This window comes from Streptomyces sp. NBC_00989 (genome assembly GCF_045162655.1).
Classification (GTDB): Bacteria; Actinomycetota; Actinomycetes; order Streptomycetales; family Streptomycetaceae; genus Streptomyces.
On sequence record NZ_CP108728.1, the window covers coordinates 11,422,308 to 11,479,176 of the forward strand.

52 protein-coding genes and 8 pseudogenes (1 of these 60 running past the window's edge) are annotated in these 56,869 nt (G+C 68.9%); 27 read left to right on the forward strand and 33 right to left on the reverse strand.

From position 1 onward, the window contains the following. The first annotated feature begins 39 nt into the window (after positions 1-39). Positions 40-399 (forward strand): hypothetical protein, encoded by a 360-nt coding sequence (locus OG714_RS51550; protein ID WP_406131404.1) that lies wholly within the window; start codon positions 40-42, stop codon positions 397-399. 53 nt (positions 400-452) lie between these two features. Here OG714_RS51550 and OG714_RS51555 read toward each other — a convergent pair whose 3' ends face one another. Genes OG714_RS51555 through OG714_RS51565 form a run of 3 tightly spaced genes read right to left on the reverse strand, consistent with a single transcriptional unit; the run spans position 453 to position 1,720 of the window. After that, positions 453-1,013, reverse strand: coding sequence for a TetR/AcrR family transcriptional regulator (locus OG714_RS51555; protein ID WP_406131405.1), 561 nt, complete (start codon positions 1,011-1,013; stop codon positions 453-455). A 24-nt stretch (positions 1,014-1,037) separates the two neighbouring features. Continuing rightward, positions 1,038-1,403, reverse strand: a complete 366-nt coding sequence (locus tag OG714_RS51560; protein ID WP_406132229.1) for an NAD(P)H-binding protein — start codon at positions 1,401-1,403, stop codon at positions 1,038-1,040. Next, positions 1,361-1,720, reverse strand: a complete 360-nt coding sequence (locus tag OG714_RS51565; protein WP_406131406.1) for a cyclophilin-like fold protein — start codon at positions 1,718-1,720, stop codon at positions 1,361-1,363. Before OG714_RS51565 ends, OG714_RS51560 begins: the two co-directional genes overlap by 43 nt. Positions 1,721-1,901: 181 nt before the next feature. Between OG714_RS51565 and OG714_RS51570 the strand changes: the two are divergent. Then, positions 1,902-2,248, forward strand: a pseudogene (locus tag OG714_RS51570) (helix-turn-helix domain-containing protein); the annotation flags it as partial. A gap of 20 nt (positions 2,249-2,268) precedes the next feature. Here OG714_RS51570 and OG714_RS51575 read toward each other — a convergent pair. Then, the gene (locus OG714_RS51575) at positions 2,269-3,246 is read right to left on the reverse strand and encodes an aldo/keto reductase (RefSeq protein ID WP_406131407.1); all 978 of its coding nucleotides are present in this window, start codon (positions 3,244-3,246) and stop codon (positions 2,269-2,271) included. Between the two features lie 98 nt (positions 3,247-3,344). Here OG714_RS51575 and OG714_RS51580 point away from each other — a divergent pair, with 98 nt between their 5' ends. Continuing rightward, entirely contained in the window at positions 3,345-3,935 is a 591-nt protein-coding gene (locus OG714_RS51580) for a TetR family transcriptional regulator (RefSeq protein WP_406131408.1), read from the forward strand. Between the two features lie 90 nt (positions 3,936-4,025). Here the strand turns inward: OG714_RS51580 and OG714_RS51585 are convergent, their stop codons facing one another. The 4 genes from OG714_RS51585 to OG714_RS51600 form a co-directional block, all read right to left on the reverse strand. After that, positions 4,026-4,775, reverse strand: coding sequence for an alpha/beta hydrolase fold domain-containing protein (locus OG714_RS51585; protein WP_406131409.1), 750 nt, complete (start codon positions 4,773-4,775; stop codon positions 4,026-4,028). A gap of 405 nt (positions 4,776-5,180) precedes the next feature. After that, positions 5,181-6,494 carry a replication-associated recombination protein A gene (locus OG714_RS51590; RefSeq protein WP_406131410.1) on the reverse strand — a complete coding sequence of 438 codons (1,314 nt, stop codon included), beginning with the start codon at positions 6,492-6,494 and terminating at the stop codon, positions 5,181-5,183. 103 nt (positions 6,495-6,597) lie between these two features. Beyond that, complete coding sequence (locus OG714_RS51595) at positions 6,598-6,966, reverse strand: MmcQ/YjbR family DNA-binding protein (RefSeq protein WP_406131411.1); 369 nt, start codon at positions 6,964-6,966, stop codon at positions 6,598-6,600. Continuing rightward, complete coding sequence (locus OG714_RS51600; RefSeq protein WP_406131412.1) at positions 6,963-7,358, reverse strand: MmcQ/YjbR family DNA-binding protein; 396 nt, start codon at positions 7,356-7,358, stop codon at positions 6,963-6,965. Before OG714_RS51600 ends, OG714_RS51595 begins: the two co-directional genes overlap by 4 nt. Before the next feature lie 127 nt (positions 7,359-7,485). On the opposite strand from OG714_RS51600, the gene OG714_RS51605 reads away from it, so the two are divergent. Beyond that, the gene (locus OG714_RS51605; protein ID WP_406131413.1) at positions 7,486-8,421 is read left to right on the forward strand and encodes a helix-turn-helix domain-containing protein; all 936 of its coding nucleotides are present in this window, start codon (positions 7,486-7,488) and stop codon (positions 8,419-8,421) included. 102 nt (positions 8,422-8,523) lie between these two features. Here the strand turns inward: OG714_RS51605 and OG714_RS51610 are convergent, their stop codons facing one another. The 7 genes from OG714_RS51610 to OG714_RS51640 all read right to left on the reverse strand — a co-directional run bounded on the left by OG714_RS51610 (position 8,524) and on the right by OG714_RS51640 (position 15,113). Continuing rightward, positions 8,524-8,952 carry a VOC family protein gene (locus OG714_RS51610; protein ID WP_406131414.1) on the reverse strand — a complete coding sequence of 143 codons (429 nt, stop codon included), beginning with the start codon at positions 8,950-8,952 and terminating at the stop codon, positions 8,524-8,526. 147 nt (positions 8,953-9,099) lie between these two features. After that, positions 9,100-9,531 (reverse strand): YybH family protein, encoded by a 432-nt coding sequence (locus tag OG714_RS51615; protein ID WP_406131415.1) that lies wholly within the window; start codon positions 9,529-9,531, stop codon positions 9,100-9,102. A 67-nt stretch (positions 9,532-9,598) separates the two neighbouring features. After that, positions 9,599-10,621: an alcohol dehydrogenase catalytic domain-containing protein gene (locus OG714_RS51620; protein WP_406131416.1), complete on the reverse strand. Its 1,023-nt coding sequence runs from the start codon at positions 10,619-10,621 to the stop codon at positions 9,599-9,601. Between the two features lie 131 nt (positions 10,622-10,752). Next, the gene (locus tag OG714_RS51625) at positions 10,753-10,995 is read right to left on the reverse strand and encodes a hypothetical protein (RefSeq protein ID WP_406131417.1); all 243 of its coding nucleotides are present in this window, start codon (positions 10,993-10,995) and stop codon (positions 10,753-10,755) included. Beyond that, a complete protein-coding gene (locus OG714_RS51630; protein WP_406131418.1) occupies positions 10,922-12,166 on the reverse strand; it encodes a carboxylesterase family protein in 1,245 nt (414 codons plus the stop codon). Before OG714_RS51630 ends, OG714_RS51625 begins: the two co-directional genes overlap by 74 nt. A 1,261-nt stretch (positions 12,167-13,427) precedes the next feature. Further along, positions 13,428-14,186, reverse strand: coding sequence for a methyltransferase domain-containing protein (locus OG714_RS51635; protein ID WP_406131419.1), 759 nt, complete (start codon positions 14,184-14,186; stop codon positions 13,428-13,430). A gap of 327 nt (positions 14,187-14,513) precedes the next feature. Further along, entirely contained in the window at positions 14,514-15,113 is a 600-nt protein-coding gene (locus OG714_RS51640; RefSeq protein WP_406131420.1) for a hypothetical protein, read from the reverse strand. 332 nt (positions 15,114-15,445) lie between these two features. On the opposite strand from OG714_RS51640, the pseudogene OG714_RS51645 reads away from it, so the two are divergent. The 3 genes and pseudogenes from OG714_RS51645 to OG714_RS51655 form a co-directional block, all read left to right on the forward strand. Then, positions 15,446-15,562: pseudogene (locus tag OG714_RS51645) on the forward strand (IS5/IS1182 family transposase); the annotation flags it as partial. A 481-nt stretch (positions 15,563-16,043) separates the two neighbouring features. Continuing rightward, positions 16,044-17,036, forward strand: a complete 993-nt coding sequence (locus OG714_RS51650) for an IS110 family transposase (protein WP_406131421.1) — start codon at positions 16,044-16,046, stop codon at positions 17,034-17,036. An 891-nt stretch (positions 17,037-17,927) separates the two neighbouring features. Then, a complete protein-coding gene (locus OG714_RS51655; RefSeq protein ID WP_406131422.1) occupies positions 17,928-18,431 on the forward strand; it encodes a hypothetical protein in 504 nt (167 codons plus the stop codon). A 188-nt stretch (positions 18,432-18,619) separates the two neighbouring features. On the opposite strand, the pseudogene OG714_RS51660 reads toward OG714_RS51655, so the two are convergent. After that, a pseudogene (locus OG714_RS51660) lies at positions 18,620-18,820 on the reverse strand (phosphotyrosine protein phosphatase); the annotation flags it as partial. 246 nt (positions 18,821-19,066) lie between these two features. On the opposite strand from OG714_RS51660, the gene OG714_RS51665 reads away from it, so the two are divergent. The 3 genes from OG714_RS51665 (at position 19,067) to OG714_RS51675 (ending at position 21,966) form a co-directional block, all read left to right on the forward strand. After that, on the forward strand, positions 19,067-19,642 hold the full coding sequence (locus OG714_RS51665; protein WP_406131423.1) for an IS607 family transposase: 576 nt from the start codon (positions 19,067-19,069) through the stop codon (positions 19,640-19,642). Further along, positions 19,639-21,093: an IS607 family element RNA-guided endonuclease TnpB gene (tnpB, locus tag OG714_RS51670; RefSeq protein ID WP_406131424.1), complete on the forward strand. Its 1,455-nt coding sequence runs from the start codon at positions 19,639-19,641 to the stop codon at positions 21,091-21,093. The genes OG714_RS51665 and tnpB overlap by 4 nt, the downstream gene beginning before the upstream one ends. A gap of 135 nt (positions 21,094-21,228) precedes the next feature. Further along, positions 21,229-21,966, forward strand: coding sequence for a dienelactone hydrolase family protein (locus OG714_RS51675; protein WP_406131425.1), 738 nt, complete (start codon positions 21,229-21,231; stop codon positions 21,964-21,966). Positions 21,967-22,257: 291 nt separating this feature from the next. Here the strand turns inward: OG714_RS51675 and OG714_RS51680 are convergent. The 4 genes and pseudogenes from OG714_RS51680 to OG714_RS51695 all read right to left on the reverse strand — a co-directional run. Beyond that, positions 22,258-22,479 (reverse strand): annotated as a pseudogene (locus OG714_RS51680) (transposase); the annotation flags it as partial. A 194-nt stretch (positions 22,480-22,673) separates the two neighbouring features. Then, positions 22,674-22,967 carry a DUF1330 domain-containing protein gene (locus OG714_RS51685; protein ID WP_406131426.1) on the reverse strand — a complete coding sequence of 98 codons (294 nt, stop codon included), beginning with the start codon at positions 22,965-22,967 and terminating at the stop codon, positions 22,674-22,676. Positions 22,968-23,000: 33 nt separating this feature from the next. Then, entirely contained in the window at positions 23,001-24,434 is a 1,434-nt protein-coding gene (locus tag OG714_RS51690; protein WP_406131427.1) for an MFS transporter, read from the reverse strand. Continuing rightward, a complete protein-coding gene (locus tag OG714_RS51695) occupies positions 24,431-24,889 on the reverse strand; it encodes a MarR family winged helix-turn-helix transcriptional regulator (protein WP_406131428.1) in 459 nt (152 codons plus the stop codon). The genes OG714_RS51690 and OG714_RS51695 overlap by 4 nt, the downstream gene beginning before the upstream one ends. 398 nt (positions 24,890-25,287) lie before the next feature. Between OG714_RS51695 and OG714_RS51700 the strand changes: the two genes are divergently transcribed. Beyond that, a complete protein-coding gene (locus OG714_RS51700; protein WP_406131429.1) occupies positions 25,288-25,983 on the forward strand; it encodes a hypothetical protein in 696 nt (231 codons plus the stop codon). A 54-nt stretch (positions 25,984-26,037) separates the two neighbouring features. Here the strand turns inward: OG714_RS51700 and OG714_RS51705 are convergent, their stop codons facing one another. Then, positions 26,038-26,232, reverse strand: a complete 195-nt coding sequence (locus OG714_RS51705; protein ID WP_406131430.1) for a hypothetical protein — start codon at positions 26,230-26,232, stop codon at positions 26,038-26,040. A 145-nt stretch (positions 26,233-26,377) separates the two neighbouring features. Here OG714_RS51705 and OG714_RS51710 point away from each other — a divergent pair, with 145 nt between their 5' ends. After that, positions 26,378-26,668 (forward strand): hypothetical protein, encoded by a 291-nt coding sequence (locus OG714_RS51710; protein WP_406131431.1) that lies wholly within the window; start codon positions 26,378-26,380, stop codon positions 26,666-26,668. A 464-nt stretch (positions 26,669-27,132) separates the two neighbouring features. Next, a complete protein-coding gene (locus OG714_RS51715) occupies positions 27,133-28,227 on the forward strand; it encodes a MerR family transcriptional regulator (protein ID WP_406131432.1) in 1,095 nt (364 codons plus the stop codon). Between the two features lie 272 nt (positions 28,228-28,499). On the opposite strand, the gene OG714_RS51720 is transcribed toward OG714_RS51715, so the two are convergent. The 4 genes from OG714_RS51720 to OG714_RS51735 form a co-directional block, all read right to left on the reverse strand. Further along, positions 28,500-29,447, reverse strand: a complete 948-nt coding sequence (locus OG714_RS51720) for a DUF4158 domain-containing protein (RefSeq protein ID WP_406131433.1) — start codon at positions 29,445-29,447, stop codon at positions 28,500-28,502. Between the two features lie 270 nt (positions 29,448-29,717). After that, the gene (locus OG714_RS51725; RefSeq protein ID WP_406131434.1) at positions 29,718-30,425 is read right to left on the reverse strand and encodes an ABC transporter ATP-binding protein; all 708 of its coding nucleotides are present in this window, start codon (positions 30,423-30,425) and stop codon (positions 29,718-29,720) included. 6 nt (positions 30,426-30,431) lie between these two features. After that, positions 30,432-31,814 (reverse strand): ABC transporter permease, encoded by a 1,383-nt coding sequence (locus tag OG714_RS51730; RefSeq protein WP_406131435.1) that lies wholly within the window; start codon positions 31,812-31,814, stop codon positions 30,432-30,434. Positions 31,815-31,868: 54 nt separating this feature from the next. Beyond that, on the reverse strand, positions 31,869-33,155 hold the full coding sequence (locus OG714_RS51735; RefSeq protein ID WP_406131436.1) for an ABC transporter permease: 1,287 nt from the start codon (positions 33,153-33,155) through the stop codon (positions 31,869-31,871). 118 nt (positions 33,156-33,273) lie between these two features. Here OG714_RS51735 and OG714_RS51740 point away from each other — a divergent pair, with 118 nt between their 5' ends. Further along, positions 33,274-33,936 (forward strand): response regulator transcription factor, encoded by a 663-nt coding sequence (locus tag OG714_RS51740; RefSeq protein ID WP_318022266.1) that lies wholly within the window; start codon positions 33,274-33,276, stop codon positions 33,934-33,936. Further along, the gene (locus OG714_RS51745) at positions 33,927-35,117 is read left to right on the forward strand and encodes a sensor histidine kinase (protein ID WP_406131437.1); all 1,191 of its coding nucleotides are present in this window, start codon (positions 33,927-33,929) and stop codon (positions 35,115-35,117) included. The genes OG714_RS51740 and OG714_RS51745 overlap by 10 nt, the downstream gene beginning before the upstream one ends. Positions 35,118-35,387: 270 nt before the next feature. On the opposite strand, the pseudogene OG714_RS51750 reads toward OG714_RS51745, so the two are convergent. The 6 genes and pseudogenes from OG714_RS51750 to OG714_RS51775 all read right to left on the reverse strand — a co-directional run. Next, positions 35,388-35,804, reverse strand: a pseudogene (locus OG714_RS51750) (membrane dipeptidase); the annotation flags it as partial. A 31-nt stretch (positions 35,805-35,835) separates the two neighbouring features. Further along, positions 35,836-35,994: pseudogene (locus OG714_RS51755) on the reverse strand (MFS transporter); the annotation flags it as partial. A 98-nt stretch (positions 35,995-36,092) separates the two neighbouring features. Then, entirely contained in the window at positions 36,093-37,025 is a 933-nt protein-coding gene (locus OG714_RS51760) for an aldo/keto reductase (protein WP_406131438.1), read from the reverse strand. After that, positions 37,025-37,603 carry a carboxymuconolactone decarboxylase family protein gene (locus OG714_RS51765; protein WP_406131439.1) on the reverse strand — a complete coding sequence of 193 codons (579 nt, stop codon included), beginning with the start codon at positions 37,601-37,603 and terminating at the stop codon, positions 37,025-37,027. The genes OG714_RS51760 and OG714_RS51765 overlap by 1 nt, the downstream gene beginning before the upstream one ends. Positions 37,604-37,628: 25 nt before the next feature. Continuing rightward, positions 37,629-39,161, reverse strand: coding sequence for a carboxylesterase/lipase family protein (locus OG714_RS51770; protein ID WP_406131440.1), 1,533 nt, complete (start codon positions 39,159-39,161; stop codon positions 37,629-37,631). A gap of 473 nt (positions 39,162-39,634) precedes the next feature. Further along, positions 39,635-40,459: an alpha/beta hydrolase gene (locus OG714_RS51775; protein ID WP_406131441.1), complete on the reverse strand. Its 825-nt coding sequence runs from the start codon at positions 40,457-40,459 to the stop codon at positions 39,635-39,637. 217 nt (positions 40,460-40,676) lie between these two features. Between OG714_RS51775 and OG714_RS51780 the strand changes: the two genes are divergently transcribed. From OG714_RS51780 to OG714_RS51820, 9 genes and pseudogenes are all read left to right on the forward strand, one after another. After that, positions 40,677-41,480: an IclR family transcriptional regulator gene (locus OG714_RS51780; protein ID WP_406131442.1), complete on the forward strand. Its 804-nt coding sequence runs from the start codon at positions 40,677-40,679 to the stop codon at positions 41,478-41,480. 567 nt (positions 41,481-42,047) lie between these two features. Then, a complete protein-coding gene (locus OG714_RS51785) occupies positions 42,048-43,679 on the forward strand; it encodes an ABC transporter substrate-binding protein (protein ID WP_406131443.1) in 1,632 nt (543 codons plus the stop codon). Positions 43,680-43,742: 63 nt separating this feature from the next. Continuing rightward, on the forward strand, positions 43,743-44,681 hold the full coding sequence (locus OG714_RS51790; protein ID WP_406131444.1) for an ABC transporter permease: 939 nt from the start codon (positions 43,743-43,745) through the stop codon (positions 44,679-44,681). Further along, positions 44,678-46,627 (forward strand): dipeptide/oligopeptide/nickel ABC transporter permease/ATP-binding protein, encoded by a 1,950-nt coding sequence (locus OG714_RS51795; protein ID WP_406131445.1) that lies wholly within the window; start codon positions 44,678-44,680, stop codon positions 46,625-46,627. Before OG714_RS51790 ends, OG714_RS51795 begins: the two co-directional genes overlap by 4 nt. Continuing rightward, on the forward strand, positions 46,620-47,624 hold the full coding sequence (locus OG714_RS51800; protein WP_406131446.1) for an oligopeptide/dipeptide ABC transporter ATP-binding protein: 1,005 nt from the start codon (positions 46,620-46,622) through the stop codon (positions 47,622-47,624). The genes OG714_RS51795 and OG714_RS51800 overlap by 8 nt, the downstream gene beginning before the upstream one ends. A gap of 118 nt (positions 47,625-47,742) precedes the next feature. Further along, a complete protein-coding gene (locus OG714_RS51805; RefSeq protein WP_406131447.1) occupies positions 47,743-49,221 on the forward strand; it encodes an aldehyde dehydrogenase family protein in 1,479 nt (492 codons plus the stop codon). Positions 49,222-49,268: 47 nt separating this feature from the next. After that, a complete protein-coding gene (locus OG714_RS51810; RefSeq protein WP_406131448.1) occupies positions 49,269-50,123 on the forward strand; it encodes a hypothetical protein in 855 nt (284 codons plus the stop codon). Between the two features lie 29 nt (positions 50,124-50,152). Then, positions 50,153-50,521 carry an alpha/beta hydrolase gene (locus OG714_RS51815; RefSeq protein WP_406131449.1) on the forward strand — a complete coding sequence of 123 codons (369 nt, stop codon included), beginning with the start codon at positions 50,153-50,155 and terminating at the stop codon, positions 50,519-50,521. 124 nt (positions 50,522-50,645) lie between these two features. Then, a pseudogene (locus OG714_RS51820) lies at positions 50,646-51,474 on the forward strand (IS5 family transposase). 15 nt (positions 51,475-51,489) lie between these two features. On the opposite strand, the gene OG714_RS51825 reads toward OG714_RS51820, so the two are convergent. Next, on the reverse strand, positions 51,490-52,035 hold the full coding sequence (locus tag OG714_RS51825) for an MOSC domain-containing protein (protein WP_406131450.1): 546 nt from the start codon (positions 52,033-52,035) through the stop codon (positions 51,490-51,492). Between the two features lie 182 nt (positions 52,036-52,217). Between OG714_RS51825 and istA the strand changes: the two are divergent. Together istA and istB are read left to right on the forward strand one after the other, a co-directional pair. Further along, positions 52,218-53,859 (forward strand): annotated as a pseudogene (gene istA / locus OG714_RS51830) (IS21 family transposase). A 16-nt stretch (positions 53,860-53,875) separates the two neighbouring features. Next, on the forward strand, positions 53,876-54,682 hold the full coding sequence (gene istB / locus OG714_RS51835; RefSeq protein WP_406131451.1) for an IS21-like element helper ATPase IstB: 807 nt from the start codon (positions 53,876-53,878) through the stop codon (positions 54,680-54,682). Positions 54,683-54,885: 203 nt separating this feature from the next. Here the strand turns inward: istB and OG714_RS51840 are convergent, their stop codons facing one another. After that, positions 54,886-56,331, reverse strand: a complete 1,446-nt coding sequence (locus tag OG714_RS51840; protein WP_406131452.1) for a pyridoxal phosphate-dependent decarboxylase family protein — start codon at positions 56,329-56,331, stop codon at positions 54,886-54,888. Positions 56,332-56,755: 424 nt separating this feature from the next. Here OG714_RS51840 and OG714_RS51845 point away from each other — a divergent pair, with 424 nt between their 5' ends. Next, positions 56,756-56,869, forward strand: the 5' portion of a protein-coding gene (locus OG714_RS51845) for a TetR/AcrR family transcriptional regulator (protein ID WP_189151489.1). 486 nt of this gene lie beyond the right edge of the window; only the first 114 of its 600 coding nucleotides appear in the window; it begins with the start codon at positions 56,756-56,758; its stop codon lies beyond the right edge, outside the window.

The window sequence follows — 56,869 nt, forward strand, 5'->3', positions numbered from 1 at the left end:
CGGTTTCCACCCCCGGTCGGTACTCCCTACGGCCTGGAGGTGAGTACCGTCGAGGACTTCTTCGCCCAGCACGACGACTGGCCATGGAACCCGCCCCGTCCGGTCCGCGCCACCTTCCACTACCTCATCGCGATCACCGAGGGCGAGCTGCGCCACGACGTCGAGACCACGTCACGCGGACCGTCACCCCCGGACAGTGGCTGTGGGTGCGTCCCGGACACGCGCAGTGCTGGCATCCGCCCGGCACGGCCCGCGGCCCGCTCATCCTGTTCGAACCGGACGTGCTGCGGCCCGACCTGGCCCGTCTTCTGGCCCCGCTCACCGCGCACGACGCTCCCGCCGTGCTCAGCCCGCACCCCGACGACACCGCCTGGCTCCAGCAGACAGCACCCCAGCTAGCCGGGCTATTCCGCTTTGTGAACTGCCAGACGTTTGTGGCCAGTTCTCTGCCCTCACCGGTCCGCGTCTTGTCGGGTAAGACCGTCGAGGATGACGTTCATCAGGGGCCGTGCCCTCGATTCCCACTCATCCTGGTCCAGTCGGCCGAGGTATGCGATGAGGAGGAGGACCCCGTGGGTGTCCACGTCCGTACGGATGGAGCCGGCCGCTTTCCCGGTGTCCAGCAGGTGACCGAGTGCGCCCTCGATGGGATTGCGGCTGTGGGCGACAAGGTCCTGCCACGCCGCCGTCTCAAGGACTGCCAGGACACCGTGCTTGATCTCGGCGTAGTCGATCAGTCGGTCGAGCCAGTGACGCAAGGCTTCGACGGGCTCGTGTTCCGCCAGCAGTGCGGAGGTGGCGGCCACGAGTTCTTCGACATCGCGCCGATAGACCTCGGCGAGAAGCGCCTCGCGGTTGGGGAAGCTCCGGTAGAGCGTTCCCTTTCCTACACCGGCGCGCTTGGCGATCTCGTTGAGGGGGACGTCGTGGGACTCGGCAACGGCTGCGCGGGCGGCCTCCAGGATGCGGGTCCGGTTCTGCGCCGCATCCCGACGGCGTGCTGGCGCGCTCATAGGCTTCTCGTGATGTTCCACCCATCACAAAGGGACACGTGTCGTGGGCCGCGCACGGGAAGGCAGCAACGAGGAGGAAGCAGCCAACTCTTGCCTCCGCTGCGGCGGTTGCCGCGATTTCCACGCCCTGCCGAGCGACGTCAGGTCGCCGAGAAACGGCTTTGTTCCGTCGGATTCCAGGGTGGGCGCCTGCCCGGTATGGCGGTGAAGGCCCACGACCTGGTCACCCTGTTCGTTGAGTTGTGCGGCGAGGCGGGAGCCGACGTCACCGGTCGCCCCGATGACGAGACTCGGGACATGGCCCCTCCTCTCGGTGGTTGACGATCCCGGTGGTGTCCGGCTGGGTCTCAGTCGACGGCCTCGATGGTGACGTCGACCGTGCCGTCGTATTTCTTGAAGGCATCGGCCCCCGAGTCGATTTCGCCGAGGATGACGATGCCGGGGGTGGGGATGGACTGGCCGTCGTGGTCGTAGAAGACGGCGATGTCGGGACCGGGTGACCAGTAGGCGATGTGGCCGATCTCGTAGCTGAACCGCGGCTCGCCTCCTGTGGCGAGAGACCGGGGCAGGTGACCGTACTTCTCACGCTTGAACAGGTCGTTCATACGCAGCGTCAGCGGAAGCAGTGAGGCGAAGTCGCGTGCCGTCGCGTTGTCGTCGAGGGTTGCGTTGAGGACGGTCTCGCCAGCGGTCAGTCGGATTCTCATATGGGTCGTGCCCCTTCGGAGTGTTGTGGGAGTGATCGTCGGCGGCCTCCACGTACGCCGTGTTCGTGGGGGTACGAGCGTCGGTCGGCGCGGACCCGCTGAAGGCGACTCCGCACCACCCGAGTAGCAAGTCGATCCACTTACCATTCGGGGCCTGGGGTCGGCCGGCCATGTGCCCGGCACGACAGCCGACACGGGCCGCGGTGACACCCACGGTCGGTTCGCGGATGCCCTGGAACTGCACTTCCGCAAACGCCACCGGGCCGCGGACTACGCCGATCCGCTCGGCTGCTCGGTCCGCACCCTCAGCCCGCGCCCATGACGCCCGCCGGCAAGCCAATACGGGAGCTCATCGACGACCGGCGCCTCCTCGAAGCCCGACGCCTACCGGGAGGCGCCCGATGGGACGCCCGATCCGTCGCCGCCCACCTCGGCGTCACCGGCTCCGCGAACTTCGGCCGCTTCTTCTGCGACCGCACCGGCCTCACCCCGGCCGCGTTCGCAGTCCGGGACGCAACGCGCGGGTAGGTCTACCAACTGGACTGGGGTCACACCCAGTTGGGGATGTGCTCTTCGGCGTAGCGGGCGCCGAATCCGCCGGTCGGGAGGATCTCGTGGATCGCGGCGAGATCGGCCTCGGTGAGCGTGACGTCGGCCGCGTGGGCGTTTTCCTCCATGCGGGCGGCGCTCCGCGTGCCCGGGATCGGGACAATCTGCCCGCCCTGGGCGAGCAGCCAGGCCAACGCGAGCTGGGAGACGGTGATGCCCTTGGCGGTGGCCAGCCGGCCAAGTCGCTCCACGGCTTCGAGGTTCTTCTCGAAGTTGCCGGGCTGCCAGCGCGGGTTGGTCTTGCGGAAGTCGGTGTCGTCGTACTCTGCCGCGGGCTTCGCGCTACCGGTGACGAAGCCGCGGCCGAGGGGCGAATAGGGGACGAAGCCGATGCCGAGCTCCTCAAGGACCGGGAAGAGCTGCTCGACGTCACGCTCGAAGAGCGAGTACTCGGTCTGCAGGACCGAGACCGGCTGGACGGCGTGCGCCCTGCGGATGGTCTGCGGGCCGGCCTCGCTGAGGCCGAAGTACTTGACCTTGCCCGCATCAATGAGCTCCTTGACGGTGCCCGCTACGTCCTCGATCGGCACGTCCGGGTCGACGCGGTGCTGGTAGAGGACGTCGATCTGGTCGACGCCCAAGTAACGAAGGCTGTTGTCGGTAACCGTGCGGATGTTGTCCGGACGGCTGTTGAGGCCCAGGCCCTGCTCGGTCTGCGCGAAGCCGAACTTGGTGGCCAGGACCACCTCGTCGCGGAAGTCGCTCACCGCCTTGCCGAGCAGAACCTCGTTGTTGCTCGAACCCCAGCCGTAGACCTCGGCGGTGTCGAAGAAGGTGACGCCCAGCTCGTGGGCGCGGCGGATGGCGGCAACGCCCGCCTCCTCGTCACTGGGGCCGTAGCCCTGGGTCAGACCCATCGCGCCATAGCCGATCGCCGAGACGGTCAGGCCCTGGGTGCCGAGCTTCCTGTGCTGCATGCCAATCTCCTCATGTCAAACCAAACGGTTCTGTTTGGAGCGTACGCTGATCGTTTTCCAGGGGCAAACCAAACGGTTTGGTCGGGTAGCGTGGAGGCATGAGCCCTTCCACCCGAACAGACTCGGTCCGCGACCGCATCGTGAGCGCCGCCAAGGCCGAGTTCTCCCAGCACGGGATCGCCGGGGCGCGGATCGACCGGATCGCCAAGGCCGCCCAGACCAGCAAGGAACGCGTCTACGCCTACTTCTCCAGCAAGGTGGCCCTCTACCGGTTCGTCTCCGCGCAGGAACTGGCGGCCGTGGCCGAAGCGACCCGTATGGACCCCACCGATCTGCCCGGCTATGCCGGCCGTCTCCATGACTACTTCACCGGACACCCCGACCGCTTCCGGCTCATGAGCTGGGGGCAGTTCGAGCTCGACGCCGGTGACTCCCTGCCCCACGACACCTTCCGGGAATCGGTGGTCCGCAAGATCGAGCAGATCCGAGAGGCCCAGGAAGCCGGCCAGCTGGACGCCCACTGGGACCCGGTCGACATCCTGGTCCTCGTCCACCAGATCGCCACCGCCTGGGCCGCACAGCCTGACCTGCTGCCTCCGTCCGGCGATGACCGCGCTGCGTTCCTGGTCGCGCGCCGGGCTGCCATCGTCGCGGCTGTCGAGCGCCTGTTTCCCGCGACTGTGAACTGAGAGGTTCCGCGAGCTCTTGAAGCGGCGCCACACGGGATCGAAGCTCGGGCGAGTAATCGAGCTCTGTCGCATCTCGCGTTGTCGCACCGCTCACCTGTCGAGAGCCCGCCGGATGAACTCCTCACGGGTCGCGTTTGAGGCACGCGACACAGCCGCATCATCCACCGACATGTCGAACCCGTGGAAGCCTCCGCCCCACATGTGGAAATCGACGCCCACGCCCGCCTCGGACAAGCGGCCGGCGTAGATCAGGATCTCGTCGCGGAACCCCTCCGCCGAGCCGGTGTCGATGTACGTGCGCGGCAGCCGGCTGAGGTCCTCGGCGCGGGCCGGCGCGGCGTACCGCGATACCTCCGGGCCGCCGCGCCGCTCGCCCAGCACGGAGGTCCACGCGTACAGGTTGCTGTAGCGGTCCCATACGCCCTCGCGGTCCACCATGCGACTGCTGTGCGTCTCGAAGCGGTCGTCGAGCATGGGGCAGATCAGAACCTGGTGGCTGAGCTGGGGAAAGGCGCGGTCGCGGGCGAGCAGCGCGGTCCCCGCCGCGAGGCCGCCTCCGCCGCTGACTCCGGCGATCAGGAGCCGCTCGGGGTCGATGCCGACCTCGTCCGCGTTCTTCGCCATCCACACCAGCCCCGCGTAGCAGTCCTCGACCGGCGCGGGATCGGGGTGATCCGGCGCCAGCCGGTACTCGACCGACACGACGACCGCAGTCCCCTCGATCACATGAGGGAGGAGATGACTCACATGGTCCCGGCGGCCTCCCATGATCATCCCGCCGCCGTGGAGGCTGAGGATGCCTCCCCTGGGGCCTCGGTCCTCGACGGGGCTGAGAATCAAGCGCAGTGATGTCCGGCGCGCCTTCCGGCCCCGGTACCTGGCGCTCCTCCACCCGCACTCTGCCGCCCGCCGTCAGAGCCTCCGAATCCAGTCCAGGGGAGCCCTGGGCAATCTGCCGTCGGATCTCCGGCAGGGTCTCGTCCGACAGGGCCGGAAAAACAGCTCCCCGCGCCTCCTCGACGGGCGCGAGTTCCGGGTCCAACGGAGGCCGGATGGTCACGGCGCCAAAGTCGTCTGCTGCTGTCTGGTCTGCCATCTGTTTCTCCTTCGGGAATGGAACGACGGGGAGTAGGTGAACCTCACCCTCGGATGCGGCGCACGCTCGGGTGAGGGCACGTCACGGGCAACTCGGGCGCGCTGTCTTCACTCCTCCCGCCGTGATGATTCTTCGCGGGCGTCGGCCGGTCAGCCGCGTTGCCGGCGGGCGCGCAGAGCGGCCCAGTGGCGCAGGCGCTCGGTGATCTGGGCTTCGTAGCCGTTGCGGGTGGGCTGGTAGTACGTCTCGCGGTCCATGTCGTCGGGGAAGTAGTCGTCGCCGGAGAAGCCGTCGGCTGTGTCCGGGTCGTACTGGTAGTCCTTGCCGTAGCCGAGGTCTTTCATCAGCCGGGTCGGGGCGTTGAGGATGTGGGCGGGCGGCGTGAGTGAGCCGGTGTTCCGGGCAGCGCGGTGTGCGGCGTTGAAGCCGCGGTAGACGGCGATGGACTTGGGTGCGGTGGCGAGGTAGACGACGGCCTGGGCGATCGCCAACTCGCCCTCGGGGGAGCCGAGTCGCTCGTACACGTCCCAGGCGGCGAGGGCCTGCTGGACGGCGTGCGGGTCGGCCATGCCGATGTCCTCGTTCGCGAAGCGGACCAGGCGGCGGGCGACGAACAGCGGGTCCTCGCCGCCGTCGAGCATGCGGGCGAGCCAGTACAGGGCTGCGTCCGGGTCGGAGCCGCGCATCGACTTGTGCAGCGCGGAGATCAGGTTGTAGTGGCCCTCCTGCGCCTTGTCGTACAGCGGGGCCCGCTGCTGGATGTGATGGGCGAGCCCGGCGGTGTCCAGGGTGGTTTCGGTGTCCGGGAGGGCCTGGAGCTGTTCGGCCATGTTGAGGAGGTAGCGGCCGTCACCGTCCGCCATGGCGATCAGGGCACGGCGGGCGTCGTCGTCCAGGGGCAGATGGTGGCCGGTGAGCTGCTCGGCGCGGTCGAGGAGCGTGGACAGTGCGGCTTCGTCGAGGCGTTTGAGGACGAGGACCTGGGCGCGGGAGAGGAGGGCGCCGTTGAGTTCGAAGCTCGGGTTCTCCGTGGTGGCGCCGATCAGGGTGACGGTGCCGTCCTCGACGTAAGGCAGGAAGCTGTCCTGCTGGGCGCGGTTGAAGCGGTGGATCTCGTCGACGAACAGCAGGGGGCCCCGGCCGATGCCGCGTCGGCTTCGTGCGGTGGCGAAGACCTTGCGCAGATCGGCCACGCCGGAGAAGGTGGCCGACACCGGCTCGAAGGCCAGGTTGCCGGCGTCCGCGAGGAGCCGGGCGATGGTGGTCTTCCCAACGCCGGGCGGACCCCACAGGATGGCGGAGCCGAGGCGCTGCTGGGCGACCATGCGGCCCAGCGGGGCGTCCCGGGCAAGGAGGTGGTCCTGCCCGACGACCTCTTCCAGCCGGGTGGGGCGCAGGCGGTCGGCGAGGGGCCGGGCGGGCTCCTCGTCGAAGAGCGGCAGGGTCGCTTCGGTCGGTTCCATCGGTCTCTCGGGTGGTCGAAGGCGGACGTGTGCGGACGTGGCCAGCCGTGCACGGGGCACTGACAGGCGTCGGCTCAGCCGATCGTGGGGAAGCTCGCGGCGTTCATCGGGCACCAGGGCGGTCTCGCCGCGGCAGCCGCTCGACGGCCAGGTCGTAGGAATCGTCGACCGCGTCGGTGACCAGCCGCTCGGTGATGCCGGGTCCCGGCCCGAGCGAGATCCAGTGCCGTTTGTCGAGATAACGGCCCGGCGTGATCGAGGCGTAACCGCGTACGTATGCGCGGGCGTGTTCGGGTTCGCACTTGACCGTGATGATCTGATCGTCCGGGTCGTCGGTGACGATCAGGAACACCTTGCCCGCGACCTTGTACACGTCGAGTCCCGGGGTGAAGGGGTATCCGTGGCTGACGTCGGGCAGGGCCAGCGCCGCCTGGCGGGCGGTGTCCTGGAGCCGGTCACCGGCCACGCTCACCGGGCCGCCCGCGTGTCGGTGCCGTAGGTGTGCGGGTCGACGGGCCGCTCGGCCCGGGGCAGGTGGGCCACCACGAGCCGGTAGGAGTCGGTGACGAGTTCCTCGATCAGCGTCTTGTCGACGCCCGCCCCGCCCTCCAGGGTGATCCAGTGCTTTTTGTTCATGTGGTAGCCGGGGGTGATGTGGCTGTACTGCTCCCGCAGGGCGTGGGCCTCGCCGGGGTCCGCCTTGAGGATCACGACGGGACGCCCGGGGACCTCGGTCATCAGCATGAACACCTTGCCGCGTACTTTGAAGACCTCCCAGTCGTCACCGAAGGGATGCTCAAGCTGTGCTCCGGGAAGCTCCTCGGCGCAGGCGGCGGCGGTCTTGTGCAGGGTCGTTTCGTTCATGAACGTTTCCTTCATCGGGTGAGCGCGGGCTGGGCACCCCATCACGCGAGTGGAACGCCGCACGGTCGTGGCGGCACCTCCCACTCTCTCCCCGAAACCGACATAAGGCGCGGTAAACTGCGGACACATGATGGTCGACAAGCGACACCCCAGGCCGAGCAGGCAGGCCGGTCCCGACGCGGTTCCGCTGTACGGTTTCCAGCCCCCGGTCGGCACTCCGTACGGCCTGGAGGTGAACACCATCGAGGACTTCTTCGCCCAGCACGACGACTGGCCGTGGAACCCGCCCCGTCCGGTCCGCGCCACCTTCCACTACCTCATCGCGGTCACCGAGGGCGAGCTGCGGCACGACGTCGACCACGTCACGCGGACCGTCACCCCCGGACAGTGGCTGTGGGTGCGTCCCGGACACACGCTGTGCTTTCATGCGCCCGGCACGGCCCGCGGCCCATTCGTCCTGTTCGAACCGGATGTAATGCGGCCCGACATCGCCCGTCTGCTGGCCCCGCTCACTGCGCACGACGCCCAGGCCGTGCTGAGCCCGCACCCCGATGACGCCGCCTGGCTCCAGCAGACGGCACTCCAGCTCCTGGACGAACACCGCGCACTGGGGCGCCGCCCCCTCGACATGCACCACGCCCTGCGGCGCAGCCTGCTCGAATCGCTGCTGCTGCGCCTGGCCAACTCCCCGGGCATCACCCCCACTGGCACGGCCACGGCCGGCGCGGGCCGCACCGACCGGTACGGGCACTTCCTGGACGCCCTGGAACTGCACTTTCGCGAGCTGCACCAGGCCGCGGACTACGCCGAGGTGCTCGGCTGCTCGGTCCGCACCCTGAGCCGCGCGGCCCGGGACGCCACCGGCAAGGGGGTACGTGAACTCATCGACGAGCGGCGCCTCCTGGAAGCCCGGCGCCTGCTGGGAGGTGCCCGGTGGGACGCCCGGACGGTGGCCGTCCACCTCGGCTTCACCGACCCCGCGAACTTCGGCCGCTTCTTCCGCGACCGCACCGGCCTTACCCCGGCCGCCTTCGCCACCCGCGCAGCGAAGACCGACGCGTGACGGAAACCCGGCGGAGGCGCCTTGCCCGTCAGGAAGAGACGGCTGCCTTCGCGGTCTGCGTGAACGCCCATGCGGAGTACCCGACGTTCCACTGTCCGTCGATCAGCCGGTACGCCTCGCGTCGGCCGTGCGGAGGTCGCGTTCGCAGACGGCAAGAACATTGCCGGAGGGGTCGGTGAACCAGGCGAACCAGGGGCCGTTGGCGCGGTAGATCCCGTCTGAGTCGATCTGCACTCCCTCGTAGCGCTCGAAATCCACGCCGCGTCGGGTGAGGTCCGCGACACTACTGGGGAGGTCAGGAACGACGATGTTGAGGATGATGAATCGTGCCGCTTGGTGGTTGCGGGAGGCGTACGCGACGGTGCTCGCGCCGCCGGGGAGGCGGATGGTGAGCATGGCGTCCCGGTCTTCGACTTGCAGCCCGAGTACGTCGTGGTAGAAGGTGCGGGTCGATTCCAGGTCGGTCGCGGTGAAGGAGCTGTAGGCGTCGGTTGCGGTGTCGGTGATCATGGGGTCCTGACGTTCGGTCATTCGGGTGCGCTGGTGTCGCGGGGCGTGTCTCGGAGCTGATCGGTGCGGCTGGGACGACCACTGGCCGGATGCCGGCGGCACGGGCGGGGCCCCGCTCGCCACGCCGGAGGAACCCGGTCAGGCTGGGGACCACAGGCTGCGCCGCGGTCAGGAGGCGGTCCTTTCGGTCACGGTCTGGGAGAACGCCCAGTTGGAGTGCACGATGAGCCACTGGCCGTCGACGAGCCGGTAGCCGTGCGTGGCGTTCCAGGCGCGCCGCTGCTTCTCGTTGCCGTCCTCGTCGCGCACGTAGGTCTTCAGGTTGTAGGCCAGGACGGCGAAGTCGCCGCTGTCGCCGACGTGGACCGTCGGGTTGAGGTACTCGCTGCGCACGATGTGCGGGTTGGAGTAGATGGACGACAGCCACGCGACGGTCTTCTCCTTGCCGACGACGATGTTCTCAAGGATCGGGTCGAAGTAGCTCACCTCGTCCGCGAAGCCGTCCAGGTAGCCGCCCGGGTCGCCGGCGCTGAAGCGTTCGTTGTACGACTTCTCCAGCTCGATGATGGTCTTGCTGACTTCTTCCTTGTTGACGCCCACGGCGTCCTCTCCTTCTTTGTGCATGCCCCAGCCGGTGCCTGTCGGCGATCCAGGGGATGTGTTGCTTTCAGTCGTCCAGGACGACGACGTGCTTGCCCGGCGTGGTGCCGGATTCGAGGTCTGCCTGGGCGTCTCGGACTTGTTCCAGGCCGTGGTAGACCTGCGCGACCGGGACGTTGAGGCGTCCTGCGGCGATGGCCTGGAGCTGGTGGGCGAAGACGTCGGCCGGCAGATCGGCGGCCTGACCGCCGTAGGAGGTCAGGCGTACCCCGAAGGGGATCATGAACGGGGTGAAGTCCGGGATGGACCACTGGCCTGCCAGGGCTCCGGTGAAGCAGACCGTGCCGTGCCGGCGGACGGCGTTGAGGGTGTCGGGGAGGACCGAGCAGCCGACCAGTTCCAGGGCGGCGTCGACGCCGTCCGGGATCAGCTCGCGCACCTGGTCGGCGAGGGTGCCGGTGTCGACGAGGGGATGGTCGACGCCCGCGGCCCGCAGTTCGTCGGCACGCCCGGCGTGACGCGTGGTGGAGATGACGGTGGCGCCGAGGTCCTTCGCGATGGTGGCCGCGCTCAGCCCGACCGTGGAGGTGCCGCCGCGGATCAGCAGCGTCTGCCCGGCTTTGAGGTCCAGGCCGCGGGTCAGGGATCCGTAGGCGGTCTGGAACATCTCGGGCAGCGCGCCGACGACGTCCCACGGCAGGCCGGTCTCGAACGGGATGACCTGCCCGGCGGGGACGGTGACGTACTGGGCGTACGCGCCGTCGTAGGAGCGGCCCATGCCGCCCATCATCGTGGCCACCTGCTGTCCTGGCCGCAGCCCGCTGTCCTCGTCGGCCTCATCGACCACGCCGACGCCCTCGATGCCGGGCACGCGCGGGTAGGTGACCACCGCGTCCGACTCGCCCTTGCGGGTGGTGACCTCGGACTCGTTGACGCCGAACGCCTTCACCCTGATCCGCACCCAGCCGGGCTTGCGGACGGGCACCGGTACGTCCTTGATCTGAAGTGCGTCGAGGCCGCCGGGCCGGGTGATGACGACGGCCCGCATCGTCGCCGGTGCGGCGCCGCCGGTTGATGTCGATTGGCTCATGCCGAGCTCCTTGTTCTGTTCGTCCCCCGGGGAATGTGAAGGCGGAGCCGGGGCTCCAGGCACAGGTGCCCCGGGTGATCAGTCAGTGGTGACCCTGCGCCGTTCTGTATCTCGGGATCGCGCGCCGGCCGTCAGGGACGGTCGATGCCCTCCCATAGGCCAAGGGCCTGCTGGTAGTGGGCGGTGGCCTCGAAGGGAGGGTTGTCGACGCTTCCCGAGATGGGCCGGTCTGTGACGGCGGGCCACAGACGGGTCTGCTCGCCGGTGGCGAAGTCGAGCACGATGTCGCGGATACGCGTGTCACGCTCGGCCTGCCCGGGGCTGCGGCCCGGCTGTTCCTGGCCGACCAGGGCGTACATCTCGCTGCCGTGCACGGCGGGCGCACCCTCGGCGGGCCCGATCATCAGGAGATGGGCGTTGCCGCCCGCGGCGGCGTGCGCCAAGGCAACCGCGGGCGGCCGGGAGCGCGAAGAGGTAGTCCGCCATGACCGCGGCGCGGACCTCGGCAGGGGTACGGTCGCCCTGGTTGTAGGCGTCGACGATCTTCTTCGCGCGGGAGCGGGAAATACGCCACCCCGCGACCTCGTCGACGACGCGGTCGAGGTCGTTCGCCACCCACCACCCCATGTCGTCACTCGCCATGCTCAGCAGCACGTCGACATCGCGGTGCGCGCCCGAGGCGAGGACGTCCATGGGATGGGCGTGCACCACCGCGCCGGGCTGTCCGATGTCCAGGACGACACCGGTGGCCTTGTTGTCCACCCCGCCGCAGACTCCGAGATCCGTCGGGGCGACCTTGCGCAGGGCGTCCCTCAGGGAGACCGCGTCGAGGTCGAGCAGCTTCTCCGGGTTGTCCGCGACGCCGAGTTCGGTGACGAACAAGTGCGCGAGCTCCTCGGCCCACCAGGCCGGGACGATACGAGCGGGCCCGCCGGAAAACCCGGCCAGCCGCCGGTACAGGCCATCGGCGGAGGAGGCGCCGAGCAGACCGAAGGTGGAGTAGGCGCCGGCGCTGTGGCCGTAGACCGTGACCTGGTCGGGATCGCCGCCGAAGTGGGCGATGTTCCGCTTGACCCAGGTCAGCGCGGCGATCACGTCCTGCAGGAAAAGGTTGCCGGCCTCGGCGAGCCGCCCGCCGTATTGCGAGAGCGAGAGCGCGCCCAGGGCGCCGAGCCGGTAGTTGACCGACACGCTCACCACGCGCCCCGACGCGGCGAGACCAGAGGCGTTGGAGGTGATCTGGGTGTTCGCGCCGTACTCGAATCCGCCGCCGTGGATGTACACGGCCACCGGGAGCGTCTTGTCGGCCGGCTGCTCAGGGGCCCACACATTCAGGTTCAGGCAGTCCTCCCCCATCCCGCTGTCCGCTTCGAGCCAGGCGCCACTGTCGGGCTGGACAGAGACGACGCCCTTGCGGTCATAGGGGAGGCCCGGATCGAAGCCGGCGACCACGGGGCGGCGGTACCGCTCGGCGGTGGCGTACGGGATCCCCCACCAGGACCGCACCCCTGGTGCAGTCGGAGCCTTGGGAACGGTAGCGGTCATGGCGTGAGATTCCTTCCGGTGCGGTTAGCTTTTTCGCGCGGCGTGTCGGCGGCTGATCGCTCGCGGCGGCGCCCTCCAAGCATTCCCTGGACTCCGACAAATCGCCGAGCGGACAGCAGTCACCTGGTGGTCATCAGGTGACACTTCTCTGTACAGCCTTCTCGTAGCCAGGCCGCCGCGGCAGCCTGAACTGCCTGAGGTCCTGTCATCAGCGGTTCCCTGACCCGCGCCCAGACCCCGGCAAACCAAGGGACACGATGGGGCACCGCAGCGCGACACGATCCGAAGGCCCAGATCCGGTGTAAAGCGACGGGACCTGCGCGGGACACGGTTTCTGCCAATACGACACGGGAGTAGGAGGGATGGACTTGTCGGTCGTGCCGCTCGTTTGACGCTCTGGGCGCCCCCACGCGGGGCCGTGAGCCGAGAAGTAGGTGCTGACCTGGTCTTTTCCGTGACCCGCTCAGGCCGACATCTTTCCGATGACCCACCACGTGGAGTGTGTCGCGATCCTTGAACCGGTGGCCAGGGTGTCCTGAACTGCGGTTTTGTGTGTGCGCATTATGTGCGGTGTGGGCGTTACAGGCGATATCTTGACGCTGAAATGACGCTCGTGACGCTCATTTGACGCCCATTCTGATGGATCGTCAGATGGCTTGCTATGCAGGTCATGAGCTATGTCTTGTTCGCCAGGGCATCGATGTGAGGACCAGCGGTCTCGTAGGTTTCGTAGCTGTCAGGCTACGTTGAGATGATTCCCTGGGCCGCGTATCGGCCCGTCGCAGCGCCGATCTCGCATACGTGCTCGACCTTCTCGCTGAAATCCGCCAGCTTGAGCAGGGCGTTCACCGTCTCCGTGGTCGCACAGGGAGCGGCGCTGGAGTGGTCGATGTACTACTCGACGGACATTCCCGCTCGTCGGGGAGCGGCCAATGTCTTGCGTGCTGACAAGAACGGCTGGATCGCGGGGCGGCGTGTGCGGCTGAGCCTGGACTTCAACCACCCCGTACCTGGAAGCCCCTTGCAGAGCACCCACAAACGCCCCATGCGCGACCTCCTGGCCACGCCGGAGTCAACTGCACGGGCGGCGAGGGATGTTAGGCGCAGGCTCCGTCACGGACCTCATCGAGGATGTGCGTCGAGTTCGGTTCGTGGCGTGTCAGCGGCGCTGGTTGGGTCGGCGAGTCCATGTCACGCCGAGCCGGTGATGCTCCGCGTGGCACGTCCCCGCTGGTTGGCAAGCAGGAGGTCCTGCCGTAGGTCAGGCCGTCTTCTTGAAGACGAGCACCTCCGTGGACGCCACGCCCAGGGGAGCCAGGAATCCGGCCTCAAGGCTGAAGTCGAGTGCCGCGAAGAGGTCCACGCACGTGCGTCGAGGCATGGCGGACGGGAACGAATCGTGACCCGTCCCGCCCCTCGTCGCCCAGACATGCATTGTCTCCGGGGTGAGACAGGTCTCCGTCATGACGTCGAAGACGATCCGTCCACCCGGTCGCGTGACGCGGGCCATCTCGAAGAAGTAGCGGCAGGCGCCGAGGAAGGTCAGGGTGTTGAAGACTTTGTGGGCTTGGACGAGGTCGACGCTGTTGTCCGGTGTCGTGTCGAGGCTGAATCCTGTCACCGGTTGGGCGATCACTCTGAATGTGTCCACCAGGTAGTTGGCCCAGGGCTCTGCCGTCTCGTAGATCTCGTAGCGGGTCGGCGAGCACTCCTCCAGCGTCTTCTCCAGGTACCGCCCGGACCCGGGGCCGATCTCCAACACCGTGTCTGGCATCGCGGCGAAGACGCCGAGGGTCCGTAGTTCGTCGATGGTGGACTGGGTGGCCCCCGGGGTCCCGTTCATGACCTCGTCGATGTAGTCGCACACCGACAGACTGGCCGCTCGCGCCGCCCGCATTGTCGGCTCGAACGGGATGAAATCATCGACGCCACCTTGAGGGGTGGTGCTGCGCACGAGTTGGAACCCCGCACGCTCCAGGAGCCGCTTCGCCCCGGACTTCGCCCTGCCTGCTGCCGTCATCGGCCCACTCCTTCCCGGGCCACCAATGCCGCCCGGCCTTGCGCGGTGCACAACTCGTACGTACGCCTTGAGTGAGCGCTGGCCCGCTCGGCTAGGACCCGAGCAGCAACACGGCCTCGGACCTTCAGGTGCGCTGTGGTGGACGGGCCGATGCGGCCCGCAGCGACGACGGGCGGAATCGCTCGCGTCGCAAGGAACATGTGGTTCAAAGGACTTCCCCCTGCCACGGGACTCGCGCAGAGCCCGCGTGCCGGAATGGTGGACAGAACCGTCCCCGACAGGGACGGGTGAGTACACCGGAAGCCGTACGGGTGCCGCTGTGACGGATCAAGCGGCGGCGTACGGCAGGGGAAGGAACGGCGGGCCGCGGCGGACCAGTGCGCCGGCCAGCAGAACTGATGACGGGGGAGCCCGTGTCGGCCCGGTGTTCACGCGCCAGGCGGCCCCGGACTCTGTTGCTTCGTATGCGAGACGACCAGGAACCAGGAGCCTGTGCAGCAGTGCGCGCAACGCGCACCACTCCTTCCTGGCTGCGTACAGCACGCGGCGCACACTGTCGTCGAGTCCATGCAGCAGGACTGCGCAGAGCAGGGCCAGCAGGATGTGGCCGATCACCACGGGCCATCCTGCGAGAACTGAAGACGGCAGCAGTCCGTGTTCCCGGAATGTGACCGAGTTGTCGGCGAGGACGAACCAGTACCCGATGATGGCCTGGCAGCCGAACGCCAACAGCACTTGAGTACGGAGAGACTTGTCGCTTCCGGCACCAGGCAGTGCCACGATGAACAGGAAACAAGCCGCCAGCGCCTTCACGAGCCGAGACGGGTTCGATTCGAAGGCCAGGTCATGCACGATCACTGTGACCATGGTTCCGAGCAGGGAAAACATCCCTGCGCGGGCGGCTGCCATCGTCGTCGCAGGCGGCACGTGGCCACGGCGGCGCACAGAAAAAACGCGCAATCTTCCCCCCTCCAACAATCAGCCATGATGAGCCCTAGTGTGCGACTTGTCACCCTTTCTGTCCTGTCGGCCTGGGCCTTGCCCCCTTTCAAGCGTGTCTCGGCGACGCCTGATCGCCCAAACCGTCTAGGCGGCAGCCATGGTCAACCGTGACTTGCCTGGCGGCGATACTTCTGGCCGTCGGCCTGCATCACGCCGGGCCGTACGCGTCCCTGTCCTGGCCTGCGCTCGGTCTGGCGGCCTCCGGGACCAGTCCGACAGAAGGGGCCCACGACGCATCCAGCGGTTAGCCGGGGAGGCGGAGGCGACGCGCAGGTGAAGAACTTCCCGACTGGAAGCAGGCGCACAACAAGTCCCACAAGCAGGTGCGCGCCCGGGTAGAGCACGTCTTCGCGCGCATGAAGACCTGGAAGCTGTTCGGGCCGCTTTGCGGCGTCCTTGACCGGGGAAAAATTCTGACGGCGGTCCCGGCTTGGGTGACGTCGAAGGATCTTGGTGCGGTTGGGTCCGTGTGGAAGCTTGACGCGAGGGCCGGGGCAGGCGCCCCGGACTGTTGCCTCTGAGCATGCGAGTCAGATTCTTAAGTTGGCTGTGCCCTCACCAAGCCGGGATCGTTTGGCGATAACGGTCTCCGAGGTGGTGGTTTGCGATGGATGTGCTGGTCGAGAGAGTCGCCGGACTCGACGTTTCCAAAGGCGATGTGAAGGTCTGCGTCCGTGGGCCCGTCTCGCAGGGGTCACGTCGCTACCGCGATGAGGTCCGCACCTTCTCCACGATGACCAGGTCGGTGCTGCTGTTGTCTGACTGGCTGGCCGAAGAGGGCGTCGAACTGGTGGTCATGGAGGCGACGGCGGACTACTGGAAACCAGGTTCTACCTGCTCGAGGAGCAGTTCGAGGTGTGGCTGGTCAACGCCCGAGACATCAAGCGGGTGCCGGGCCGCAAGACCGACGTTTCCGACGCCCGGTGGATCGCCCAAGTGGCCCAGCACGGGCTGGTCTCTCCGTCCTTCGTGCCACCCCCGCGCATTCGTCGACTCCGCGACCTCACCCGACAGCGCACCAACCTGGTCCGGGAACGTTCCCGCGCGCTGAACCGGCTGGAAAAGGTGCTCGAGGACGCAGGCATCAAGACCTCACTCGTGCTGACCAAGACACTGAGCATGTCGTCCCGCGCCATGATCGAAGCCCTTATCGCCGGTGAACGCGACCCGGTGGTGCTGGCCGACCTCGCCATCGGGAAAGCCCGCTCGAAGATGACGGACCTCCGTGAGGCTCTGACCGGTCGTTTCGAGGACCACCACGCCTTCCTGGCGTCCCAGGCCCTGGCCCACATCGATTCCATCGACGCACAGACCGCGGCGTTCGACCGGCGTATCGAGACCGAAACCGCGCCCATGCGCCGGCAGCACGATCTCCTGACCACCATCCCCGGCATCTCAACCCGCCTGGCGCAGGTCGTGATCGCAGAGACGGGCGTCGACATGACTCGATTCCCCACTGCGGCCGCTCTGGCAAGCTGGAGCGGCGTGGCTCCGGGGAACAACCAGTCAGCGGGCCGGAGTTACTCAGGCGCCACGACCCACGGCAACGTCTGGCTCAAGGGCGGCCTCGGCGATGCGGCAGCCGCCGCAGCACGCACCAAGGGCACCTATCTCAATGCTCACTACCGGCGGCTGATCAGACGCATGGGCAAGAAACGCGCACTCGTCGCGGTCATGCACAAGATCGTCATCGCCATGTGGCACATGCTCACCAACGACGCTCGCTACCAGGACCTCGGACCCAACCACTGGCAACAGGACCCCCACCAGGCCAAACGACGGCAGCAACGCCTCATCGCCGAGCTGAGCGCACTCGGAGTCGACACATCCGGCCTCGAACCTGCCTGAACTTCCCTACTCCCCAGTTCTCCTATCGGGGCAATCAGTGCTGCCCTCACTCGGCTGTTTTCGAGTCAGATCCTTCGCGACCTGGGGACACCTCTCCGGAACAATCACCGACAAGCACACGGGAGCACAGCTCGCCGGAGCCACCGTCCTGATCTGCCCGCCGACGCACACCGGAACTACCGGCTGCGGCCACCTCGCGCACACCGTGGGTACCGACTCCGACGGCCACTACGAGCTCTGGCTGGACGCCCGCGCGAGCCCGCTACGGATCACGGCCTCGGCCGCCGGCCACCGCCGGCATCCAAGGAGGTGACCCTGCTGCCGGGCCGCGCCACGACGGCCGACCTGTCGCTGACCGCGACCTGACCCCACCGCCACTGCTCACGTCGCGCCCACCCGGGCAGTGCGTCCGGGTGGACGCGGTGTCGCCTTCTCCCTGTGTCAACCCCGGGCCGGAGGCGCGCGGCCAGCCAGGTGATACCGCGTCATTGACCTCCTAGGGCAGCTGTCGGGTGCTGATTCCTGACGTCGTGTTCGGAAGAAGTCCGCGGACCCGGGTGCCGGAACTGCAGATGGTGCATGGCCCGGCCGGGTGGCTCCGGCGCGAGGTGCGGCGTACGCCAACGGGAGCGGCCGGACGATCAGGACCTCAACGGGGTCGCGGCGGAGCTTCCTCGGCGTTGGACTGTTGCCTTTTCGTGAAGATCCGGGCCAGGTCCGATCACATTGCGGGCCCAGTCTGAGCCACCGCGGCCTCCCGAGGCCTGCTCTGGTGGGCAGGCACTGGCGCCGTACACGTGTACTCGATCTTTGGGAGCAACTATGCGACGACTCGGAACAACACTGACGGTTGTCATGCTGGCGGGAGCCGGGATCGGAGGAACGGTGGGGGTGGCACAGGCCGACAGCAGCACGTCGGCGGTGTGTGAGACCGGTTGGGGGAGCTTGGAGAAGCAGGTGTCGCCGACGGAGGACTACAACCCCCCGCTGGCGGACATCAGGACCGCTCAGTACGAGTGCTTCGACCGCATGGTCCTCGACTTCAAGGGTTCGGCGGCCGGGCCGATCGGTTACCGCGTCAAGTACGTCGACAAGCTGACCACGCCCGGTACGGGGGAGATCCCCGTCGACGGCGGGGCGATCCTCCAGATCTCCGTGGGCCCGAACTTCGACCCGTCGACCGGCTCGCCGTCCTACCCGGGGCAGCACGGGCAACCGCTGCCGGGAGTGGACATCACGGGCTACCGGACGTTCAAGGACACTCGCTATGTCGATGCCCCTGAGGACGATGTACTGATCGGCGTCGGCGTGCGTGCGCGGCTGCCGTTCCGGGTGACGCAGCTCGATGATCACGTGGTCATCGACGTCGCACACTCTTGGAACGCCGTCTCCTGAGCCATGATCGGCGCCCGTGCCGCACACCCTGCGGCACGGGCGCCGAGGGCCTGCGGCCCGGGCGCCTGTCCCTGGAAACAGCACATCCTCGCTCCCCACGGCCGCCATGCATGGGCGATCCCCACGAGAAGCGTTCCGCACTCACCTGGGGATTCACGCAATCGCGGCCAGAATCACGATTCACCCGTCGCGGACAGATCGATCCCGGCGTCGGCCATCACCTTGATGACCGCCGGGTTCACGGTCTCGGCTGGGGCGGACCCGGCCGAACTGACCTCCATCCGGCTGGCGGACAGATGTGTGAGGAAGGCGGCGGCCATCTGGGGGCGTCCGGCGTTGTGCACGCACACGAACAGCACGGACGGCTTGCCGGAGACGGTTTCACACACGAGCGGTTCCTTCTCGGGGCAGCCGACTGGCCGGTCACCGGGGCGGGTTGAGAACCCATCTTCAAACCGGTGAGAGGTCTGACCGAGATACGGGCCAAAGCGGCAACGGGATGGATAGCTGCCGTGGGGACAAGGTTTGTGACGGTTCTTATGAGCCCTCGTCGTATTTCAGGGGGCGAAAGCTGCTACAGTTTTTCTAGTCATTCATAGTCATCCCTAGTCGTGTGTCTCACGTACCTTGGTCTCGTGAAGCTTTCGGAGTGGGCCCGTCAGCAGGGTGTGAGCTACCAGACCGCCTGGCGGTGGGTGAAGGACGGGAAGATGCCCGTCCCCGTTCGCCAGGCGCCGTCCGGGACGTGGTTGGTCGACGAGGTCGCTGTCCAGCCGTCCGGGCGTGTGGTGGCGTACTGCCGCGTGTCGTCCGTTGACCAGAAAGCCGATCTTGAGCGGCAGGCCGCCCGGGTCGTGTCCGGCGCGAATGGGCTGGGCCTGGCCGTCGCTGAGGTCGTCACCGAGGTGGGATCCGGGTTGAACGGGCGGCGCCGCAAGCTGCACCGGCTGCTGTCCGACCCGCAGACGGCGGTGATCGTGGTCGAGCACCGGGACCGGCTGGCCCGGTTCGGCGTCGAGCACTTGGAGGCCGCGCTGTCGGCGTCCGGGCGGCGCCTGGTCGTCCTCGACCCCACCGAGACCGCCGATGACCTGGTACGCGACATCACCGAGGTGCTCACCTCCATGTGCGCCCGCCTGCACGGGCGGCGGGCAGCGAACAACCGGGCCGCCCGCGCGGTGGCCGTAGCGACCGGCGAGGCCGCCGAGTGAAGAGGTTCCAGCCGCAGCCCGGGTTTGCGGTGCAGGCGTACCGCTTCGCACTGGACCCGAACGCCACCCAGGAGCATGCTCTGCGCTCGCACTGCGGCGCGGCGCGTGCCGCCTACAACTGGGCCGTCGGCTGGGTGACCGCCTCTTGGTGGCAGCGCCGCGCGGAGGAGTCCTACGGTATCGGCGAGGCCGGGCTGACCAAGTGGCGGCCGTGGTCGCTGCCCGCGCTGCGGAAGGCGTTCAACGAGGCCAAGCACACCGATCCGAGGTTCGCCGCCTGGTGGGAGGACAACTCCAAGGAGGCGTACTCCACCGGCCTGGCGAACGCGTCGGCCGCGTTCGACAACTACGCGAAGTCCAAGAACGGCAAACGGCGCGGCAAGCGGATGGGTGCGCCGCGGTTCAAGTCGAAGCGCAGGGCGCGCCTTGCCTGCCGGTTCACCACCGGCGTGATCCGCGTGGACGCTGACGGCCGTCACGTCACCCTGCCCCGGCTGGGCACGATCCGCACCCACGAGCCCACGGTGAAGCTCCGCGCCCGCGTCCAGGCCGGGACGGCCCGGATCCTGTCCGCGACCGTGCGGAACGAGCTCGGACGCTGGTTCGTCTCGTTCCAGGCCGAGGCCAAGCGGGACCTCGAACGCGTGGCGCGGCCGGATGTGGCGGTCGGCATCGACCTCGGGGTGAAGACCCTCGCGGTCATGGCCGACAGCACCGGCGAGATCCGCACCATCGCGAATCCCGGGCACTACGACCGGGCACGCAAGCAGCTGCGCCGCGCCTCCCGTGTCGTCTCCCGACGCCAGGGCCCCAACCGGCGGACCGGGCAGAAGCCGTCGAAGCGGTGGGAGAAAGCCAACGCCGCCCGCAACAAGGTGCATCACCGGGTGGCCAACCTCCGCGCGAACGCCCTGCACAAGCTCACCACCGCCGTGGCGGCCGAGTACGGCACGGTCGTGGTCGAAGACCTCAACGTCGCCGGGATGCTCCGCAACCGGCGTCTCGCGCGAAGGATCGCCGACGCCGGGTTCGGGGAGATCCGCCGCCAGCTCACCTACAAGACCCGCCAGCGCCACGCCGCCCACACCATCGCGGCGGATCGCTGGTACCCCTCCTCGAAGACCTGTTCCGGGTGCGGCGCGGTGAAAACCAAACTGCCGCTGCACGTGAGGACCTACCAGTGCGACGCCTGCGGCCTGGTCATCGACCGGGACGACAACGCCGCACTCAACCTCGCCGCGCTCGCGGCAGCCGCAACAACTGGTACCGGAGTGGCCGGAGACCAGGACACCCAATCGGTGTCGAAGCCTCGTGGAGCCGACCAGAAGACCCGTGCCACCCGCCCCCGCCGCAAGGTGGAGGCGGGGCGGGCAGGTGGCGCGACCCTGCCGCACCAGCGGCAGACGGAAGCGAGAGACCGTACTCAAGCCGAAGCCCTCACGCTCTGGTGACGAGACGGACCTTCCGGGCGGAAACGTCCGGAACGCTGAAACCTGACTACGGTCTCGGCAACGGATACCCGTGTTGCTCTGCCAGTGGCAGAACAGTGGCCGGACCGGGCTCGGCGATTACTACAGTCCGGTCTCATGACGACGATTACGACGCATATGGTCGAGTATTCGGCCGACGGTCTGACGATGATCGGGCACCTCGCGCTCCCGGCCGGTGTCGACCGACGGCCCGCGGTGCTGGTCGGACCGGAGGGGATGGGGCTGAGCGACGTCGAGCGTCGCCGGGCCGATGCTCTCGCCGAGCTGGGATATGTAGCGCTGGCCTTCGACCTCCACGGTGGGCGTTATTTGAGCGACCCCGAGGAGATGCTGGCCCGTTGCATTCCACTGCTCGCCGATCCCGACCGGATGCGGGGCATCGGCCATGCGGCGCTGGACGTGTTGCGCTCCGAACCGCGGACCGATTCCGACCGGATCGCCGTGGTCGGCTACGGCACCGGGGGCGCTGTCGGGCTGGAACTCGGGCGCGACGGCGTCAGCCTGCGCGCGATCGGGACAGTCAACGCACTCACCACGGGCCGTCCGGGTGAGGCGGCGCGCATTCGGTGCCCGGTGTGGGCCGGGGTCGGGTCGGAAGACCCGATCATGCCGCCCGCGCAACGCGAGGCGTTCACCGCTGAGATGGAGGCCGCGGGCGTCGACTGGCGTCTCGCGGTCTACGGCGGCGCATTGCACGCCTTCCACCATCCGACGGTCGGCCACCCCACGGTCCCCGGCGTCGGCTACCACCCTCGGCACGCGCAGCGAGCCTGGCGTGACGTCGTCGACCTGCTCGCCGAGTGCCTGCCCGTGACGGAGGATCTGGGGGCATGACCCAGGCGAACATGCTGGCACCAGGCTTGGTCGGCGTCATGCCTGGGACGCCTCGAGCAGCGTGGACGGGTTCGGCAGATCGGGGCAGGGATGCGTTGGGCTGGACGGCGGGCCGGGTGAGGCTGCGGGTCATGAGCGTGATCGGGGCGAGGGTGAGCATCGTCTCGGGGTGCTCAGGGCGGGTCCCGTGGTCGCGCACGTTCCGACGCGTATGTGACAACGAGGCCAGTGGCCTCTCTACGACCCAACGCCTCGGCAGGGTCAGGGAGTCCTTGGTGCCCTTGGGCCTGCTCACGGTCTTGATTGTGAGGTGGAGGAAGGACTTGGCCCAGGCCGCGAGGTGCCTGCGTAGGCCAAGTCGGCCCAGACGATGGTGATTTCGCGGTGCATCGGCCGGAGCCGGAAGAGGGCTTCACGGGCGGCGACGCTGTTGTGCATGCCGGCCGGAGTGACCATCACGAACAGCGGGAGCCCTTTGAGGTCCACGATTGTGTGTCTCTTCCGGCCCGGCGTTTTTTCCGGCGTCGTATCCGGATGTGGAGCGCGGGACGGTGGCCGCGACTTTGACGGACTGGGAGTCGGTCACCGCCGCCACCGGGTTCGGTGACGTGCCTATCGTGCGACGGATCCGAACTCCGTCACGCCGGCAGCCGCACCAGCGAAAACCAAGATGGTGGATCTTCAGTGAAGGTCTGACTGGACCTCGGTCAGTCGATGCCTTCGATGATGCGGAAGTCGCGCTCGACGCCGTCGGAGAGGGCGACCAGCGCCTCCTGGTAGGCCGCACTCTCGTGCGCCGCGACGGCCTGTTCGAAGCTGTCGAACTCGATCAGGACGGTGCGCTCGGCGATTCCGGCGTCATGTGCCACGACCCGGCCGCCACGGGCGAGGACCCGGCCGCCCCCGGCCTTGACGGCCGGAGCAGCCAGCTTGTTGTAGGCAGCCAGCTTCTCAGGGTCTGAAATGGTGCGGTAGGCGCTGACCCAGTAGCCCTTGGGCATGGAACCTCCAGTGTTGGGATGAGTGCATCTGACTTACGGGGTGGTCTCGGGCAAGCGTCGGCGGGCGAGGGCGAGGCTTGTCAGCGTCGTGATCGCCATGGCGCCGAGGCCGACCAGCGCCGCGGTGGTGTAGGCGCTGTCGTCGGGGAAGAGGTGGCCGGGGCCGGTGCCCGCGGCGAGGATCAGACCGCCGATGGCGCTGCCCAGGGAGTACCCGACGCTGCGGACGACGTAGTTGAAGCTCATGGCGCTCGACGTCTCGCTCTTGGGGGTGACGGCCAGGATGACGCCGGGCATCGCGGCCGAGAAGCCGCCGACGCCGAAGCCGAGCACGCCCATCGCCGCGAACAGTTCGGCCAGGTCCGACCGGGCCGCCGCGAACAGGGCGAACCCGCCGCCGACCACGACGGCGCTGCCGGCCAGGAGCAGCGGGTCGGCGATCCGCGTCCGGACCCGCGGCGTGAGCTTGCCGGCGACGAACCCCAGCACCGAGAACGGGATGAGGACCAGCCCGGCGGCGAAGGTCGTCAGCCCGAAGCCGTAGCCGGCGCCGCGCGGCGTCTGCGCGTACCGGGTGATGAGCGTGAGCAGGAGGTACATGCCGATCCCGCCGACGAACATGGCGAGGTTCGCCCCGGCGACCGCCGGGTGCCGCGCCGCCCGCACATCGACCAGGGGCGTCGTGCTGCGCAGCTCGATGACGGCCCAGACGCAGAGCAGCACCACCGCGACGACGGCCAGGCCCGCCGCCACGGAGAGGTGCCGACTCCATAGATTCCGTTCGCCGGCGAGGAACAGCACCAGGAGCAGCGCAGCGGCCAGGACGACCGCGCCTGCCACGTCCACGTGGGCGGAGCGGCCTTCGGGGGCTTCGGGCATGGAGCGCCACGCGGTCAGGAGGGCGGCGGCGGTGACGACCAGGCCGAGGCCGTAGGCGGCCCGTACCCCGCCGAGCTCGGCGAGCAGTGCGGCCAGCGGGTAGCCGACGCCGGCCCCGATGATCGAGACCACTGAGATCAGGGCGATCACGGCCGCGCTGCGCTCCTCGGGGAGGTGGTCCCGGGCCACGCCCATCATCAGCGCCGTCAGCCCGAGCCCTACGCCCTGGGCCGCCCTGCCGGCCAGCAGCCACACGAACGGCAGCGGCAGCACGGTGAGCGCGCTGCCGGCGACGACGACCGCCAGCGTGGCGAGGATCGTGGGCCGCCGGTGTGGGCCGGCTCCGAGCCGGCCCAGGACCGGCGTGGCGACGGCGCCGCTGAGCAGCGCGACGGTCAACGTCCACTGCGCGCTGCCGAGCGAGACGTGGAACGAGGTCGCCACGCTGGTGATGAGCGGCGTCCCGAGGCTGGCGACCGCCGCCACGACCAGAGCGATGAACATCAGGGCGGGGACCAGCAGCCGCGCCTCGGAACGCGCCACCGGGAACGCCTTCCCCGAGACCCCGCTGACCGGCTGCCCGGTCACTGCTTCGGCCCTTCGCGGTCCTGGCTTTCGAGCTCTGCCAGATGCTCCAGCGCCGGAAGGGCCGCCACCAGCGCCTTGACCTCGACGCCGGTGAGTTCGCCGATCAACCGCTCGAACGCGCGGACTCCCGCCTGGCGCCGCGTCTGCACATAGGAGGCGCCGTCCTTGGTCAGGCACACCAGCGTGACCCGCTTGTCGGACGCGTCGCCCCGCCGCTCGACCATGCCGGACTCCTCCATCACCCGGACCAGGGCGGTCATCGCGGGCTGGGTGACGCCCTCGACCGCGGCCAGATCGGTGATGCGCCGCGGGCCGGTCCGGTCCAGGGTGGCCAGGGTGGCGGCGGACGTCAGGCTCATGTCCCGGGGCAGGCGTCTCGCGGCCCTGGTGGCCAGGCCGTAGAGGGCTGCCCCGATGGCGGCGGACGCGCCAGAAGCGGTGTCTTGACGACTCACGCTCAAAGCATAGCGTTTTTATATTCATGGTTTATGGAAATGGTCGGCTGGTGCGGGCGGCACCGCCTGTTACGGAGGCCTCCATGAGCGGATCAGATGCCCCAGGCGCGTGCCGGGAACTTGTGAAGCAAGGAGTGCTCGCGACCTGTCAGTGGTCGCCTCGGTCACCCAGTGCTGGCTGGTGCTCTCGCACATTCTCTGCTGACGGCGTTCACGGCTCCTCGATTAGTCCGGGGCCTCTGGCAAGTCCACGGTTCCGGTTCGTTAGGCTCTGGCGACGCTTTGGTGAACAGGGCGCGGGGAGGCATCAGTTGAGGGGGACCGGGGTGGGTCGAAGATGGGCTGTGGCGGGGGTCTTGGCGGGGACGGCGGCAGGGTTGCTCGCCGGGTGCGGTCCCGTGACCAGCGGTGCGCAGGCCGACGGTGGCGCCCCTTCGTCGGCCACGGCGGGCACGGTCAGGTCGTCCGCGGTGCCGGACAAGAACGTGTTGACGTTCGCCTATCACCGGCACAGTGGTGACAACTACATCGACCAGACCCTGGACATTAAGAACGCGGACACCCACTCGGTTGTCCCGGACCTTGCGTTCACCGCCCTCGACCGGAACCACCACCCGCTGCCCGGAGTGCGGGTGCGGACCGTCTTCGGGAGTGACAGCGGCCGTCTGGTGGTTCCCTACGGGTGGGGCCTGGACATCCTGCGTTTCTCCGGCCCCGGCGAGCACGAGGTGTACGACGTGCGCGTCACCGTGGTCCACCTGGCCGCCGCGAAGGTGAGGGCCAACATTCATCCCGTGACGACCCAGCCGCTGGACGCTGTCGGACAGGTCGTCAGCAAGTTTTCGCGCTTCGCCTCCGTCCGAGTGCAGAACCCCGACGCCTTTGCGGTCTCCGTGCGCGTCTCCTACCTCGTCTACGACCAGCCGGCCGAGGGGGACACCCAGCAGGCGGTCTCCGACACCCCTCTCGGCGGGCTGGTCCGCGTCCCCGCTCACGGCAGGGCGGTGGTGAAGGTCACCGGCGCCGCAGCCCGCGCGGTGGCCAGGTACTCCAACGGCCCGGCAGTGAGCGTCAAGGCGTACAACTCCCAGTGACCGGGAACAGGCGGCTGACCGGTCAGCTATTGAAGAATGTGTCGAGCATGTCGTTCAGCGCGTCCAGTGTGTCCTCGCGGCTGCTGATGCCGTGTGCGGCGAGTAGACCGATGCAGGAGGAGATGTATCCGCGAGGTCGACGATGAGGTCGTAGAAGGCTTCCTCGTCATCGCGGAAGAGCCTGACCATGAATTCTGCTGTTTGTCCCATGCCGGTGGGGCCGGTCAGCAGCGTCCTGAGCATCTCCACGAGCGGAGCGGGCACAGGACCGCCGGCTCGCGCGGCCGTCTTCTCGAAGCCGCCTGGCCCCGGCCGGCCTCGCTTGAGATCAGGGCAGTCCTGCAGCTTGGAGAAGCTTCGAAGGTAACGCGCCGCCGGCGTAAGGGAGATGGAGTTGGCGCCTGCCACGTTGACGGCATGGCGGGGCCTGCAACGCGCCCCGGTGAGGAGCATCGCCCTGCGCGCCGTCACCGTGAAGCCCGCGTCGAAAGCCACCCGCCAGCTCACCCTCGACACTGGCAACGACAAGCTCCTCACGATCGAAGCCATCGCCGACCGCGCACAGGCACGCTTCGGTCACAGCGTGCTCTACCCGGCGACCCTCGCGATCGGAGGCCGGCACACCCGACGGGTCACGGCGAGCCCCGCGGCTACTCGTAACAGGGAGCTCCGCACTGCGGCGTGACAGTGTTTTCGTGGTGGCTGGCCACGGTGTGGGTGCCGGCGGGCTGTCGGCTCGTTTCCCAGGGCATGGGTGCTGCTGCGGCGAGGGGGGCCAGGCCGCCGATGGCTGCTGCGGTGACGACCAGGACGGCTGCGATGCGCTGACGCATGTTCACGTGTGCTCCCTTGGTTGACTGTTCGCAGGGACGGGCCGTGTGAGATTGCGGTTCTGCTGTCCCTTCCCCCGACTGCGCCGCAGCCCGATCGGTGTACCGCTCAGGTCGATTCCTGGACGCCGCCCGCCACGGGCATCGAGAGCCGGCCTTTGAGTCTGCGGCACGTTGCTGTTGGCCTGCGCGCGTTTCGCACGGGCCGTTCGTCCTGCCTCTCCATCGGCCGGTCTCGCCTCTGTACCCGCATGCTGTTCAGTGTTCGAGTCGGCCGGCTGTTGACCCTCGACTTGGTGGAGGGCTCAGAGTGCTGGGTGTGGAGAGCGAGATGCGCAGTATTGGCGAGATGGCCCGGGACAGTGGACTGAGCGTGAGCGCCCTGCGGTTCTACGACGGTGCTGGCGTGCTGGTCCCGGCCTGGGTGGATCCGGTGAGCGGCTACCGCTGGTACGGCCCCGAGCAGCTTGAGGAGTCCCAGTTGCTGGCCCGGCTGCGCCGGGCTGCTATGCCGTTGGCGGACATTCGGCTGGTACTGGCCGGATGGTCCGGTGCGGACACCGACCTGGTGCGGAAGCTGCTCCAGGCGCATCTGCGCCGTCTCGAACTCGGGCTGTCGGATGCCCGCAATGAGTTCTCCACGATCCGAGCGCTACTCGAATGCAGGGAGAACCCCATGACTTCGCTCCGCACCACGACCGTCCGGTCGGCTGTCTTCGCACCTGCGCTGGCCGCCGCGCTGGACGCGGTCCGCTTCGCCGCCAGCACCGACCCGGAGCTGCCAATGCTCGGCGGTGTCCTGTTCGACATCGAGGGCGACGAGCTCCGTGTCGTGGCCACCGACCGGTACCGGATGGCTGTCGCACAGGCCGCTACCACCGGGCATGGCGGGCCCCGTGTGCAGATCATCGTGCCGTCCCCGCTCGCCGACGCGATGCGGGCGCTGCTGAGTGACGACGCATCCGTTCAACTCACTGTGGATGGTGACCGCGTGGCCTTGGAGACGGGGGACCGTCAGGCGGCTGGCCAGTGCCTCGATCACGACTTTCCTGATTACCGTCGCCTCGTCCGCCTGCCAGCAGGGCGCCGTGCCCTTGTCGATGTCCCGGCTTTCCGGGAGATGGTGGAAACCGGCCCCGTCCGTGCAAGCGAGGTGCGCGAGCAGGACGGCGTGCCCTGTGATCTCAGCGTGCTTAAGGTGGCGGCCGACGGCGTGGTGACCGTCTGCGAAGACGGTGACGACGATCAGGACCACATCGCCGTCAACCGCGAGTTCCTACTGCATGCCCTCGCCGCCGGAGCCCGGGACCAACTGATTCTGGAGTTCGGCGCCCCTACAGCGCCCCTGGCGATCCGCCGGACCGACACCGAGGACACCTTTTCGATACTGATGCCTGTCCGCCTGGAGAACTGACCACTGGGGCAGGCGCTGCGCCGGTCTCCCTCGGCGATCAACTTGGGGCCGGTTTCAAGGCGCTGCTGGTGCGGTCCTTGGACTCGGCTTCTGCGGTGCGGGGGCTGGGCATCGTGGCCGCGGCGAGATCGAGGCGGACGGCCATGTCGAGGTTGACCTCGCCGTACGGGCGGACGTGGGACCAGAACAGCGGGGTCAGGCCGCGCCGGTCGGCGGGCGTGAGGAGGCCAGCCCACTCCGTTCACCGAGGACGTCCTGGAGCATGAGGGTGTTCACGTAGACCAGGGCGGACTGGAGAATTCGCAGGCACACCGCGCCTCGATCCGGTGCACGGTAGAGATCAGCAGCTCCACCAGCGTGTCGGTGATCTCCCGTTCCCGCTCGTGCGGCAGCGCGGCCAGCAAGGTCACCCGCAGCGGTACCGGGTGCGTCCGCAGGGGGGAAGGCGACTCGACCGCGGCCCGCGCCCGCCACGCGGCTACGACCTTCGGCGCGACGTCGATGAACAGATCTGGTGGCAGGCCGATCGCCCGCACCGCCAGGAGCTTGTCGATCTCGGTGAGCATCGTTTCCAGGCTCACGTTGCCCGGCGCTTCCTTGACCTTCGCCAGCACCGGGGGTGCGCCCTCACTCTCCGCGCCGCCGCCCGCGGGTCCGGCGTCGTCCTGGTCGGCGCCGGCTGCCAGAGCCACGATCCGCTCGATGCTCTCCGCGGTCAGCCGGGAGGAGATCAGGGCAGTCAGCGACTCCTCGGCCGCCCGCAGGGCAGCCGCCACGATCCGGTCGCACCGGCCCGGCGCGGGCGGCTCGATGCTCTCCGTGCGGCAGCGCGCCAGCAGTTCCACCCGGACCTGCTCGGGCCTGCGTTCCTTGTGCGCGACGTGCTCGGCCAGATACGCCGTCAGCTTCTCCGCGTCCGCGACGCTGCACTCACGGAAGCCGAGGTGCTCCCGGATCTGCGCGCGGTGGTACTCGACCGTGCGGCCCGTCCAGTCGTAGGACTCCAGCTCCGAGGCGGGAACCTGTACCTGCCGGGCGACGAACTCCACGACGGCGCCGGGCAGCTCTGCCCGGTTCCGGGGAAACCGGCCGTACCGCGTGTAGAACTTCAGCAGCACGGCGAAGCCCAGTCGCGTCGCACCACGCTTGCCGGACACGAGCGCCCGCTCGTCCTTCAGCAGCGTCCAGCGCTCGAAACTCGTCCAGGTCCAACGGAGCACGGGCCACGATCGCCGATCGTCCCCGCAGAGCCTCACCCACCGCAGCCTTACGGCCCCGGACCCACCCACACGGGTGACGCCCTCCCAAGATCACCGCCGTTCGCGGCTGGTGACACGGTTCTTACCGGCACCCGTACTTCGGACAGGCCCAGCCGGGAGGCAGCCTGTTGGTTGTCCGGGAGTTCTTGGAACCTCCCGGGTGCCGGTGCCGGGTGCAGGTGACGGCATGGGCGAGTAGGGGAGGGGCTGCCGGCGGCAGCGCATGCGGCGTCATGAGGTGTTCCGCTGTTCCGTGAGCTTGCCCTTGCGCAGATGGAGGATGCGGTCGGACTGCGTGGCCAGTTGCTGGGAGTGGGTGACGACGATGACGCACTTTCCCTGTTCGTGGGCGAGCTCGCGGAAGGTGTCGATGATGCCCTGGGCCGTGTCCTCGTCGAGGTTTCCCGTGGGTTCGTCGGCGAAGAGGATGTCGACGTCGCAGGCCAGGGCGCGGGCGATGGCGACACGCTGCTGCTGGCCGCCGGAGAGCTGCATCACGTTGCGGGTCGCCGTCGCCCTGTCCAGGCCGATCGCTTCCAGCAGGAGCAGGGCACGGCTCCTGCGGCTGCCGGTGGCGGGTTTGGTGCCGGTGATCTCCATGGCGCAGGTGACGTTCTGGAGAGCGGTCATGTAGGTGAGGAGGTTGTACTGCTGGAAGATCGTGGCGGCGTGCTGGTTGCGGTAGCGGCCGAGGCCGAGTGCGGTGAGGTCGCGGCCGTCGAACCTGATGGCGCCCTTCGTGGGGGTGTCGAGGCCGCTGGCCAGGCTGAGCAGAGTGGTCTTGCCGCTGCCTGAAGGTCCCAGGATGGTGTAGAAGGTGCTGCGCTCGAAGTCGTAGTCGATGCTCTTGAGCACGGTGGTCCTGCGGCGCTGGCTGGAGTACGTGTGGCTGACGTCGGTGAGGCGCAGCACGGGCGCGGTGGCGGTGGGGCTGGTCATGGCGGGTCACTTGCCTTTCGTGAGGATGGTGCGGGGGCTCAGCCGCAGCACGGCGCTTGCCGGGACGGCGGTGGCGAGCAGGCCGATGCCGAGGCCGACGGAACCGACCGTGGCCAGGTCCGCCGGATCGAGTGCCACCGTGATCCTGCTGATGGGGTCGGCGTTCTCCACGGGCTTGTCGTTCGGGTCGATGCCCTGATCGAGACCGGTGCTGCCGGGGGCCGGGGGCTGCCAGGAGTTCAGCTTCTTCTCGGCGGCCGAGGCTTCCCTGCCGAGCAGCGACTGTCCGGCGCTCTGGGTCAGGGCCGGGGCGAAGAGTGAGCTGACGCCGATGGCGACGACGGCGACCACGACGATTTCCAGGGCCTGCTGGGTGATGAGCTTGCTCTTCTTCTCGCCCATGGCCAGCAGGACGCCGTACTCCCTGCGGCGCTGCTTGACCGCGAGATTGACCAGGAGGGCCAGGACGGCCGCGCCGGCGATGCCCATGAGCCACATGGCCACGGTGGCCGTGGAGCGGATGCTCTTGAGCGGACCCGTCATCTGCTGGACGGCCTTGTCGTTCGCGTCGAGCTTGAAACCGTCGAGCGCCGAGCCCGCGACCTGCTTCGCCTTGTCCTTGAACGCGCTCTGTTCGTCGGCGTCCTCGAGAAGGAAGGTCGCCTTGCCCACCTGGAGCGTTCCCTTGCCTCCGGACTCAAGTGCGGAGACACCGCCAACGGTGCCGTACAGCAGGTTGGCCGGGCTGAGGAAGTTCTCGGGCTCGGGCTCGGTGCTGGGGCGCGGGTCACGGTAGATGCCTGCCACCGTGAAGTCGACCGTCGTCTTCTCGTCGTTCGACGTCAGAGGGATCGTGTCCCCGACCTTGAGACCGTTCTTCCTGGCCAGCCGCTCCTCGATCAGGAGTTTCTTCTTGTCCCGGTCGGCGGCCGTGAGGTGCCGGCCGGACAGGAGGGTGAACTTGCCGCTGCGGAAATCGGGCAGCAGCGAGGAGTCGAGCACGCCTGTGGCCGAAGTGGCGCCGGGGCCCATGGACTGGGTCTTCGGCCCGCCGTCGACCAGCTTGTACCCGCCCTTGAGGAAGGCACGGTCCCACATCGAGTAGGTGTACTTCCGGACCTGGGGCAGCGCACCGAGCTTGTCCACGGTCGCGGCGTCGATGCTCGGCGCCTGCATGCCACCGCCACCGCCCAACTGGCCCATGTCCATCTCCATGTTGATCTCCGCGCCCACGGAGCGTTCGGCGTTCTGCTCGGCCTGGGCCGTCGCGTCGTTGATCAGGACGCCCGCCAGCACCATCACGGAGATGACGAGGAAGGTGGCGAGGGTGATCAGGGTGCGGCCCTTGCGGGCCCACAGGCTGAGCCCGGCGCGTTTGACGAAGTTCATGGGTATCGCTCTCTCGGTCCCTGTCGGTGGATGGAAGTGCGGTGAACGGCACGGCTATTCGGGGTCGGTGAGGATGGAGCGGGGATGCAGGCGGAGGATCCCGATGCCCGGGACGACGGTGGAGACCAGGGAGATGCCGAGCCCGATGCCGGCGACCTTTCCGATGGCGGCCGGCTCGACCCGTACCGCGACCGGGGCGATCTCGGCGCCCCGCGCCCCGGCCGCCGTGAGCGGCTTGCCGGCCTGGCGGCCGAGCAACGTGTCGCCCACGTGCTGTCCGGCGAGTGAGCCGGCCACGGCGGCGAGCGCTACGGCGGGCAGGGCGACGGCCGCCACCTCCACGGCGTGCTGGCCGACGAGCTTCCACTTCTTCTCGCCCATCGAGAGCAGCACCCCGAGTTCGGCGCGCCGCTCGCGGATCTGCAGCGTCACGACGAGCCCGAGGATCAGTGCCCCGGCCAGGGCGATCACCCAGACGATCAAGCCGGCGAAGGTGCCGACCCGCTGGATCGGGCGGACCTGGTCGCGGTACGCCTTGTCGTTGACGCGGAAGTCGAACCCGCCCTTGCCCAGGAGCCGTCCGGCCTCGGCGTGCAACTGATCGGCACGGTCCGGTGAGCCGATCTTGAACACTGCCTCGCTGAGGGTCGCGGTGCCGGTGGTGAGTTCCTGCGCGGCGCGCACCGGCACGTACAGCGTGTTGCCGGGCAGTTCGTGCGGCCGCGCCCAGCTCGTCGGATCCGGAGTCGGGTCCTGGAAGACACCGACGACCGTGAGCGGCACCGTGCGTTCGCCGTCCTCGGACCGCACCCGGATGATGTCGCCGGACTTGAGGTGGTTCTTTTCGGCCAGGCGCTGTTCGATCAGCGCGACGTCGTGGCCCGCGTCCGCGGGGGTGATGCCACGGCCCGCCGTGATCTTCGTCGAGCCGTACGAGAAGGGCAGCAGAAGGTCCGAGTCCCGGACGCCGTTCACGGACAGAGGATCCTTTTCCGCCCCGAGCTTCTTCTTCCCGGCTCCGGCGCCGCCCGGCCGCGGCGCATTCGACGTCAGCGGTGCGAAGTCTCGCGCACCGGCTCCCACCGGCAGTTCCGGGTTGTAGCGGTGCACCAGGTCCGAGGCGCCGAGCCGGTCGGCCAGGGCCGGGGTGAACCCCTGCGCCCTGACCGTGACGTCGACGCCGATGGTGCGTTGCGCGTCGGCCTCCTGGCGGACCGCGGCGGCCTTCAGCAGGAAGCCGCCGAGGAGCAGGACGCAGATGACGACGAAGATCGCCAGCAGGGCCGCGGTCCTGGACTTTCTGGCACCAAGGCTCATCCCGGCGCGCTTGACGAAGTTCATGCCGCAGACAGAAGCAGCTTGCCGTTCGCAGCGGGATAAGCGTGTTACAGCGGCATAAGGGCAGGCCCCGCTCCCTGTCCTTATCCGGCTGCAATCGTGACCTTGGTTTCATGAGGACATGAGAGTTCTGGTTGCCGAGGACCACCGTGTGCTCGCCCGCACCATCGCCACCGGTCTGCGCCGCCAGGCCATGGCCGTCGACGTCGCCGCCACCGGCGACGCGGCCGAGCGGATGTGTCTGCTCACCGCCTACGACGTGCTGATCCTCGACCGCGATCTGCCTGTCATGAGCGGAGACGAGGTGTGCAGACGGTTGCGCGAACTCCAGGACCCACCTCGGATCATCATGCTGACCGCGGCCGGTGAGCTCACCGACAGGATCCACGGCCTCACCGAGCTCGGCGCGGACGACTACCTTGCCAAGCCCTTCGACTTCGCCGAACTCGTAGCCCGTGTACGCGCCTTGAGCCGTCGCGCGCCGAAGCCGCCCTCCGCCGTGCTGTGCTTCGGGAGCATCTCCCTGGACAAGGCGCGGCGCGAAGTGTCCGTGGACGGCCGCCCGCTGGAACTGACTCCGAAGGAGTTCGCGGTCCTGCACCTGCTGCTCGTGTCCGGCGGTGCGCCGGTGGCGCACGACGAGCTGGTCCGGACCGTCTGGGACGAGCACCTCGACCCGCGCACCAGCGCGGTTCGCGCCACCGTCAGCCGGTTGCGCGGCAAGCTCGGCGACCCGGGCCTGATCGCCGCCGACACGGGGGAGGGGTACCGGCTGTGCGACTGAACCCGCGGGCTCTGCTGAGCGGACTGCCCTTCCGCAGTCGACTGGCCGTCGCCTTCTCCGGGCTCTTCCTGCTCGCCGGCACGGCCCTGCTCGCTTTCGTGGTGCTGCTCGCGCGCTACGGAACGGATCAACAGGTCCAGGGGCTGTCGATCACCTACGCGGATGTGCCGAGCGGTCCCACGACGTCCTTCGCGCCGTCGCACCGCACTCGGCCGGATCCCTTCTCCTCGCCCCAGAGCGACAGCGCCATGATCAAGAAGATCGACCAGACCGTGCAGGCCGTACAGAACACCGCGCTGCGCCAGATGGTGCTCTGGTCCGCCGTCGGCCTCCTCGTCATGGCGTTGCTGGCCGGACTGCTCGGCCGGTGGCTCGCGGGACGAGCCCTCCGTCCTGTCGCCTCCATGACCGAAGCCGCCCGCCGTATCAGCGAACAGAACCTGCACCAGCGCCTGGCGCTCAGCGGCCCCGACGACGAACTGCACCGCCTCGCCGACACCTTCGACACCATGCTCGACCGACTGGAGAAGGCCTTCGAGAGCCAGCGCCGGTTCGTCGCCAACGCCTCCCACGAACTCAAGACCCCTCTCGCCGCCCAGCGCGCCACCCTCCAGGTCGGCCTCGCCGATCCCCTCCCCGAGGGCCTCGCCGAGGTGCGAGAGGACCTGCTCACCACCAACCGCGAAGCCGAACAACTGATCAACGCGCTCCTGCTGCTGGCCCGGAGCGACCGAGGGCCGGACGTGACCGAAAGCGTGGATCTGGCGGAAGTCGCCCGGCTGGTGACGGCGGAGCTCTCCCTCCAAGCAGCCCAGAACGGTGTGCGCCTCGACCTGAGCGCCGACGCGCGGCCGGTCGTTCCCGGAGACCCCGTCCTGCTGCGCCACCTGTTGATGAACCTGATCCGCAACGCCCTCCAGTACAACCACCCCGACGGCACCGTCCGCGTACGGCTCGACACGGCGACCGTCACGGTGACCAACACGGGCCCCCACGTGTCCGCCCAACGGATCCCCGGCCTGTTCGAACCCTTCCGTCGCCTCGACGCGGACCGCACCGCCACCACCGGCCACGGCCTGGGGCTGTCCATCGCCGCCTCCATCGCCGAGGCACACCACGCCACGCTGACTGCGCGACCCGGTCCCGAGGGCGGACTCATTCTCACCGTGCGCTTCCCCTGAGCGTCGCAGGGGAAGTCGTGATGCCGTGATCATGGGGCCCGGGCGAACTCCGTCACGTCGTGGAGCAGACCTTCGCCCTGCTCCACCGGCATTGGCTCCGGTGTCCTCTTCGATGGCCCGACCACAGGGGTGACCATTGCCGCGATCGGGCGGGCATGGGCTGCTTGTGACGTCGGCATCAACGCAGAAGCCAACGGCATGACCTTCCGGCGTGATCGACATGCGCTACGAGAACCCGCTGTACATGGCCGAGAACGCGGGCGCGGACTCTCAGGGCGCCCAGACGCGGTCGGCGTGGTCGAGGAAGTTGCGGCAGAGGATCTTCTCGATGCGTCCCGAGCGGTAGCCGCGCTTCCCCAGGAGGCGGATCAGGTCGCGGAACTGGTCGACGCCGCGCAGGTCCACGACGAAGGGGAAGGTGTCGGCCCGTTCACCCGCCGCGCCGACACCGGCCGCGTGCCTGGCGGCGACGTGTTCGGCGAGAGCCGTGCGATAGGCGTCGAGGTCGTCCACGGCGGTGACGCCGGGGTCGGTGCCGATGCCGACGTGGTCCTCGCCGCAGACGTCGACCGCGTGCACGATGTGGTCCACGACGTCGGTGGCGGTGGCGTGGCCGGTCGGGTTGAGGACGAGCATGAAGTACATGCCGACGAACCCGCCGCGGTCGGCGACCAGGCGGAGTTCCCCGTCGGTCTTGTTTCAGGGTGGTGCGCCGGGTGCCGAAGCGGTTGCCGAGCCAGCCCGAGACAGGGATGAAGACCGCGAGGGCCACGAGGTAACCAACGTTGACGGAGCTCAGACCGGACGTGTCCACGCCGAAGTCGCGGCTGATGGACGGGCGTGCCACGTTGACGATCGTGGTGTCCGTGATCGACATGAAGTTCGCGGCGATGAACACCCCGCAGACTGCGGCCTTCGCGGAGACGCGACGCTCGTGTTGCGGGGCGACGCCGGTGCCGGTCGGGTGCTCGGAGCTCACCGGCCGCCGTGCCGGAGCCAGTCGACTTGCTCCTCGGTGAGCGTGAGGCGGCGCGCCTGGAGCGAGGTGTCGATCTGCTCGGTCGTCCGCGGGCCGATGGACGGCCACACCTCCGGGTGGTGCAGGGTCCAGGCCAGGGCCACCGTCTCGGGCCGGGAGCCGAGTCGCTCGGCGAGTTCCACGCAGCGGAGCCGTCGGGCGCGGTTGTCCTCGGTGTCGTACGGATCAGGTCTGCCGTTGACCTGCCGTGCCTCGGTGCGCGCGAAGTAGCCGCGGGCCTGCGAGGACCAGCCGAACAGGGGCAGGCGGTGTTCGCGGACGACGTCGAGTACGGCGCGGTCGGCGTGCAGGCTGCCGCCGAGCAGCGCCGGGTCGGGTTCGGCGAGGCTGAACTGGTAACTGGCGACGGGGGTTTGCCCCCGCTCTGCGAGTTCGACGGCGAGCGCCGACAGCCGTTCCGCCGGCCAGTTGGAGGCCCCGACGCGCCGGACGTGCCCGGCCTCGACGAGGCTCACGAGGGTCTCGGCGAGTTCGGCGACGGGGCGGGCTGGGTCGTCGCAGTGGTAGAGGAGGACGTCGATGGAGTCGACGACGAGGTTTTCCAGCGCGGACCGTACGTGCTCGTGGACCGTGGCGCGGCTCAGCGGGATGTCGGCCCCGTTGGTGTCGTGGCCGACCTTGGTGGCTACCCCGAGGACGCCCGGGTTCTTGCGCAGCCACTGGCCCGCCGCCGCCTCGGCCCGGCCGCCGGCATAGCTGTGCGAGGTCTCGATCAGCAGCCCGCCGGCGTCGGCGAAGTGGGCCAGTCGCTCGGCGGAGGCCTCGGCCGGCTCCGCTCCGAAGGGACCGCCGAGGACGAAGCGGTGTGCCAACCGCATGTCGTCCTGGTCGAAGAGGCCTTCGAGCGACTGCAGGGGGGAATGCGGCATCAGGCCACACCTCCGGGGGCCCGTCGGAAGCCGTTGACATCGGCGAACGGCCGGGACAGGTGCGGCCGGAGCGGGACGTGGAAGGTGTTGAGCATCATCGCGGACATGCTGAAGCTGCCGATGCAGCCGATCAGGTCCAGCACACCTTCCTCGCCGAACAGTCCGATGGCTTCGGCGTAGGTCTCGTCCGTGACGAAGTGGTCGTAGAGCATCTCGTGGGCGAAGGCGTGGAAGACGCGCTCGTCCGGGGCCTTGAAGCCCGGGTCCTCGCCCCGGGCGAGGCGCTCCAGGCACTCGGCCGGGACGCCCTCCGCGATCGCCTGCTCGATGTGGGCGTTCCAGGCGGACTGGCTGTCGAAGTGGCGGCCGCAGATGAGCACGCTCAACTCGCGCAGCCGTTGCGGGAAGCGGGACTCGTGACGGCAGTAGCGGCCGAGGTTCTCGACCCAGTGGGCCAGTTCCATGTTGCGGGCCCAGACGAGGAAGGGCGGCGGGGGTTCTTCGACTCCGGGGCCGACGACGGTTTCGAGGAGTTCGGTCTGTTCGGGGGTCAGGCTGGTCAGCGGGGTCAGTCGCATGATCGTGGTTCCTTTCGGGTGTGGTTCACCAGGCGGTGGTCTGCGCCATGAGGAACCGCTGGTGGAAGTCGGCGCGCGCCGGTTCGGCGAGCGGGATCGGCGCCCAGCCGTGGCCGGTCTCGAAGACCTCCCGCACCTGGGGACGGGTGGGGTGCCAGGCGGGCAGTCCTGGGCCGTTCGGGTCGCCCACGGCCGCGAAGCGGGTGACGTAACCGGTGAGGAGGTCGGCGATGTGCCGGTCCTCCTCGGCCCAGGGCCGGTCCAGCGACTCCAACGTGCCCAGTAGGTAAGGGATTTCGGAGCCGTGGAAGGCGCCGCGCGCCTCGCCGTCGGGGCCGGGCGGGGTACGGGTCCAGAAGTGGGTGAAGACGGGACTCCTGGCACGGTTCGCCCACTCCTCGGCCCAGAGGTGGGTGCTGGTGCGTGCCGTGTCGGCGCGGGCCGCATTGTGCTGTGCGGTCGCCTCGGCGTCGGTCGTCGCCGGGTACAGGCTCAGGAACTCCTTGGCGAACTCTCCGTAGCGCCGGGCCGCGCGGCGTTCGTACACCGCCACGGTCAGCCGGGTTCCCGGTCCCGCGCCGCTCTCGTCGCGGTTGTTGCCGACGATGACCGGGACGTCGTTCTGCGTACCGGCGGCGAGTGTTTCGGCGTAGGTGCGGGGCAGTACCCAGCCGTCGACGACCGGCCGGAACAGCGGGGGCGGTGGAGCACCGGGGATCTCCGGGTCGTTCGCCGTGCTGCCGTCCACCAGGGTGTCGACCGGCAGGGCCCGCAGTTCGCTCAGGGTGCTGCCGCCGCACTCCTCGGCGTAGGCGGTGCCCTCCTGTTCGGCCCGGTCGAGGCGTCGGTGGGAGGGGGCGAGGGTGGAGATCGCCGGGTCCTTCGGGTGCAGTACGGCGCTGTCCGCGATCGCTCCGTGGAAGAGGCCCTTGGCGAGCGGGGAGTAGACCAGGTCCATCACCGAGGCAGCGCCCGAGGACTGCCCGGCGAGCGTGACCCGTCCGGGGTCGCCGCCGAATGCCACGATGTTGCGCCGTATCCAGGTCAGGGCCTCGATCTGGTCGAGCAACCCGTAGTTGCCGGAGGCCCCGTCCACCGACTCGGCGCTCAGTTCGGGTGTCGCCAGGAAGCCCAGCACGCCGAGGCGGCTGTTGACGGTGACGACGACCAGGCCCTTGGCGGCCAGCGCCGAACCGTCGTTCTGCGGGTCGGCGCCGGAGCCGTAGAGGAAGCGGCCGCCGTGCAGCCAGACCAGGACGGGCCGCAGCTCGTCCGGTGGGCCGGCGGGTGTCCAGACATTGAGGTTCAGACAGTCCTCGCCGCGCGGGAGCGCCGGATCGGCGAGGTCGGAGGGCGGTTGCGGGCAGATGGGGCCGAAGGCGTCGGCCGGTCGTATCCCCTCCCACGGTTGTGGTGGTCTCGGGGGACGCCAGCGGCGCGGGCCCGCCGTACTTGCCGCGTAGGGCACCCCCTTATATACGGTGACGCCGGGAAGCAGCGCCGGGATGCCGGAGACACGGCCGTACTCCGTGCGTACCGGGCGGCCCGGAGACCTCATGCGACTGTTCCTTTCGGGGTGGGTCGGCCATGCTCCGGATACAGGTGGACCGCGGGACGGCTCGGTGTCCGGAGGCGTGGGGGAGTACCGGCAGGCCGGTGGACCGGCGGGGAGGAGGTCCACCGGCCTGCCGGTGGACTGTGCGGGGATGCATCTCGTGAGGGTGGAAACCGCGACGAGTTGCGAGGGAACGGGCGCGATGGCCGGCGGAGTGGCGGCAGGGACGTGCGCGCTGCCGGACGGGGTGCGGTGACCAGGTCCGACGAGCGTCGGCGCCTTGACGGCGCTATGGGTGTGACGCCCGGTGTCTACGGGTAATGGGCCGCATGCCGAACAGGGGCGATGTCGTGGGTGCCGCTGTTGATCGAGGTGTCGTCGGGCTGGGCGGCGGGGCCTCGGCCCGCTGAACCGGCCGGCCCCCTGCGACGGGCGCCGTCGTGTCGAGCTCTGTGCCGCAGACGAGGCGGAGCTCGTCAGGCGGTGCGCCACCAGGCGTAGTACTTGTCGCCGTAGCCGTCCATGATGTCCGCGTACTCGTGGTCGGCGTCCGGGAACTCGAAGAAGTCGTGCGCCACGTCGAGGTCGGTGAAGCGGGTGTCCAGGTCGCGGATGGTGGGTGCCAGTCGGGTGTCGAGCCGACCGGACAGCAGGCGGACCTGGCTGGTGCGGCGCAGTTCGGGGGCGTTGGCGAGGACCAGGCTCCAGGGGTGGCAGAGGTCGTAGTACTCCTGGTCGCCGAAGTAGGTGTTGTTGACCCGGTCCGCGGGTTCGTCCTTGAGGTCGCGCAGGATCGCGGGAGCGACCGCCGACACCTTCCCGAAGACCTTCGGGTACTTCAGGCCCAGGTGCAGGGCGCCGAAGCCGCCCATCGAGAAGCCCTCGACGGTGCGGGACTGTGCCTCGGGGATGGTGCGGTAGGTGGAGTCGACGTGGTCGACCAGGTCGAAGGCGGTGATCTGGGCCAGCGGTCGGGCACCGTCCTTGGAGTCGACGTACCAGCCGATCGGCAGGATGTGCGGGAGGACGACGATCGTCGGCGGTATCACCTCGTTCCGGACGGCCTTGTCGATCCGCGCAACCATTTCTGAACCCTGACGGGAGTTGCCGAACCCGCCGTGCAGCCAGTAAATGACGGGGAACCGTCGTTCCGGCTCGGTCTCGTACTGGGGCGGCAGATAGAGCTGGTAGTTGCCCTGGGCGTCGGCCGTTGCGCGGGAGGGCTGGGGGTAGAGCTGGAACGTGGTGAGTTCCTGGTCCTCCTGGACCGGGTCGATCCACTGCTGTTCGATCTCTGCCATCTGCTCCGGCGTCGTGCTTACCTTGTGAACCTTCTGCACCACGGTGCTGTGTCCTCTCGGTGGGTCTTGATTACGGCCCGGGATCCTCCGGGGCGGGCGCCGGCAGCCCTCCGGCCCCGCCCATCCGAGCGATGTTCTACACGGTGTTCCGTTACGTGGAATGGCGTATCCTGTTGTGGAACGCTCATCAGTGAAACCCTGCGACGGGAGCCTGTCAATGGCCGGGATCGAAACTTCAGAGGACTCACAGAGCAGCGGCCGGGGAGGACGCACCTCCCATGCGGGCAACGCCACCGACAAGGCGCTCAACCTCCTGGAAGCCGCGGTCGCCCCCGGCTATCCGCACCGGCTGGGCGAGGTTGCCACGGCCGCCGGGGTGCCCAAGGCCAGCGCTCACCGCATCCTCCAGAACCTGGTGGCGACCTCGTTCCTGGCCTCCGACGGCACCGGCTGCTACGGCCCGGGACCGCGGCTGCGCGCGCTCGCCGCCCGTGTCACCCAGGGGTGCGAGGAGGACCAGGTGATGCGGGCCGAGATGGAGGTGCTCAGCAGACGCGTCGGCGACACCGTGCACCTGGGAGTGCGTACCGGGGACGCCGCCACCTGCCTGATCAAGGTGACCAGCCCGAGGCCGGTGCAGACCGCCTCTCGCGTGGGCATGCATCTGCCGCTGCACGCGACCTCGATCGGAAAGTGCATCCTTTCCGGCCTGAGCGACGACGAGTTGACCGCGCTGATGAACCGGGTGGGCATGCCGGCCCGCACGGAGCACACCATCACCGAACTCGACGCCCTGCGCGCCGAACTCGACCGGGTGCGCGCTCAGGGCTTCGCCCTCGACGAGGAGGAGAACGAGATCGGCGTACGCTGCCTCGGCGCCCCGGTCCGCGACGCCAAGGGCGCCGTGGTCGGGGGCGTCAGCATCTCCGCCATCACCTACCTGGAGTCCCGCGAGACGCTCCTGGGCTGGACCGACCTGATCCGTACGACGGCGGAAGCGCTGCACGGCCTGCTGGGCTGACGAGCGGCACGGCTGCGGCCGTGCACCACGACACCCCGTCGCGCACTCCCGCGATCCGCACGCTTACCTTGCGGATCTCTCACCGTTTTGGTCTTGTACGACCACTGGACATCGCTGCACCGTTTCAGCAGGGTTACGGCACCGGGTCGGCATCCGTCCCGGTTCACCGGCCAGCCCCCGGTGCGTCAGTACCTCTGAGCGCGACCTCGCGAGCAGCGGGAGCACCTCCGGTTCGTCGCCGCTCATCCATGACCGTCCGTCCTGCACGGCCCAGGCCGTGATCGCACGACGGTTACCGCGACGCAACGCTTCCCCAATTCGGCCCTTCGGCCGACTCGCCCACTCCCGTGAACAGGCGCAGGCGGACACCCCCACAGGACACCGCCGGCCCGGGTGACTCCGGTCATCCGCGTCCGGCGTACGCCGCTCAGGCCGCTCATCCCCCCTGATCCTCATGTCCGTTCCGCCGTGGTGTGCGGAGCCGATCTCCGGGCCGACCGAACCTCGCCCGTCCAGCCGCCCGAGTCCCCGGCCGCGCCCCCGCCGAGCTCAGAGCAAGGAGAAACAATGACGTTTCACGATGACGCACCGTCCCCGTCCGCCCCCAGAGCCTCGCGCAGGACTCTCCGCACCACCCGCCTCGGCCTCGCCGCCCTGACGACCGCGCTCGCCCTCACCCTGGCCGCCTGCGGCGGAGCGGCCGGTGGCGCCGCCGCCGGCTCCGGGAGCGGCAGCGGCACGAAGGTGGCCGGCGGCACCCTCACCGTCGCCGAGCAGCAGGCCCCGCCCTCGATGAACCCCGGCAGTCTCGACCTCGGATTCGTCGACTTCACGATGCTGTCGTACGAGTCGCTGTTCTATCTCTCCCCCGAGGGGACGGTGCAGCCGGCGCTGGCGAAGTCCTGGAAGTACGTCGGCACGGGCAACACGGAACTGTCGGTCACGCTGCGGTCCGGGGTGAAGTTCGCGGACGGCACACCGGTGACCGCGGACGCTGTGAAGGCGTCCCTGGAGTACGCGAAGACAGCCCAGGGCAATCAGGCGCACTATCTGACGGACGCGACGATCACGGCCTCGGGCGATCTGGGCCTGACGATCAAGCTGGCCAAAGCGAACCCGATCCTGCCGACCCTGCTGACCCAGTCGTACGGCATCGGCCAGATCATCAGCCCCAAGGGTCTGGCCGCCGCCTCGAAGCTCACCCCGACCGCCACGAGCCAGGGCGCGGGCCCGTACATCTACCAGCCCTCGCAGAGTGTGGCCGGCGACCACTACACGTACACGGCCAACCCGTCGTACTACGACAAGTCCAAGCAGGGCTACAAGAAGATCGTCATGAAGATCGTGCAGAACGGTCAGACCGCGGTCAACGCCATGAAGACCGGCCAGATCGACGTCTACAAGGGCGACTACACGTCCGCCGCCTCGGCCAAGTCCGCGGGTATGTCCACCGTCGGCCTGCCGGTCATTCTCCAGGGGCTGAGTCTGATCGACCGCGGCGGCGAGGTGTCCAAGCCGCTCGGTGACGTGCGGGTCCGGCAGGCGATCAACTACGCGATCGATCGGGCCGCGGTGACGAAGGCACTGCTCGGTTCCAGCGGTACGCCGACCGTGCAGACCGTGATCAAGGGCGGCGACGGCTACTCGGCCGACTACGCGGACCACTACGCGTACAACCCGGCCAGAGCGAAGCAGCTGCTGAAGGCGGCCGGCTACCCCAACGGCTTCGAACTCCCCGTCCTCGCCGCGACGTTCGTCGGCTTCGACACGATGGCCCAGGCGATCGCCGGACAGCTCGAAAAGGTCGGCATCAAGGTGAAGGTCACCGCCGTCACCAGCATCACCTCCTTCGTCGAGAACCAGACCAACCACAAGTACCCGGCCGTCTCGGGCGGTTTCACCGAGGAGCCCATGTACCTGGAGGGCCAGGACCTGTTCATGCCCGGCTCGAAGGTCTTCAACGGCTTCGGCACCTCGGCCCCTGAGCTGACCAGCCTCTACGACAAGGCCGCCGCGGCCGACGCCACCACGCGGGCCGACCTGGACAGGCAGATGCAGGAGTACCTGGTGAAGAACGCCTGGTTCGCGCCGGTCGCCTTCACCCCGGTCAACTACTACGTCCGGCCCGGCGTCGGCGGGGTGAAGGTCAGCGCGGGCGCGCCCTTCGCCAGCCCCCTGGCCTTCTACGCCACCAAGTAGAGCTCCGGGCTGCCCCCTTCCTGACCAAGGGGGCAGCCCGGCCCAAGAAAGGAGAGAGGCGAGATGCACCGGATCCTCTTCCGCTGGCTGCTCGGCGCGATCCCCGTCGTCTTCGGCGTCTCCGCCCTGACGTTCGTCCTGACCAGCCTGGTCCCGGGCGACCCCGGCCGCACCATCCTCGGCGCGAACGCCGGCCCCGCCCAGGTCGCAGCGATCGACAAGCAGCTCGGCCTCGACCAACCGCTGCCGGTCCGCTACTGGGACTGGCTGACCGACGCCCTGCACGGCAACCTGGGCGACTCCATCACCTCGGGCGTCCCGGTGAGCGACCAGCTCACCTCCCGCCTCGGAGTCACCCTCTCGCTCATCGGCGGTGCGATCCTCGTGGCCGCGGTGGCGGGCGTCGCCCTCGGCGTGCTCAGCGCGCTCAAGGGCGGCTGGCTCGGCCGGGCCGTGGACGGCATCGCCCTGGTAGGACTTGCCGTACCGAACTTCTGGTTCGGCCTCGTGCTGATGACGGCGTTCGCGGTGCAACTGCCGCTCTTCCCCGCGACGGGATACGTCCCGTTCGCCGAATCCCCTGTCCAGTGGTTCGAGTCGCTGGTGCTCCCGGTGCTCACCCTCGGCGTGCCGGCCACCGCGCCCGTGGCCAAGCAGACCCGCGACGGCGTCCTCAACCAGCTCGACCGCGAGTATGTCCGGGTCCTGCGGGCGCGCGGCATCCCGGAACGGTCGGTGCTGTTCCGGCATGTGCTGCGCAACGCCGCCGCGCCGATCGTGACGGTGCTCGGCGTGGTCGTGGTGACGCTGTTCGGCGGGACCGTGCTCGCCGAGACCCTGTTCGTGATGCCAGGACTGGGCGGCCTCGCCGTGACCGCCGCCTCCACCCAGGACATTCCCATGGTCCAGGGTGTCGCCCTGGTGTTCACGGTGACCGTGATGCTGATCAACCTGCTGATCGAAGTGGTGTACACGATGGTCAACCCGAAGGTGCGGACATGACGAGCGCCGCCGTCAAGAACACAGTGCGGCGCCCGGCCTCCCAACGGCACGGCTTCGCCGCCAGGTTGGCCCGCAAGCCCGCCGCGGCGGTCTCCGCCGGCTACCTCCTCCTCGTCCTCCTCGTCACCCTCCTGGCCGACTGGATCGCCCCCTACGACCCCGACGCGCAGGACCTCACCGCCGCGCTGAGCGGCCCGAGCGGCCACCACTGGCTCGGGACGGGCGAGTTGGGCCGCGACGTGCTCAGCCGCCTGATGCACGGCGGACAGGTCACCCTCCTGGGTGTGGCGATCACCCTGGCCGTGTATCTGACGCTCGGCGTCCCGGCCGGCATGGTCGCGGGCTACCGGGGCGGCTGGTTCGACCGACTCGTCCTCAAGAGCGCCGACCTGATCTCCGCCGTACCCGTGATCATCGTCCTGCTCGTGGTCCTGTCGGTCTTCACCAACAACGAGAGCGCCGCCATGGCCGCCAACGGCCTTCTCGGCGCACCCCTGCTCGCCCGCGTCGTACGGTCGGCCACCCTCGGTGTGAAGGAGGAGTTGTACGTCCGCGCGGCCGTCGCCAACGGGATCAGCGACCGGGTCATCATCCGCCGCCACGTCCTGCCCCGCGTGAGCGGCGTCATCCTCGTCCAGGCCTCCGTCTACGGCGCGTACGCCGTGCTGCTGGAGACCGGGCTCGGCTTCCTCGGCCTGGGCACCACCCAGGCCAGCTGGGGCAGCATGATCGCCGAGGCGTCCAAGAACGTCGGAACGGACCCGTGGCTCCTGGTCCCCTCCGGGTTCATGATCATCAGCTTCATCCTGGCCCTGGGCCTGCTGAGCGACGGTCTGCGGGACACGCTCGCCGAGCGGTACGCGCCCCCGGCCGACAGGCCGCCGTCCCGCCGCCGCGCCGCCCGCGAGGCCCTGGCCAGGGCACCGAAGGCGGTGACTCCGCTCGCCGAACCCGCCAAGGACGCGCTGCTGTCGGTACGTGGGCTGACCGTCGCCCTGCCGATCGACGGCACACCGACCGAGGTCATCCGTGACGTCTCCTTCGACCTCCGCGCCGGTGAGGTACTGGGCATCGTCGGCGAGACCGGCTGCGGCAAGAGCGTCACCGCGACCTCGCTGCTGGGCATACTGCCGGCGGGCGGCGAGATCACGGCGGGCACCATCCACTTCGAGGGCGCCGACCTGGCGAAGGCCGATGCCGACGCGCTGCGGCGGGTACGTGGCCGCCGTATCGGATGGATCTCCCAGGACCCGATCTCCAGCCTCGACCCGTCCTTCACCGCGGGCGCCCAGGTCGCGGAGGCGGTCCGCGTGCACACCGGCTGCACCCGCAAGGCCGCCCGTCAACGTGCCCTGGAACTCTTCGAGTTGGTACGACTGCCCGACCCCGCCCGGGTCGCCGCGAGCTATCCGCACCAACTCTCGGGCGGCATGGCCCAGCGCGTCGGCATCGCCGCCGCACTGTCCGGAAACCCCGCCCTGGTGATCGCCGACGAGCCGACCACCGCGCTCGACGTGACCGTGCAGGCCGAGATCCTCGACGTCCTGCGCGACCTCCAGAAGACGGGCACGGCCGTCATCCTCATCACCCACGACTGGGGCGTCCTGGCCGACCTGTGCGACCGGGCCGTCGTGATGTACGCCGGCGAGGTCGTCGAGGAGGCTGAGGTCACCGCGCTGGTCACCGCCCCGGCCCACCCCTACACGGCCGGACTGCTCAGCTCCGACCCGCACCACGCCGTCCCGGGCGAGCCGCTGCCCGCCGTCGAGGGCGCGGTACCGCCGCCGACCCAATGGCCGGTCGGCTGCCACTTCCAGAACCGCTGCCCCCGAGTGACCGACGCCTGCCGCGAGAAGCCCGTCGTCATCTCCCGACTGACGGCCCTGGAGCGCTCGGCACGGTGCATCCGGCCCGTCGAGCTGATCGGAGAAACAGCGCATGACTGACCAACTCGCAGCGGACACAGCCCTGTTGAAGCTGCGCGACCTGGACGTCACCTACCGGCACGCGGGCCGACGCGGCGGCGCCGTGCACGCCGTACGCGGTGTCGATCTGACGGTGCACCGGGGCGAGATCGTCGGCCTGGTGGGCGAGTCCGGTTCAGGCAAGTCGAGCATCGGCTCGGCGATCCTCGGACTCGTCACCGTCACCGGGGGAGGAGTGGAGTTCGACGGCGCCGACATCACCCGCAGCTCACGCTCCGAACGCCGGCTGCTGGCCCGCCGTATGCAGGTGGTCTTCCAGGACCCCTTCGGCTCCATGAACCCCGCCCACACCGTCGGCGACACCCTCGCCGAGGCCTTGCGCCACAACCTGGGCCTGCCCGCCGACCAGATCCGGGAGCGGGTGCTGCGCGCGCTCGACGACGTGGGCCTGCCGCCGGGTGCCGCCCGCCGCTACCCGGCTGCCTTCTCCGGCGGCCAGCGGCAACGCATCGCCATCGCACGGGCCCTGGTCATGGAACCGGACTTCATCGTCTGCGACGAGGCCGTCAGCGCCCTGGACCTGTCGGTACAGGCCCAAGTGCTCAACCTGCTGGCCCAGTTGAAGCGCACCCGCGGGCTCAGCTATCTGTTCATCTCGCACGACCTGTCCGTGGTGCGCTACCTCAGCGACACCATCGTCGTCCTCTACGCCGGCCGGGTCGTCGAGCGGGGCCCGGCGGCGCAGGTCGCCGACCATCCCGCCCACCCGTACACCCGCGCGCTGCTGGCCGCGGCGCCGGTCCCGGACCCCGTGGCGCAGCGCCAACGCCAGACCGAGCGACGGCACGCGCTCGCCGCCGTCCCGGCCGCGGGCCGGGTCAGCCAGGGCTGCGCCTTCGCCCCGCGCTGCCCGTTCGCCCAGGAGACCTGCTGGACGACCCGGCCAGAACTGACCGACCACGACGGGGTCACCGTCGCCTGCCACCGCTACGACCAGATCACGGCCGAGGCCGCCTGACCACAGCGGCCAACAGCCCCCGCAACACCGGCCATTGGCCCCTCCGAGCATTCCCCGGCGCCACTCGGAGCCGCCGTGGACAGCCGGGTCTCCAACCCTCTCTCCGTCAAGGACCAAGATGACCACCACCGCACCTGCCCCGCTCGCCATCTCCGCGCTGCTGCCCGACGGTGCCCACCTCATCGCCGGCGAATGGGTCCCCGCCCGCTCCAGGGCCACCCTCGACGTGGTCAACCCGGCCACCGGCGCCGTCATCGCCCGCGTCCCGCGCGGCACCGCCGAGGACATCGACGACGCCGTACGAGCGGCTGAGGACGCCCTGCCCGCCTGGCGCGACACCAGCCCCGCCACACGCGGCGAACTCCTCTACCGCTGGGCCGAGTTGGTGCGCGAGCACGACGACGACATCAACCGCCTGGAGGCCGTCGAGGTCGGGCACCCCGTCGGCCCCTCACCGATCGCCGCCCGGCTCACCTACCTCGCGGGCAAGGCCGACAAGGTCTTCGGCGACACCCTGCCCACCCGCTCCCCGGACGTCCTGGGCCTGACCCTGCGCGAGCCCTACGGAGTCGTCGGCGCGATCATCCCCTGGAACGCGCCCGGCCCCATGACCGTCTTCAACACCGCCGCCCCCATCGCGGCCGGCAACACCGTCGTCCTCAAGCCCGCCGAGGACGCGCCGCTCACCGCCCTCTACCTGGCCCGGCTGGCACAGGAGGCCGGCATCCCGCCCGGCGTCCTCAACGTCGTCACCGGCTACGGCGCCGAGGCCGGCGCCGCCCTGCCCGCACACCCCGGCATCCGCAAGATCAGCTTCACCGGCTCACCCGCCACGGGCACCGCCGTGATGGAGGCCTGCGCCCGCAACCTCATCCCCCTCCAGCTCGAACTCGGCGGCAAGTCACCGCAGTTGGTACTGCCGGACGCCGACCTCACCAAGGCCGTCCCCGCGATCGTGCGCAGCATCGTCATGAACAGCGGCCAGGTCTGCGCCGCCGGCTCCCGCGTCCTGGTCCACTCCTCCCTCCACGACCGGCTCGTCTCCGAAGTCGCCGACGCCTTCCGCGCCGTACGCGTCGGCCTGTGGGACCAGCCCGTCGACATGGGCCCGCTGATCAACGCACGGCAGGAGAAGCGCGTGCTCGACTACCTCGCCATCGGCAGGGAGGAAGGCGCCGAAGTCGTAGTAGGCGGCGGCAAGTTGACCGGAGAACCGTACGACGGCGGCTACTTCGTCGAGCCGACCCTCTTCGACCGGGTCACCCCCGGGATGCGCATCGCCCAGGAGGAGATCTTCGGCCCGGTCCTGTCCGTCCTCACCTACCAGGACGAGGACGAGGCCGTCGCCATCGCCAACGGCACCCGCTACGGACTGACCGCCACCCTGTGGACGCAGGACATCGGACGAGCGGTACGGCTGGCGCGCCGGGTCCAGGCCGGGCAGGTCGCCGTCAACACCCTCGGCGACGGCGGACCCGCCGGAGCGATCGGCGCACCCTTCGGCGGCTACAAGCACAGCGGGTTCGGCCGCTCCATGGGACCGGACTACCTGGAGGACTGGACGCAGGTGAAGGCCGTGGTCATCAACGCCGCCTGAGCGCGAGAGCGACCGAACACGACAACCCCGGACATCAGGAGGAGAACGTGCACGACAACCTCGCGCGACGCAGCTTCATGAGCCTCACCGGAACGTCTCTGTCGTTAGGTCTGATCGGCGCGGGGGGCCTGTTGGCCGCGTCCTCCGCGTCCCCGGCCCGGGCCGCCGACACCCCGGACGGGGACCTGGCGATCACCGGCCTGACCTTCACTCCGGACGTCAACTACGCCATCGCCAGCGGCGCGAACCTGAGGTTCGACTTCTACCAGGGCAAGGTCCAGCCGGCCGGCACCGGGATGGAGAACACCCCCACCCCGCCCCAGACGCCCACACCGGTGGTCATCTGGGTACCCGAGTACGGCCTTGAGGAGTACGTCGCCGGCCGCAACCGCACCAACGTCGACAGCAAGTACCCCACCCCGATCGCCAGTTACCTCGCCTACGGATACGCGGTCATCAGCGCCACGTACGCCTTACAGGCATCGAAGAGCAAAGACCTCCGACTGCTGATCACGTATCTCAAGTCCCACGCCGACGACTTGATCATCGACACGGACAACGTCGGCGTCCTCACCGCCACGCGCACCGGTTACACCGCGAGCATCTCCGTCAGCGGCGGCAAGGCGGGTGACGTCACCGACCTTACGGTCGACGCGCCCAGGGACACGGACTACGAGGCGCTCATCACCACGGCGAACACCAAGAAGATCGCCGAGTACTTCACCGCCCACATCGGCGGAACCTACGACGCCTCGGACCCGCTCGACATGACCACCCCGGACGTCTCCTGGGTCGACCCCAGCATCCACACCAGTGAACTCGGTGAATACCACGCCTTCCCCTCGCCGTCCCGCGGCCGGGGCGCCTACGCCAGCTACGCGATCTACCTGCCCGCCACATAATCCGGGTCCCCCCCCGCAAGCGGTTCCCGGTGATCTATTTCCTGCACGGCGGCAACGGCAACCAACGCGAGGCCAAGAACTGGCTGATGGCGCAGGTGGACAACCTGATCAGGGCCGGCAAACTCCCGCCGACCATCGTCGTGTGCGCGCAGGGCCTGCCGATCGGCTGGTACGTCAACGCCAACGAGGCGGCGGACGGTGTACTGAGCGGCCCGGTCGAGAACGTGATCGTCAAGGACCTGATCCCACACATCGACGCGACGTACCGCACCATCGCCCGCCGGGAGGGCCGGGGCATCGAGGGCTGGTCGGCGGGCGGCTTCGGCACCCTGCGGCTCGCCTTCAAGTACCCCGAGACGTTCGCCTACGCCTCCAGCCTCGCGGGAGTGGCTTTGTAGGTGAGTTTTGACTCCACCGGAGGGCTTGCGGTGGGAGTATCGGGGTGCATCGGCTAGAGCGTGTCTCTTTGGTCGGTTGGTCTGTTGATCGGGTGTGTCCGTCCGATTAGTGATCACTGATGCGATGTGGGACCGGATCGAGCCGCTGATGCCAGCCGATCCGGTCCGTGGTCGGCGGTGGGCCGATCATCGCCGAACCCTGGAAGCCATCGCGTGGAAGTACCGCCACTGCTCGCCCTGGCTGGACCTGCCCGATGAACTCGGCTCGTTCCAGACCGCCCACAAACGGTTGATCAGGTGGGCTGTGAACGGCACCTGGGAACGCGTCCTCGCCGCGGTCCAGGCAGCGGCCGAGGGTGCTGACGACATCGGCTGGACCGTGTCGGTGGACTCCACCGTCTGCCGGGCCCACCAGCACGCCGCCGGCGCCAGGAAAAAGGGGCTCCAGGCCGGGCCGAACCCGACGACCATGCGCTTGGACGCTCCCGCGGCGGCCTGAGCACGAAGGTCCACCTAGCCAGCGACAGCCTTGCACGCCCCCTCGCCCTTTGCGTCACCGCAGGCCAGGCTGGCGACGCCCCGACCTTCGAGACCGTCATGGCAGGCATCCGTGTTCCGCGAAGCGGGCCGGGAAGACCGAGGACCCGACCCGATGCCATCCTGGCGGACCGCGCGTACTCATCCCGCGCGATCCGAAATCACCTCCGCCGACGTGGTAGCCGCGCTGTCATCCCCGAGCCGTCGACCAGATCGGCCACCGTCTGCGGCGAGGCCGCGCCGGCGGTCGCCCACCGGCTTTCGACGCCGAGGCGTATCGGCAACGCAACGCGGTCGAGCGATGTATCAACCGGTTGAAGCAGTGGCGCGGCCTGGCCACGCGAACGGACAAGCTCGCCATCGCCTACCAGGCCGCACTCCACCTCGCCGCCATCCTCATCTGGGCACGCCGATGACCACGGGACAAGAACCTAGACCCGTTCCAGCGGGCGGTGAGGGGGTGGCGGGGGCTCGACCTGGATAGAATCGTCGGGGCGGACGGTCCCTCCACGGCGGACCACAGCCATGACGCCACACTTGAACGTGAACTCGCCGGACAAGGGGTCCATGGCGAAGACCTCACCGAGCAGTCCCTTGCGGAAGTCGTTGATCTTCGAGCATGGGTTGCGCAGTCCAGTCACCTCAAGCACCGCCTGCTCCCCGAGATGGAGCAGGGCGCCGGTGGGCAGGCCCAACAGGTCCGTCCCGCGCGTGGTGATGTTTTCGCCGAGCTGGCCCGCAGAGACCCTGAAGCCCTTGAGCGCGAGTTCGTCGAAGAGTTCCTCGTGCATAAGGTGGACCTGGCGCAGGTTGGGCAGGTTCGGCTCGTAGGTCATGCGGAACTGGTGGCGGATCGTCTCACCTGCGTGAACGTCTCCTTCCACTCCGAGCCCCGTGAGCAACCTGATGGAATCGCGATTGGACTTGCCGAACGAGTACTCCTCGTCACGGCTCACTGCGGTCACCTGACCAGGCATCACGCCCCCCCCACCTGTCGTCGTTCTGCGGCCGGTCGATCATAGAGGCGGTGCAAGCAGCCTTGCGAGGGAGGCGTGCAGTGAGCAGACCTCATCGGGCGGATGGGACATGTCCGGCTCCTGATCGGCACCGTCCCGTCACCGAACGCCAAAGAGACAGCTCCTAGCGCTGGGTGGTTCAAGTGCCCTTTTCGAAGGTCGAGTTGTACGCGGCGATACGCCATGACGCTCGTGTCGAAGGGCTGTCCAGCAGGGCTCTGTCGGCGAAGTACGGGGTGGGGCGGCGGACGGTCGCGATGGCCCTGGAATCGGTGTGGCCGGCACCTCGCAAGCAGAATCCACCCCGGGTCTCACGCCTGGATGCGTTCAAGGCGACGATCGACCAGATCCTGCGCGATGACCTGGACGCGCCGCGCAAGCAGCGGCACACCGTCAAGCGGGTCTTCGACCGGCTGGTCGACGAGCACGACGCCCGGGGCGTGACCTACTCGATGGTCCGCGCTTACGTCTTCAGCGGAAACCTGAGATCCGGATCGAGGAGGGCCGCGGCCCTCCTCAGGCGTTCGTGCCGCAGACCCACCGCCCCGGCGATGAGACGGAGGTCGACTTCGGGGACGTGTGGATCCAGCTGAACGGCGTGTCGACCAAGGTGTTCCTGTTCTCGCTGTGTCTTTCGTTCAGCGGGAAGGCCGTGCACAAGATCTTCGTTTCGTGCGGGCAGGAAGCGTTCCTGGAAGGCCACGTGCACGCACTTCAAGTGCTGGGCGGCGTGCCCCGCGGCAAGGTCCGCTACGACAATCTGCGCGCCGCGGTCAGCCAGGTACTGGGCACACCCGGGGCCGGGTGGAAAGCGATCGGTGGACGGCATTCCGCTCGCACTTCTCCATCGAGAGCTTCTACTGCAATCCGGGCATCGAGGGCGCCCACGAGAAGGGCGGCGTCGAAGGGCAGATCGGCTGGTTCCGCAGGAACCACCTGGTCCCCGTCCCGAAGGTCGCCTCGCTGGCCGAGCTGAACGCGATGGTTGAGCGCCGGGACCAGGAGGACGACGCCCGCCGGATCATGCAGCGGGCGCTGACCATCGGCGAGATGTTCGCCATCGAACGCCCACTTCTGGTCGCGCTGCCCGAGGAGGACTTCGAGACCGGACTGGTCTCCTCACTGAGGGTGAACCGCTACGGCCAGGTCAGCGTGCGCACCAACCACTACTCGGTGCCGGTGCGGCTGATCGGCCGGATGGTGCGGGTCGTGCTGCACGCCTCGGAGCTCGTGGTCTACGACGCGCGCAGGGACGTCGCCCGCCACGAGCGGCTGATCGCCAAGGGCGGCTCCCGCCTGGAGCTGGACCACTACCTGGAGGCACTGGTCCGCAAACCGGGCGCCCTACCCGGCGCGACCGCGCTCGACCAGGCCAGGTCGGCGGGCAAGTTCACCCCGGTCCACGACGCCTGGTGGCAGGCGGCCTGCAAGGCCCACGGCGACGCCGAGGGAACCCGCGCCTTGATCGCGGTCCTGCTGCTGCACTGGCACATGGTCCACGAGCACGTGGTGGCCGGGATCGCGACCGCGCTGCGGGCCGGCGCGCTGACCGCCGACGCGGTCGCCCCGGAGGCCCGCAAGTGGGGCGAGGCCAACCAGGGCACCGAACAGCTCGCCGACCAGGACAGCGCCCCGCGCCGCCGGGCGGACGGCGGAGCGACGGTGACCTCGCTGACCGAACGGCGCCTGGCCGCGCTGCCGCCCGACCCCAGTCCGCTGCCGTCGGTGGCCGCCTGCGACCAGCTGCTGCGATTCCGCCGGCGGCCCGCCGACGGCCAGGCATGACCCAGGAAGAGGCACCGTGACCGCCAAGCGCAACCGCGGACTGACCGAACAGGCCGCCGACACCGCCGTGGACCAGGCATGCCGGATGCTCCGGCTGCCCACCATCCGAAACCAGTACCCCGACCTGGCCGAAGCCGCGGTCCGGGACCAGATGACCTACCGAGGGTTCCTGGCCGAGCTACTGCTGGCCGAATGCGACGACCGGGCCCGCCGGCGCTCGGAGCGCCGGATCAAGGCGGCCGGCTTCCCGCGCGAGAAGTCGATCCGGCAGTTCGACTTCGACGCCAACCCCGCCATCGACCCGGCCACGATCCACACCCTTGCCCAGTGCGACTGGGCCAAGAAGGGCCTGCCGCTGTGCTTGATCGGCGACAGCGGCACCGGCAAGTCCCACCTGCTCATCGCGCTGGGCACCGAGGCCGCGATGCACGGGTACCGGGTGAAATACGTGCTGGCCACCAAGCTCGTCAACGAACTCGTGGAGGCCGCCGACGAGAAGCTGCTGGCCAAGACCATCGCCCGCTACGGCCGCGTCGACCTTCTCTGCATCGACGAGCTGGGATACATGGAGCTCGACCGGCGAGGCGCCGAGCTGCTGTTCCAGGTTCTGACGGAACGGGAGGAGAAGAACAGCGTGGCCATCGCCTCGAACGAATCTTTCGGAGGGTGGACCAAGACGTTCACTGATCCAAGGCTCTGCGCGGCGATCGTGGACCGGTTGACGTTCGGCGGCAACATCATCGAGACCGGCACCGACTCCTACCGTCTGGCCGCCACCCGCGCCCGCGCCGAACAGAAGCCCGCCGCGGTCGCCGCGGGTTGAAGAAGAGGTGGAAGGGGTTTGGTCCCTGTTACGAAGAGACCCAATGGCCAACACCGCATTCACCGACCCTGACCACCTCACCCGCACCCTCCGCCGAGGCCCGCCCACATTCAGTGCCACCCGGGACTCATCGACGGCTGCCTCACCGAAACCGGCCTGACCCTCAACCCCGGCACCCGAAGCCAATCCGCCAAGGTCAGTAGTCATCCACCGCTCTGGCGAGCGGCTTTGCGAAGCGAGTCCCACAGGGTGTCGATGTGGTCGGGCAGCGTCGTCGTCGCGCCGATGGCGACGCGAATGGCGAAGTGACCGTTGACCGATGTGTGCGTGAGGAAGGAATGCCCTTCGGCGTTGACCGCCTCCATTGCTGCCTTGGTAGCGGCGTCGTCGGGGCGCCCTTCCCGGTCGACGAGGTACAGACATACGAGTGCCAGTGATGGCGGGGTGGCCAGGGCGAAGCCCGACTCGCTCTCGATCCGGTCGGCCAAGGAGTTGGCCATAGCGACGTGGCCGCGGATGCTTTCGCGCAGGCCTTCCAGCCCGGCGCCGTGCACCACCGACCAGATCTTCAACGCACGCATACGACGGCCCAAGGGGACCTGCCAGTCGCGGTAATCGATGACTTCGCCCGATTCGGTCGCAGCGTTACGCAGGTACTCCGGTGTGATGGACAGCGCTGTGGGCAGCGCTCGGGCATCCCTCACCCACATGAACGAGGCGTCGAAGGCGGTGTAGAACCACTTGTGTGCGTCGGTGCAGAACGAGTCGACAAGGTTCACGCCGTCCAGGAGCCAGCGGAACTCGGGACACAACGCCGCGACTCCTGCCCACGCGGCGTCGACGTGCACCCACGCCTCGTACGCACGCGCTGCCAGCGCGACGTCTCTCACGGGGTCAATGGCACCCGTGCCGGTTGTTCCCACGGTCGGACAGACCATGACCGGCCTCTTTCCGGCGGCCGCGTCCATGGCCAGCATGTCTGCCAGGGCATCCGCCGACATGGACAGCGTGCCCTGGGTAAAGGGGACGATCCGCAATGCTCGCGCGCCGAGCCCGGCCACACGCACGGCCTTGGCCAGTGACGAGTGGGTCTCGGCAGTGACGTACACCGTCTCGGTGCCGTCCACGCCGTGTTCGCGCCAGTCCGGGTTGCTGCGCTGCAGCGCAGCCAGCAGGGCGGCCAACGATGCCGACGAAGCCGAATCCTGCAGCGAACCGCCTCCGCCTCCGGCGAAAGTGAACTCGCGACCAAGGCCCAGGGCATCCGCCAGGCCGTCGAGCAGGACCTGCTCGATTTCCGTCCCGGCCGGCGATGTCGACCAGAGCATTCCCTGCGCTCCGATCCCGCCCGATGCGATGTCACCGAGGAGCGACAGCAGGGACGCGTTCGCTGGGAAGTAGCCGAAGAAGCCCGGGTGCTGCCAATGGAGCGACGAGGGGACGACCACGTCGTTGAGCAAGGCGATGAGATCATCGCCCAGCGCCTGGGACGGCTGCTCAGGCAGTTCACGAGGAAGCTGCGCCTTCACGGAGCCCGGTGAGACCTTCGGCCGCACGTGCAGGGAAGGGAGCGAGGTGCGGTACTGGGCGACCCAGTCGACCAACTGGTGGCCCTGGCGGCGGAATTCATCTGGCTCAAGATCAGGCATGCTCTGTCCTAAGAGGTGGTGTTGGTCATGACGAGGGCTGAGCGCCCACCTGAGCGCTGGGGATGATCAGGTGCCCGGGGCGAGCTGGCCGCTACCGGATTCAGAGGGCCTCGATGCCGGGTACCGACGGGTGCCGCACCAGAGCCTGGCGTCTACAGTTGTAGATTAATAGCTCCAATGTAATCCCTTATGGGGTCGCTGGGAAGGGGGCGCCATGGGGACCCCTCTCACGGCCACCGGGAATGACAGCTCTTCGCCCTCGCCCCGTGACGCCCCTGCCGCGAGCACGCGGCGTAAGAGGTTCACCAGGTCACAGGGTTGGGTCTGCGGGTCACACGACCCCTCGGACTCATCCGCCGTGAGGCCCGCGAGTGCGACCACAGCCCTCAGCATTCAGGCGTCTACCCGTTGGTAAGGTGTCACCGTGCCCAAGATCGTGGACCACGACGCGCGGCGTGAAGAGATCATCGAAGCCGTATGGCGCCTTGTCGCGCGGCGAGGATTCGCGGCGCTGAACATGCGGGATCTCGCCGCCGAA

Coding starts and splice junctions, on each gene's coding strand:
- OG714_RS51610 (WP_406131414.1), bottom strand. CDS start 8,952: ATGACCGAACGTCAGGACCCCATGATCACCGACACCGCAACCGACGCC.
- OG714_RS51620 (WP_406131416.1), bottom strand. CDS start 10,621: ATGAGCCAATCGACATCAACCGGCGGCGCCGCACCGGCGACGATGCGG.
- OG714_RS51765 (WP_406131439.1), bottom strand. CDS start 37,603: ATGCGACTGACCCCGCTGACCAGCCTGACCCCCGAACAGACCGAACTC.
- OG714_RS51795 (WP_406131445.1), top strand. CDS start 44,678: ATGACGAGCGCCGCCGTCAAGAACACAGTGCGGCGCCCGGCCTCCCAA.
- OG714_RS51800 (WP_406131446.1), top strand. CDS start 46,620: ATGACTGACCAACTCGCAGCGGACACAGCCCTGTTGAAGCTGCGCGAC.
- OG714_RS51840 (WP_406131452.1), bottom strand. CDS start 56,331: ATGCCTGATCTTGAGCCAGATGAATTCCGCCGCCAGGGCCACCAGTTG.
- OG714_RS51825 (WP_406131450.1), bottom strand. CDS start 52,035: ATGCCTGGTCAGGTGACCGCAGTGAGCCGTGACGAGGAGTACTCGTTC.
- OG714_RS51590 (WP_406131410.1), bottom strand. CDS start 6,494: ATGGAACCGACCGAAGCGACCCTGCCGCTCTTCGACGAGGAGCCCGCC.
- OG714_RS51675 (WP_406131425.1), top strand. CDS start 21,229: ATGACGACGATTACGACGCATATGGTCGAGTATTCGGCCGACGGTCTG.
- OG714_RS51740 (WP_318022266.1), top strand. CDS start 33,274: ATGAGAGTTCTGGTTGCCGAGGACCACCGTGTGCTCGCCCGCACCATC.
- OG714_RS51775 (WP_406131441.1), bottom strand. CDS start 40,459: ATGGCAGAGATCGAACAGCAGTGGATCGACCCGGTCCAGGAGGACCAG.
- OG714_RS51605 (WP_406131413.1), top strand. CDS start 7,486: ATGATGGTCGACAAGCGACACCCCAGGCCGAGCAGGCAGGCCGGTCCC.
- OG714_RS51580 (WP_406131408.1), top strand. CDS start 3,345: ATGAGCCCTTCCACCCGAACAGACTCGGTCCGCGACCGCATCGTGAGC.
- OG714_RS51780 (WP_406131442.1), top strand. CDS start 40,677: ATGGCCGGGATCGAAACTTCAGAGGACTCACAGAGCAGCGGCCGGGGA.
- OG714_RS51575 (WP_406131407.1), bottom strand. CDS start 3,246: ATGCAGCACAGGAAGCTCGGCACCCAGGGCCTGACCGTCTCGGCGATC.
- OG714_RS51725 (WP_406131434.1), bottom strand. CDS start 30,425: ATGACCAGCCCCACCGCCACCGCGCCCGTGCTGCGCCTCACCGACGTC.
- OG714_RS51630 (WP_406131418.1), bottom strand. CDS start 12,166: ATGACCGCTACCGTTCCCAAGGCTCCGACTGCACCAGGGGTGCGGTCC.
- OG714_RS51685 (WP_406131426.1), bottom strand. CDS start 22,967: ATGCCCAAGGGCTACTGGGTCAGCGCCTACCGCACCATTTCAGACCCT.
- OG714_RS51555 (WP_406131405.1), bottom strand. CDS start 1,013: ATGAGCGCGCCAGCACGCCGTCGGGATGCGGCGCAGAACCGGACCCGC.
- OG714_RS51735 (WP_406131436.1), bottom strand. CDS start 33,155: ATGAACTTCGTCAAGCGCGCCGGGATGAGCCTTGGTGCCAGAAAGTCC.
- OG714_RS51600 (WP_406131412.1), bottom strand. CDS start 7,358: ATGAACGAAACGACCCTGCACAAGACCGCCGCCGCCTGCGCCGAGGAG.
- OG714_RS51785 (WP_406131443.1), top strand. CDS start 42,048: ATGACGTTTCACGATGACGCACCGTCCCCGTCCGCCCCCAGAGCCTCG.
- OG714_RS51730 (WP_406131435.1), bottom strand. CDS start 31,814: ATGAACTTCGTCAAACGCGCCGGGCTCAGCCTGTGGGCCCGCAAGGGC.
- OG714_RS51635 (WP_406131419.1), bottom strand. CDS start 14,186: ATGACGGCAGCAGGCAGGGCGAAGTCCGGGGCGAAGCGGCTCCTGGAG.
- OG714_RS51565 (WP_406131406.1), bottom strand. CDS start 1,720: ATGAGAATCCGACTGACCGCTGGCGAGACCGTCCTCAACGCAACCCTC.
- OG714_RS51770 (WP_406131440.1), bottom strand. CDS start 39,161: ATGAGGTCTCCGGGCCGCCCGGTACGCACGGAGTACGGCCGTGTCTCC.
- OG714_RS51790 (WP_406131444.1), top strand. CDS start 43,743: ATGCACCGGATCCTCTTCCGCTGGCTGCTCGGCGCGATCCCCGTCGTC.
- OG714_RS51805 (WP_406131447.1), top strand. CDS start 47,743: ATGACCACCACCGCACCTGCCCCGCTCGCCATCTCCGCGCTGCTGCCC.
- OG714_RS51760 (WP_406131438.1), bottom strand. CDS start 37,025: ATGCCGCATTCCCCCCTGCAGTCGCTCGAAGGCCTCTTCGACCAGGAC.